Source organism: Pseudomonas sp. KH_046_2 (assembly GCF_057838985.1).
In genome coordinates, this window is the sequence record NZ_CM174480.1 from 2,038,468 (window position 1) to 2,094,599 (window position 56,132).

Here is a 56,132-nt window from a genome sequence, read left to right on the forward strand (position 1 = left end):
CATCGGTCCCCCCGCAACGATTACCCGTGAACCTGGTCAGATCCGGAAGGAAGCAGCCACAGCGGGAACATTGTGTGCCGGGGTGTGGCTGGTGGGGTGACCACCTTAACGTCACGCGAGTGTTCTCTCGCGTTATCTTTCTGAAAACACACTTTCGCTAGCTGCCAGGATCTTCTCCGGGGTGGTTTTTTGCCGTTTGCGGTTTATCCACAGCCGCTGGCTCGCCACCGATATACAGCCGAACAATCCCATCGATCTCCCCGGACATCTTCATCCTCGCCAGGGTGCGCAGGATGCTCTGCACTGGGATCTTCGGGTCGTTGCGAACGTAGCAACCGATACGGTGTTCCTGCAGCACTGCCACGCCTTGCAGTTGCTGCTCCGGTAGCAGGCGGTGATTGAACCAGTCCAGGCTCCATTGATTGCTGACGGCATAGTCGTTGCGGCCGGCCAGGAGTTTTTCCATCACTTGTTCCTGATTGCGTGCGTCGTCGCGTTGCAGTTGGCCGGTGTCGAACAGCGGCTGCAGGGTCGGGTAGCTGTAGCCCAGTACGGTGCCAATGGACTGTTGCGGCAAATCGGCGGGTTTGACTGCGCCGGGCGGCGCATGCCGGGTGATCAACACGTCAGGTTGAATGAAGAGCGGGATACTCCAGAGATAATCGCCAGGCTGGTCGGGCAGCCACGATTGCGCGACATAACAGCGGACATCGACCTCACCATGCTCCATGGCGCTTTGTATGCGCCTGCGGGGTAATACATGGAATTCGGCCGGTACGCCGACCTGGGTCGCGAGGCTGAGCATCACGTCATACAGGATGCCCTGGGTCGGTTTGCCTCGTTCAATCTGCACCATGGGCATGGTCCAGCTGTCGGTTATCACGAAGCGCAGCGGTGCTTGCGCAGCCACGCCGTCCAGGCTGATCAACAGCAATGCCCCCAAGGCCAGCCGCATAAACACTCCGTTAAAAGCCACCGATGTGCAGCTTAGCCACAATACACGAGCGCACCGGATGCAATTTGTCCCTTGCTCCGCTAGCATTAGCCGCTTCTGCTTCCTTCGCTGCGACGGTTTTCGATGAGTTATCAGGTTCTTGCACGTAAATGGCGTCCGCGCTCGTTCCGCGAAATGGTCGGCCAGACCCATGTGCTCAAGGCTCTGATCAATGCCTTGGACAGCCAGCGGCTGCACCACGCCTACCTCTTTACGGGTACCCGTGGGGTCGGCAAGACCACCATCGCGCGGATCATTGCCAAATGCCTTAACTGCGAGACAGGTATCACTTCGACCCCCTGTGGCGAGTGCTCGGTGTGTCGCGAAATCGACGAGGGGCGCTTTGTCGACCTGATCGAGATCGACGCCGCGAGCCGCACCAAGGTCGAAGATACCCGCGAATTGCTCGACAACGTGCAGTACGCCCCGAGCCGCGGGCGCTTCAAGGTCTACCTGATCGACGAAGTGCACATGCTCTCGAGCCATTCCTTCAACGCACTGCTCAAAACCCTTGAAGAGCCGCCACCCTACGTCAAGTTCATCCTGGCGACCACTGATCCGCAGAAACTTCCTGCAACGATTCTGTCGCGGTGCCTGCAGTTCTCGCTGAAGAACATGACGCCGGAACGCGTTGTCGAGCATTTGACCCACGTACTGGGTGTCGAGAACGTGCCGTTCGAGGACGATGCGCTGTGGCTGCTGGGCCGTGCCGCCGACGGGTCGATGCGTGATGCCATGAGCCTGACCGATCAGGCGATTGCCTTCGGCGAAGGCAAGGTCATGGCCGCCGACGTGCGGGCGATGCTCGGGACCCTCGATCACGGGCAGGTCTACGACGTCCTGCATGCGCTGATCGAAGGCGATGCCAAGGCGTTGCTCGAAGCCGTCCGCCACCTGGCCGAGCAAGGCCCGGACTGGAACGGCGTGCTCTCGGAAATTCTCAATGTGCTGCACCGCGTTGCCATCGCCCAGGCCTTGCCGGAAGGTGTCGACAACGGTCACGGCGACCGTGATCGCGTGTTGGCACTGGCCCAGGCGTTGCCGGCCGAAGACGTGCAGTTCTACTACCAGATGGGCCTGATCGGCCGCCGCGACCTGCCGCTGGCGCCGGATCCCCGGGGCGGTTTTGAAATGGTGTTGCTGCGGATGCTGGCGTTCCGGCCCGCAGACACCGCGGATGCCCCGAGGCAACCGCTAAAGCCAGTGGGGATCAGCCAGGCCACAGTTGATTCCGCAAACTCAGTGGCTGCCGCGCCGGTTGTTGCGCCGGTAGTCGCTGCGGCCGTTGCACCGATAGCGGCTGCGCCAGTGGCGGCTCCAGCGCCTGCACCGGAACCGGTTGCGCCGGTCGTAGTGCCGGAACCTGCGCCTGTGGTTGAAGCGGCCGTGGTCGAAGAGGTGGTCGACCTGCCGTGGAATGACCCTGTCGAGCCCGCGCCCGTCCAGCAACCGGCAGTGGAGCCAGTGCTGGAAACCGCCAGCGAACAACCCGAATTGCCGCCGATGCCGCTGCCGACGCCGGACAGCGTGGTGCCGGACGCCCCGGAGTGGGCCGCCGCGCCGATCCCGGAACCCTCGGTGGCCGCCGTCGACGCCGCGACGCCGGGCATGGACCTGGATGACGAGCCGCCGCTGGACGAGGATTACATCGAGCCGGACATGGATTCGGCCTACAGTTACCTCGACGAACTGGCCAGCGAGCACGCCGCCGACCCGGCCCCGGAACCCGAGCCTGAACCCGCGGCAATGCCGGCCACCGGTCTGGCCCTGCAATGGCTGGAGCTGTTCCCGAAATTGCCGATCTCCGGCATGACCGGCAGCATCGCCGCCAACTGCACGCTGATCGCGGTGGATGGCGACAATTGGCTGATGCACCTGGACCCGGCCCACAGTGCCTTGTTCAACGCCACTCAACAGCGCCGCCTCAACGATGCGCTGAATCAGTATCACCAGCGCACGCTGACCCTGAGCATCGAACTGATCAAGCCCGAGCAGGAAACCCCGGCACAAGCGGCTTCGCGCCGCCGTGCCAACCGTCAGCGCGAGGCGGAGGAATCGATCCACGGTGATCCGTTCATCCAGCAAATGATGCAGCAGTTCGGTGCGGTGGTCCGTAACGATACTATTGAACCTGTCGACGCCCTGGTCACTCAGGGCTAATAACTGAAGGCGCCCGGCCGCATGGGCCGGGCGCTGTTTTAATCCAAGTACTTTTGAGGTGATTACCATGATGAAAGGTGGCATGGCCGGCCTGATGAAGCAGGCGCAGCAGATGCAGGAAAAAATGGCCAAGATGCAGGAAGAACTGGCCAACGCCGAAGTCACCGGTAAGGCCGGTGGCGATATGGTCACCGTGGTGATGACCGGTCGTCATGACGTCAAGAGCGTGACCATCGACCCGAGCCTGGTCGAAGGCATGAGCGAAGACGACAAGGAAATGCTCGAAGCGGTCATCGCCTCCGCGGTCAACGATGCCGTGCGCAAGATCGAAGCCAACAGCCAGGACAAAATGGGCAGCATGACTGCCGGCATGCAACTGCCGCCGGGCATGAAACTGCCATTCTGATTCGCCTTCAGGCGGCAGATGAGTTACAAAAATGCCAGGCATAGCGCCTAATGCCAGTCAGTTAAGCTGACTGGCATTTTTATTTTTGATCGGATACTTCGGTGATTTCAGCCGAATCGCCCGAGGATAAACGCGCTCCTCACGTCGATGCGGCAGCACGTAGTGCGGCGCTGAAGCATGAAGCTCGGCCAAATACTTGGGGATGTTCCCGGAACGGTCGGCCGAGACGCTGTTGATAAACCCGAGAATCGCCCAGGTACACGCGGTAAAGCTCATTTCGCACGGGTAAATGCCAGGACAGTGGCGACTCATTTCCACCATCTGATAGCGCAACAAGTTGTAGCCCAACAACACGCCCCACAACTCTTGCTCGATCATCTCGGGTGTCTTGCTGCGCAGCGTATAACTGCTGTTGAGCAGCGTCTGCTTCATTTCCCGAAAGCCTAATTCGATTTCCCAGCGCTGGCTGTACAGATCAACGATCTCGTCGGAAGGAAAACGCAGCGGGTCAGCCATTGAGGTCAGAATCTGACACACCTTGCCCTTCACGGTTTTGCTCAGCAGTCGCGCGGTCAGCCGCTCCGGCAACCCAGGCCATTGCTTGCGGGCCTGCGGCGAAGTGCTCAGCGAAACAATCGCATCCTGGCGCCCCAAACGCTGGATCACCTCGTACTGCGAGCCTTTTTTCAGCGGCATCAGCCAGTGGCGTTCGACGCCTGCCTGCTGCCACTGATGCAGTAAACCTAACGAGTAAAAACCACGATCAAACAGCGTCAGCGAGTGATCGGGGGTGGTTTCGATCAGTTGCTCGGCCAGTTTCATTTCGTTGCTGCGGTAGCCGTCAAACGCACTTCCAATCAGCAAATGGCTGGTCAACTCCATTTGGCAGACCATGCGCACCTGAGGAAAACCGGTGTCGCCGTGCTGGTTGCTGGCGGAGTCATAGCGCGCCCGATTTTCCGGCGTGTCGGGCGTGCGCCAGACAACGCCATCGACGCCCAACAAACGCAGACCGGCCCAAGTCGGATGATTGGCCGCCTCATGCCAACTTTTCTGGGTCAAATCGAAGACTTGTCGTACAGCTTCGCTGCCCAATCTCTGACGGGCCTGGACTACGGCGCTGGGGGCCACCAACGGGCGCTGGCCCGGCAACATGATGTTCATGCGACTGACCACATCCCAGGCCGACATGCGCCGGAAGAACGCCATGGAGATCACGCACCAGAGCATCATTTCCAGCGGCAAACGACGCTTGCGCAGCGTCGCCACACCGGCTTGTTCAAGCGCCTGTTCGACCAAAGAAGGATCGAGCAAGGCATCCAATCCCTCGATGGCGTTGGGGGTAGAGGCGATGTTGTGGGTCAGTTCCAGTGCCCGAGCGAGACGCATAAAAAAATCCGATGCCAGTACAGGCATCGGATTTTGATTTCTTGCGGCCAAAGGTCAAGCGAGAAGGCTTAACTGATCGGCATTAGGCATAGCGCCTGGCATTTTTGTTTCTGGCTGATAGATATGTTTGGCTGACATGCCGCCTTCGCGAGCAAGCCCGCTCCCACAGGATATGTATTGCTCACAGAACCTGTGGGAGCGGGCTTGCCCGCGAAGAAGTCGCCCCGGTGTAACTGAATAAACATCGAACGCCATACCGCCACAAAGGTCTGCTCCCTATATCACTGAACCTCATCGATCACAGGAGACGCTGCCATGTCCGACCCCATGACCCTCAATCAACGCATTGTCCTGGCTTCTCGCCCAGTGGGCGCGCCAACGCCGGAAAACTTCCGCATGGAGCGGGTGGCGCTGCCGGACCTGGCCGATGGTCAGGTGCTGCTCAAGACCGTTTTCCTGTCGCTGGACCCCTACATGCGCGGACGCATGAGTGACGCACCTTCCTACGCCGCACCGGTGGAAATCGGCGAAGTCATGACCGGGGGCGCTGTCAGCCGGGTCGAGCGCTCGCTCAATCCGAAGTTTCAGGAAGGTGATCTGGTGGTCGGTGCCACCGGTTGGCAAAGCCACAGCATCAATGACGGTCGCAGCATCATTCCGATTCCCGCGCTGCCAAGCCCTTCGATGGCCCTCGGGGTGCTGGGGATGCCGGGCATGACCGCGTACATGGGCCTGATGGACATCGGCCAGCCGAAGGCCGGTGAAACCCTGGTGGTTGCAGCGGCGTCGGGGGCGGTGGGTTCGGTGGTCGGGCAGGTGGCGAAGATCAAGGGCCTGCGGGTGGTTGGTGTGGCAGGTGGTGCGAAAAAGTGCCGCTATGTCGTCGAAGAGTTGGGCTTCGATGCCTGCATCGATCACAGGAGCCCGGACTTTGCCGATGAGCTGGCGCAGGCCTGTCCCAAGGGTATCGACATCTACTATGAGAACGTTGGCGGCAAGGTATTCGACGCCGTAGTGCCGTTGCTCAATCCCAAGGCGCGGATTCCACTCTGCGGCCTGATTGCCTCCTATAACGCCCATGAGGCGCCGAGCGGCCCGGATCGCCTGCCACTGTTGCAGCGCACCCTGTTGACCAAGCGGGTGCGCATCCAGGGTTTCATCGTTTTCGATGACTATGGTGATCGTCAGCCGGAATTCCTCAGTGCCATGGCACCCTGGGTACGCGATGGCAAGGTGAAGTTCCGCGAAGACGTGGTCGATGGCCTGGAACAAGCGCCTGATGCGTTCATCGGCATGCTGGAAGGGCGCAACTTCGGCAAACTGGTGGTACGGGTTTCCCGGGACTGAGTAATTGACGCTGCAATTTGACGCTCAACCGAGGCGCGGGTATAAACCGCGTCTCGTTGTTTTGTCGGACTTTTCCACCATGAGCTTCAGCCCTTTGATTCGCCAACTGATCGACGCCCTGCGAATTTTGCCCGGCGTGGGTCAGAAAACCGCCCAGCGCATGGCGTTGCAGTTGCTCGAGCGTGACCGCAGCGGCGGCTCGCGACTGGCGCTGGCCCTGAGCCAGGCCATGGAAGGGGTCGGTCACTGCCGTTTGTGCCGTACGCTGACTGAAGATGATCTGTGCCCGCAATGCGCCGACACACGTCGCGACGACACCTTGCTCTGCGTGGTGGAAGGCCCGATGGACGTCTATGCGGTGGAGCAGACCGGTTTCCGCGGGCGCTATTTCGTGCTCAAGGGGCATCTGTCGCCGCTCGACGGCCTGGGGCCGGAAGCCATCGGCATTCCGCAGTTGATGGCGCGAATCGAAGAGGCCGGCACGTTCGCCGAAGTCATCCTGGCCACCAACCCGACCGTGGAAGGTGAAGCCACGGCGCACTACATCGCCCAATTGCTCAGCAGCAAGGGCCTGATTGCCTCGCGCATCGCCCATGGTGTACCGCTCGGTGGTGAGCTGGAGCTGGTGGATGGCGGGACGCTGGCGCATTCGTTTGCCGGGCGTAAGCCGATCACTCTTTAATTTGTGTTGTTCGGGCCGACGTCTTCGCGAGCAGGCTCGCTCCCACAGGGGGTCTGCGGCGCACACAAAACCAATGTGGGAGCGAGCTTGCTCGCGATGCAGGCGACGCGGTTTCACAATCCTGTTGAAAACCAAGCAAGCGCTCGGTTAACTTCACTGACCCCTTCAGTGGAGCTCGCCGATGTCTGCCTTTCAGGAATACTTCGACCCCAGCCACCAATTGGTCCGTGACAGCGTCAGACGTTTCGTCGAGCGCGAGATCCTTCCTGATATCGAGCAGTGGGAAGAAGCCGAAAGCTTTCCTCGCGAGCTCTACCTCAAGGCCGGCGCAGCGGGGATTCTCGGCATCGGCTACCCGGAGGCTTACGGAGGCAGCCACGAAGGGGATCTGTTCGCCAAGGTTGCCGCCAGTGAAGAGTTGATGCGTTGCGGCTCAGGCGGGTTGGTTGCCGGCCTGGGTTCGCTGGATATCGGCTTGCCGCCCGTTCTCAAGTGGGCCCGACCCGAAGTGCGTGATCGTGTACTGCCGCAGGTGCTGTCGGGAGAGAAGATCAGCGCCCTGGCCATCACCGAGCCCGGGGGTGGGTCCGATGTCGCTAACCTGCAAACCCGTGCCGTGCGCGACGGCGATTACTACCGGGTCAGTGGCAGCAAGACCTTTATCACCAGCGGCGTGCGCGCGGATTACTACACCGTGGCGTTGCGAACGGGTGAGCCAGGTTTCGCTGGCATCAGCCTGTTACTGATCGAGAAGGGCACGCCCGGTTTCACCGTAGGGCGGCAACTGAAGAAAATGGGTTGGTGGGCGTCAGACACCGCTGAACTGTTCTTCGATGATTGTCCAGTGCCCACAGGAAACCTGATCGGCGCCGAGAACATGGGCTTTGCCTGCATCATGGGCAATTTCCAGAGCGAACGCCTGGCCCTGGCACTGATGGCCAACATGACCGCACAACTGGCGCTGGAGGAGAGCCTGAAGTGGGCGCGCCAGCGCGAAGCCTTTGGCAAACCGATCGGCAAGTTTCAGGTGATCAAGCATCGCCTCGCCGAGATGGCGACCGCGCTGGAAGTGTCCCGGGAATTCACTTACCGCCAAGCGGCGAAGATGGCGGCGGGGCAGAGCGTGATCAAGGAGATTTCCATGGCCAAGAATTTTGCGACGGATACGGCGGACCAGATCGTCAACGATGCGGTGCAGATACTCGGTGGGTTGGGTTACATGCGCGAGAGCCTGGTGGAGCGGCTGTACCGCGACAACCGGATCCTGTCGATTGGTGGCGGGACGCGGGAAGTGATGAACGAGATCATCAGCAAGCAGATGGGGCTGTAGTTAGCGGTGTGGCGACTGACGCCATCGCGGGCAAGCCCGCTCCCACAGTGTTCTTTGTCATGCACAAGATTTGTGTACGCCGCAGATCCTTGTGGGAGCGGGCTTGCCCGCGATGGCGTCAGCTAAGACGCCACTTACTTATCGGAAAGGGCAAACTGCGTCAGGCAGAACGTAGGAATGCCCATGTCTTCCAGACGCTGCGAGCCACCCAGCTCCGGCAGGTCGATGATCGCCGCCGCTTCATACACTCGCGCGCCCATGCGGCGGATCAGGTTGGCAGCGGCAATCAGGGTTCCACCGGTGGCGATCAGGTCATCGAACATCACCACCGAATCCCCTTCGCACAGGCTGTCGGCGTGCACTTCCAGGAAGGCTTCGCCGTATTCGGTCGCATAAGCCTCGGCCAGCACGTCAGCCGGCAGTTTGCCTTGCTTGCGGAACAGCACCAGCGGCTTGTTCAACTGATAGGCCAGTACCGAACCGATCAGGAAGCCACGGGCGTCCATCGCGCCGATGTGGGTGAAGTCAGCCTCGACGTAACGGTGGGCGAAGCTGTCCATCACCAGGCGCAGGGCCGTTGGCGACTGGAACAGCGGGGTGATGTCGCGAAAGATCACACCCGGTTTCGGGAAGTCGATGACAGGGCGGATGAGGGATTTGATGTCGAAGGAGTCGAAGGCCATAGTCGAAGAATCCTGGCAGGGCTGCAAACGACCAAGTATAACGGCGGCTGAACCGTTTCGCTCAGCCGCAACGTTTTGTTTCAGCCTTCCAGCGAGCCGCCGGCCAAGGCGCAAAGCTGGATCGGGTCGATAATCCGGATTTCCTTGCCTTCTGCCGCGATCAGTTCGTTTTGCTGGAAGCGGGTAAAGACGCGGGACACGGTTTCCACCGCCAGGCCCAGGTAGTTACCGATTTCGTTGCGCGACATGCTCAGGCGGAACTGATTGGCGGAAAAACCCCGGGCGCGGAAACGTGCCGAGAGGTTGACCAGGAAGGTGGCGATGCGTTCGTCGGCGGTCTTTTTCGACAACAGCAGCATCATCTGCTGGTCGTCACGGATTTCGCGACTCATCACCCGCATCAGCTGACGGCGCAACTGCGGCAATTGCAGGGCCAGTTCGTCGAGGCGTTCGAAAGGAATTTCACATACCGAGGTGGTTTCGAGGGCTTGTGCCGACACCGGGTGCTTTTCGGTGTCCATGCCCGACAAGCCGACCAGTTCGCTGGGCAGGTGGAAGCCGGTCAGTTGTTCCTCACCGGTGTCGCTCAGGCTGAAGGTCTTGAGGGCGCCAGAACGGACTGCGTAGACAGAATCGAAGGTATCGCCCTGGCGAAACAGAAATTCGCCTTTTTTCAGTGGCCGGCCGCGTTTGACGATTTCGTCCAGCGCGTCCATGTCTTCCAGATTCAGCGAAAGTGGCAGGCAAAGAGGGGCCAGGCTGCAATCCTTGCAATGGGCTTGATTATGAGCGCGCTGTTTTACTGGCTCGGACATTTCTTCAATCCTTGTGGGAAATCACACATAAGACGTAAGGGTAACTCACCCGAGGACATTGAGGCCAGCCTGTGGCGCTTTTGTCGCAGCGCTCTAGATCACCCGTGAGAACCGTTGCTGACTGTGTTGTTCCAGGTATGCGTCGAACACCATGCACACCGAGCGCGCCAACAGTCGCCCGGCGGGCAGGATGGTGATCCTGTCGCGATCGAGTTCGATCAGCCCGTCATTGGCCATGTCTTGCAACTGGGGCCAGAGATCGCCGAAGTAGCCCTGGAAATCGATGTTGAAGGCCTGCTCGATGTCAGCGTATTCGAGACTGAAATTGCAGATCAATTGTTGGATGACCGCGCGCCGCAGCCGGTCATCGGCATTGCACAGCAGGCCGCGGCTGGTGGCCAGTTGCATGGATGCAAGGACGTTCTGATACTCGGTCAGGTCGCTGCTGTTCTGGCAGTACAGGTCGCCGATCTGGCTGATTGCCGAGACGCCGAGGCCGATCAGATCGCAATGACCGTGGGTGGTGTAGCCCTGGAAATTGCGTTGCAGGGTCGATTCTTCCTGGGCAATCGCCAGCTCATCGTCGGGCAGGGCAAAGTGGTCCATGCCGATGTAGCGGTAGCCGGCGCTGATCAGTTGCTCGATGGTGCGCTGCAGCATTTCCAGTTTCTGCGCGGGTGTCGGCAGTTCATTGCCGTTGATGCGCCGCTGGGGCATGAAGCGTTCCGGCAAGTGGGCATAGTTGAACACCGACAGCCGGTCCGGTTGCAGGTTGATGACCTCTTCGACGGTGCGGGCGAAATTCTCCGGCGTCTGTCTCGGCAGGCCGTAGATCAGGTCGATGTTGATCGAGCGAAACTGCAAGGTGCGGGCGGCATCGATCACCGCGCGGGTTTCTTCCAGGCTTTGCAGGCGATTGACTGCGCGCTGAACCGCCGGGTCGAGGTCTTGCAGGCCGATGCTGACCCGATTGAAGCCCAGTTCACGCAGCAGGCCCATGGTCGACCAGTCGGCCTCGCGCGGGTCTATCTCGATGCCGTAGTCGCCGGAATCGTCGTCCAGCAAATTGAAATGTTTGCGCAAATGCGCCATCAACTGGCGCAGTTCGTCGTGGCTGAGAAAGGTCGGTGTGCCGCCACCGAAGTGCAGTTGCTCGACTTTCTGCGTGGGGTCGAGGTGGCAGGCGATCAACTGGATTTCCTGCTCCAGGCGCTGCAAATACGGCTGCGCCCGGCCGCGATCCTTGGTGATGACTTTGTTGCAGGCGCAGTAATAGCAAATGTTCGCGCAGAACGGCACATGCACGTACAGCGATAGCGGGCGCTGGGCCTTGCGGCTGTCGCGCAGGGCATGAAACAGGTCGAAGGTGCCGACCTGGCTGTTGAATTGCACGGCGGTCGGGTACGAGGTGTAGCGTGGTCCCGCCAGGTCATAACGGCGGATCAGATCGGTGTCCCAACGAATGGCGTCGAGCATCATGCGGGCATTCCCCCGGATAGGCTGGCAGTGTCAGCCACTTTATGCGAGGGCGGTGTGGGGCATCTTGATTTGCATCAAGGGTGGTTGTTGGCTTTGATGGGTTTTTGTGGATCAGTGCCCCATGAGCCAATGCTGATGCGGCCCCGGCAAGGTCCAGATGCCGAACAGCATCACCAGCAATCCGCCCGCCATCCTCACGCTGCGTTTGCGCAACAATGCGGTAATGCGCTCGGCGGCAAGGCCTGTCGCCAGCAGCACCGGCCAGGTGCCCAGCCCGAACGCCAGCATCAACAAGGCGCTGTCCAGCGCGTTGCCCTGGCTGGCCGACCATAGCAAGGTGCTGTAGACCAGGCCGCACGGCAGCCAGCCCCAGAGCGCACCCAACAACAGCGCGCGCGGAACGCTCGATACCGGCAGCAAGCGGTTGGCGACGGGCTGGATATGCCGCCACAAGCCTCGACCGAGGCTTTCGATGCGGGTCAGGCCGCTCCACCAACCGGCCAGGTACAGGCCCATGGCAATCAGCAGCAACCCGGCGAGGATACGCAGGAACATCGCCGCCGGGCTGCTGGCCACGGCCCATCCGGCCAGGCCGATCAGCAATCCGGCGCAGGCATAGCTCAGAATCCGTCCCAGGTTGTAGGCCAGCAGCAGGCGAAAGCGGCGGCTGCGTTGTTCCTTGGGAATCGCCAAGGTCAGCGCGCCCATCAAGCCGCCGCACATGCCCAGGCAATGGCCGCCGCCGAGCAAGCCGAGGATCACCGCAGACACCAGCAGTGGCGCCAGGTCAAGCATGGGGCGGGGCCTTGTCGTCCGTTTTGGCCGGTTGACCGCTGGCCTCATCGACGGCGGCGGTGTGGTTCGGGTCCTGGTCGTCGAACAGGATGCTGTGGGCCGGGCCGTCGAGGTCGTCGTACTGACCGCTGTCCACCGCCCAGAAAAAGATATAGACGGCAATGGCCACGATCAGCAGCGCAGCGGGAATCATCACGTAAAGAGCTGGCATCTGGACTCCATGCCCGCGCGGCTCAGGCCGGCAGCGGGCGGGTTTCTGGTGTGGTGCAAGGGGCGGGCGCGCTCGGCATGCGAGTCAGGCGCAACGCGTTCAACACCACGGTCAACGAACTGATCGACATGCCCACCGCCGCCCAGACCGGAGTGATCCAGCCGAGGGCGGCGAAGGGCAACATGAGGCCATTGTACAACCCGGCCCACAGCAGGTTCTCGATAATGACCCGACGGGTGCGCCGCGCGAGGCTGAAGGCTTGCACCAGCGCATCGAGGCGGTTGGACAGCAGCACGGCGTCGGCACTGGTTTTCGCAAGGTCAGTGGCCGACCCCATGGCGACGCTGATATCCGCAGCCGCCAGCACCGGCACGTCATTGACGCCGTCGCCGAGCATCAACACCTTGCGACCTTCCTTGTGCAGTTGTTGCAGGACTTGCAGTTTGTCGTCCGGACGCAAGCCGCCACGGGCTTCATCGATACCCAGTTCCGCCGCCACGCTGGCGACCATCGGCGAGCTGTCGCCGGACAACAACAGCGTACGCCAGCCCCGTGCCTTGCACGCGGCCAACAGCGCGGGCGCGTCGGCCCGCAAGCGATCATCGAGGACTAGCCAGGCCAGCGGTCCCTGGCTGTCGCCCAGCAGCAGCCATTGGCCGGCTTCTTCGGGCATCGACGGCACCGCGGCGCCGCTGAGTTCGCAGACGAATCCTGGCTGTCCGATGCGCAGGCGTCGCCCTTCGATCAGCCCCTCCAGGCCAAGGCCCGGAGTGCTGTGGACTTCTTCGGCAGCCATCGGTGCACGACCGAAAGCGCGGGCGATCGGGTGTTCGGAGCGGTTTTCCAGGGCGGCGGCGAGGCCCAGGCATTGATCGCTGTCGAGCGCGCCGAGGGGACGGATCGAGCGCAGTGCCAGGCGACCTTCGGTGAGGGTGCCGGTCTTGTCGAAAATCACCGTGTCGATCTGGTTCAGGCCTTCGAGCACGTGGCCGCGAGTCAACAACAGTCCTAGTTTGTGCAGCGTGCCGGTGGCGGCGGTGAGGGCGGTCGGCGTCGCCAGCGACAAGGCGCACGGGCAGGTCGCCACGAGCATCGCCAGCACGATCCAGAACGCCCGCGATGAGTCCAGTTCCCACCACAACAGGCCAATGGCTGCGGCAGCGATCAACGACAACAGCAGGAACCATTGCGCGGCGCGGTCGGCGATTTCCGCCAGGCGCGGCTTTTCGGCCTGGGCACGATCGAGCAGGCGAACGATGGCCGAGAGGCGAGTGTCCTGGCCCAGGGCCTGGACCTCGACGGTCAGTGCGCCTTCGACGTTCATTGTGCCGGCGGTGACCGCGTCGCCGAGGGTGCGTGGTTGCGGCAGGTATTCGCCGGTCAGCAGCGACTCGTCGACGCTCGACTGACCGTCGAGGATCTTGCCGTCAGCCGGAAGAATGGCCCCCGGATGAACCAGCACCTGATCGCCGACACGCAGTTCACTGAGCAGAATGCGTTCGCTCTGGCCGTCGGCTGTCAATCGCAGACATGAGGCGGGCAATAGATTTACCAGCTGCGCGGTGGCGGCGGCCGTGCGTTCGCGGGCGCGCCGCTCCAGGTAACGCCCGGCCAGCAGGAACAGGGCAAACATGCCGACGGCATCGAAATACAGTTCGCCAACCCCGGTGATGGACGTCCAGATCCCGGCGATGTAGGCGCTGCCGATAGCCAGCGACACCGAAACGTCCATGGTTAGGTGGCGGGTGCGCAGATCGCGCATGGCGCCTTTGAAGAACGGCGCGCAGCTGTAGAACACAATCGGGGTGGTGAGGAACAGCGCGACCCAGCGCAGGATGGTGTGCAGTTCCGGGCTGAGGTCGATGTTGAATTCAGGCCAGGTGGCCATGGTTGCCATCATCGCCTGGAACCACAGCAACCCGGCCACGCCGAGCTGGCGCAGGGCCAGGCGGTTTTCGCTGGCCAATTGTTCGCTGGCCCGGTCGGCTTGATACGGGTGTGCGGCGTAACCGATGTGGCGCAGTTCGCTGAGGATCTGGCTCAGGGGCAGTTGCGCATCGGTCCAGCGCACGTGCAGGCGATGGTTGGACAGGTTCAGGCGCGCTTCGGCCACGGCCGGCAAGGTGCGCAGGTGTTTTTCGATCAACCAGCCGCAGGCCGCGCAGCTGATGCCTTCCATCAAAAGGGTGGTTTCGGCGAGTTCGCCTTCGTGGCGAACGAAGGGTTGCTGCACATCGGCACGGTCGTACAGCGCCAGTTCGTCCACCAGTTGCACCGGCAGCGCTTCAGGGTTGGCCGAGGCTTCGCTGCGGTGCTGGTAGTAGCTATCCAATCCACCGGCGACGATGGCTTCGGCTACGGCCTGGCAACCCGGGCAGCAGAATTCCCGGGACTCCCCGAGCACGACGGCGGTGAAGCGACTGCCGGCCGGGACGGGCAGGGCGCAGTGGTAGCAGGGGGTCGGGGTGGTCATGGGGTGAAATCTATGTCGTCCGGGAGGGCCTCTTCGCGGGCAAGCCCGCTCCCACAGTGACTGGCGGTGTCCAGCAATTTTGCGAACAATACAAAACCCTGTGGGAGCGGGCTTGCCCGCGAATGCGCGAAGCGCAGCTATTACTTTTTCAGGTCTTCGGCACCTTGCAGCGGTTCGTCACCCAGCAGCAGATCCTTGTCATGGCTGACCGGTTCCTCTTCGAACATGCGCCAGATGTGCTCGTCCTGGGTGCCGAGCAACTCGACAAAACGCCGGCCTTCGATTTTGTCGCTCAACTGGCCGATGTAGCGGCCCTGTTCGGTTTCGCTGCGGGTGAGGGTGATCTTGCGATCCTTTTCCGGCTGGGTTGGCGAAATCAGGTTCAGCTCCAGGGTCTTGGGCTGGCTGTCGCCGCTCAGACGCAGGTCAACCTCGCCGGTCATGCCGTCGAGATGAACGCTGGCGCGCATTTTCAGGGTCTGGGCCAGCAGCTCACGGTCGAGGGAGCGGTTGATGCCTTTGCCGGCCTCGTAGTAGTTGTCGTTGACCAGGTTGTCCGGGTTGTTCACCGCGATGGTCACCATGGACAAGGTCAGGGTCACCGAGCAGGCCAGGATCCCGATGATGATCCACGGCCAGAGGTGCTTGTACCAGGGACTTGCGGCAGTTGCTGCGGGCATGTTCAGTTCTCTCAACGAATTTGTGGGCCGATGAACCGGCTCTTGGCTTCAATGTGGACGCTGTCGTCATCGGCGTCCTTGAGGATGAATTTCACCTCGTTGGTGCTCGACGGCAGTTTTTCCGGCGCGACGGACAGCTCGGCCGGCTGGCTGACGATCTCGCCGGCCGCGACCCTGATCTCGCGTCGGCCCTGCAGTTTCAGATCCGGCAGGCCGGAGGCTTCAAGCAGGTAGGTATGGTCGCGCTGGTCCTTGTTCATGATTTTCAGGCTGTAGACGTTTTCGATCCGACCTTCGGCGTTCTCGCGGTACAGCACGCGGTCCTTGCTGACATCGAACCCCACCAGCGCACGCATGAAGAACGCCGTCACCAGCAGGCTGATCATCGCCAGCAGCACGATGGCATAGCCAATCAGGCGCGGACGCAGTTTATGGGTTTTCTGTCCGGACAGGTTGTGCTCGGTGGTGTAGCTGATCAGCCCGCGCGGGTACTCCATTTTGTCCATGATGGCATCGCAGGCATCGATGCAGGCGGCGCAACCGATGCATTCGATTTGCAGGCCGTCGCGGATGTCGATACCGGTCGGGCAGACCTGGACGCACATGGTGCAGTCGATGCAGTCGCCCAGGCCCTGAGCCTTGTAGTCGATGCCTTTTTTACGCGGGCCGCGGCCTTCGCCACGGCGCGGGTCGTAGGAAACGATCAGTGTGTCCTTGTCGAACATCACGCTCTGGAAGCGTGCGTACGGACACATGTAGATGCACACCTGTTCGCGCAACCAGCCGGCATTGCCGTAAGTGGCGAGGGTGAAGAAACCGACCCAGAAATACGACCAGCCATCCGCCTGGCCGGTGAAGAATTCGAACACCAGTTCGCGGATCGGCGAGAAGTAGCCGACGAAGGTCATGCCGGTGACGAAGCCGATCAGCAGCCACAGGCTGTGTTTGCTGAACTTGCGCAGGAGCTTGTTGGCGCTCATCGGCGCCTTGTCGAGCTTGATGCGTTGGTTGCGGTCACCTTCAGTGACTTTTTCGCACCACATGAAGATCCAGGTCCACACGCTTTGCGGGCAGGTATAACCGCACCAGACCCGTCCGGCGTACACGGTGATGAAGAACAGGCCGAAGGCGGCGATGATCAACATGCCGGACAGCAGAATGAAGTCCTGAGGCCAGAAGGTGGCGCCGAAAATGAAGAACTTGCGCTCCGGCACGTTCCACCATACGGCCTGATGACCGCCCCAGTTCAGCCACACCGTGCCGAAATACAGCAGGAACAACAGGGCTCCGCCGGAAATCCGCAGGTTGCGAAACAGGCCGGTGAAGGCGCGGGTGTAGATTTTTTCCCTGGAGGCGTAGAGGTCGACGCTGTTGTTCGCGTTCCTGGTGGGAGGAGTGACGTCGTGTACCGGAATCTGGTTGCTCATCATTGCATCCCACGGCAGTGGAAAAGTGCCTCGGTCAGTACGTGCCGACCGCGGTCAAAAAGGGGTGTCGCAGTGGCGCAATGATACGCCTGTCGCTCTAGCCTGCGGGTGCGACCTTTGGTCGCGTTGGGGAAAAATCATGAATGGTGTAGCAGATGTAACAAAACGTGATGCAGGTCAATTGACTATAGACGATTTATCTTTTTTCTTCGTCGATCCTCGACAGGTGCCTGCGTGGAAGGCGATATCCAAAGTCTGCTGGATAAAGAATATATTTTTAACTTGGGTCATACTTTGTGATTATTGGTAGATGGATATTTGGATTTTAATTTAATAGTTTGTTAGTGTGACAACAATGAAATTTGATTGCAGTGTTGCACGTCGTATGTATTTTAAATATCTACTTAAGGATAAGTAAAAATGTCTATTAATGATGAAGAATGCACCCGAGTAACTCAGTCCGTTGGGGCCGTCACTGTCGAAGCTCATAAACCTGGTACAGACTGCACGATTCCGGCCCCCGTCACGACTATCGATACGTTGGAGCCGACTGCGCAAAAAGTCCAGGCAAAACGCTCTTCAGGCAACAAGAAAGGGACTGGCGGTCTGGACAGTCTGGGTGGTGGTAACCTTCCTTGATTACAGCCAATACACATGAATGCGAAGTGTATTCATGAGCGTCTAAAAAACTGCTTCGCCAACTAAAAATGGCGAAGCCGTTTTTTATTAGTTGATCGAAGAGTGCGTGAAAAATAATAATCGGGAGGGCTCGCCAGCAACTCAACGGAACTGTGTGCAAATAAGCGTGCGTAGACTCCAAATGAAAACGGCCCCGCCAATTCTCATTGGCGGGGCCGTTTTTTGTTGCTTCAAGCGTTTGCCTTACTTGGCGTCCGCTGCCTTCTCACCGTGAGACAGGCTGTAGACGTAAGCGGCCAGCAGGTGAACCTTGTCGTTACCCTGCATTGCCTCTTGCGCAGGCATCTGGCCCTGACGGCCGTAACGGATGGTCTGCTGCAGTTGAGCGAAGCTCGAACCGTAGATGAACGCAGCCGGGTGAGTCAGGTCAGGTGCGCCCATCGCTGGGGTGCCTTTGCCTTCCGGACCGTGGCACGCCACGCAGTTGGTAGCGAACAGCTTCTGCCCGGCAACCGGGTCGGCCTTGGCGCCTTCCGGCAGCTTGCGGCCATCGAGGTTGGTCAGGATAAACGCGGCCACATCGGCCACGCCTTGCTCGCCAATCACTTCAGCCCACGCAGGCATCACCGCGTGACGACCGCCCATGATGGTGGTCTTGATGGCTTGCGCGTCGCCGCCCCAGCGCCAGTCGGCGTCGGTCAGGTTCGGGAAGCCGTAGGCGCCCTTGGCGTCGGAACCGTGGCAAACCGAGCAGTTGGAGGCGAACAGGCGGCCACCCATCTTCAGGGCTTGTGGGTCCTTGGCCACTTCCTCGATTGGCATGGCGGCGAACTTGGCGAAGATCGGACCGAACTTGGCGTCCGACCTGGCCATTTCCTTTTCCCACTCGTGAACGCCGGTCCAGCCGGTCTGGCCGTTGGCGAACGCGGTCTGCTTCTCGTTATCGAGGTAGTTGTAACCCGGCAGCAGGCCTTTCCAGTTGCCCAGGCCCGGGTACAGCACCAGGTAGCCGAGGGCGAAGATGATGGTGCCCACGAACAGCATGAACCACCATTTCGGCAGCGGGTTGTCGTACTCCTCGATCCCGTCGAAGGAGTGACCAACCGTCTCGTCGGTTTGCTCGGCGCGCTGGCCCTTGCGGGTGGACAGCAGCAGCCAGGTCAGGGCGAAGATGGTGCCGAGACTGAGGACTGTGACGTACAGACTCCAGAATGTAGTCATTCTTTGTTACTCCTAGAAGCTTGCTCGACGTGCTTGATGGCTTCGGGATCATCCGCGAAAGGCAGCAAGGTCGCGTCTTCAAACTCCGACTTGCGCTTGGGACTGAACACCCACAGTGCCAGTCCGATGAAGGCCACCATCACGACAACGGTGCCCAGGCCACGAATCATCCCGATATCCATCCAATTCACCGTTTGCTTTTGATGATGGTGCCCAGGCCTTGCAGATAGGCCACCAGCGCGTCCATTTCGGTTTTGCCCTTCACAGCATCCTTGGCGCCGGCGATGTCTTCGTCGGTGTAAGGGACGCCGAGCGTGCGCAAGACTTCCATTTTCTTGGCGGTGTCTTTGCCGTCGAGCTTGTTTTCCACGAGGAACGGGTAGGCCGGCATTTTCGACTCGGGCACTACGTTGCGCGGGTTGTACAAGTGCGCACGCTGCCAGTCATCGGAGTAACGACCGCCGACACGGGCCAGGTCCGGACCGGTACGCTTGGAACCCCACAGGAACGGGTGGTCCCAGACGCTTTCACCGGCGACTGAGTAGTGGCCGTAGCGTTCGGTTTCAGCACGGAACGGGCGGATCATCTGCGAGTGGCAGCCGACACAACCGTTGGCGATATAAACATCCCGGCCTTCCAGTTCAAGGGCGGTGCGGGGCTTCATGCCCTCGACCGGCTTGTTGGTGACGTCCTGGAAAAACAGCGGAACGATCTGGGTCAGGCCGCCGATGCTGACGGCGATGACCATGAAGAAGGCCAGCAGGCCAATATTCTTCTCGACTGCTTCATGCTTCATCAGTGAGCTCCAACTACGGCAATCTGTTCGGCGGCTTTGGCTTCAGCCGGGTTCGAGGCGCGTACGGTACGGAATACGTTGTAGGCCATGAACAGCATGCCGGTGGCGAAGAATGCACCGCCCAGGGCGCGGACGATGAAGCCCGGGTGGCTGGCTTGCAGCGCTTCGACGAACGAGTAGGTGAGGGTGCCGTCATCGTTGATTGCACGCCACATCAGGCCCTGGGTGATGCCGTTGACCCACATCGAAGCGATGTAGAGCACGGTACCGATGGTCGCGAGCCAGAAGTGGGTGTTGATCAGGCCGGTGCTGTGCATCTGCGCACGACCGAACAGTTTCGGGATCATGTGGTAGATGGCGCCGATCGAGATCATCGCAACCCAGCCCAAGGCACCGGCGTGTACGTGGCCGATGGTCCAGTCGGTGTAGTGCGACAGGGAGTTCACGGTCTTGATGGCCATCATCGGGCCTTCGAAGGTCGACATGCCGTAGAACGCCAGGGAAACCACCAAAAAGCGCAGGATCGGGTCGGTGCGCAGCTTATGCCAGGCGCCCGACAGGGTCATCATGCCGTTGATCATGCCGCCCCAGCTTGGCGCCAGCAGGATGATCGACATTGCCATGCCCAGGGACTGAGCCCAGTCCGGCAGCGCGGTGTAGTGCAGGTGGTGGGGACCTGCCCAGATGTACAGGGTGATCAGCGCCCAGAAGTGCACGATCGACAAGCGATAGGAGTAGATCGGACGCTCGGCCTGTTTCGGCACGAAGTAGTACATCATCCCCAGGAAGCCGGTGGTCAGGAAGAAGCCCACGGCGTTGTGGCCGTACCACCACTGGATCATCGCGTCCGTCGCACCCGAGTAGGCCGAGTAGGACTTGAACAGGCTGACCGGCAGCGACATGTGGTTGACGATGTGCAGCATCGCGGTCACGACGATGAACGCGCCGTAGAACCAGTTACCCACATAGATGTGCTTGGTCTTGCGCTTGACGATGGTGCCGAAGAACACCAGACCGTAGGTGACCCAGACAATGGCCAGCAGAATAGCCAGGGGCCATTCCAGTTCCGCGTATTCCTTGGTGGTGGTGAAACCCATCGGCAAGGTAATGATCGCGCCGACGATCACCGCTTGCCATCCCCAGAAGGTGAAGGCGGCGAGGCTGTCGGAAATCAGTCGCGTTTGGCAGGTTCGCTGCACGACGTAATAAGAAGTGGCAAACAGTGCACATCCACCGAAGGCGAAAATCACCAGGTTGGTGTGCAGCGGGCGCAGGCGTCCAAAGCTCGTCCATGCCAGACCGAAGTTCAACTCCGGCCAGACCAGTTGCGAGGCGATGAAGACACCGAGCCCCATGCCAAGGATCCCCCAGACCACCGTCATGATGGCGAACTGGCGGACTACCTTATAGTTATAAGCAGTCGGACTGATTGCTGTGCTCATTCTAAGGTTCCACGGTTTGGGTGTTTTATTAGGATTAAAAATCGGCCGCAAGTATGGAGAAAGCAGGGGGTCATTGCAACGCGCCATGACCTGGGTCAATGCTTTCAAATGCTGATTCTGCGGCCTTTCCATGCACCACGTAGGGACAAAATTGCCCGTGGGCAAAACGTCCCGGCGGACTGATCAGGCGAGGGGGTCAGGTCGGATGTAACGGGGTGTGTTCAAACGCAACGTTTGGCTGACCGAAGGCAACTGGCGCGACAGCCGGTATCTACCAGCCTTTGCGGCCTGTCATCGGGCAGATTCGTCGAACACATCGTTCAGGGTCGACCTGGAACCGGCACCGGCCAGTCCGCATCGGGGGAAGCTTAGACCCGAATCCGGGGATCCGAAAGAAAGTCGGTGCGAGGGTGCGACAATGAGTCGCAAAGGGGCAGGGAACTGCCGCATCCGGGAGAATGCGGCAGCAGAGCGGTCGGGATTTATTTGCGGTTGTCTTCAGCCTGCAGGCGCTCGGTATTCAAACCGTGGGACAGGCTGTACACATATGCGGCCAGCAATTGCACCTTGTCGTTGCCGAGCAGTTCGTTTTGCGCCGGCATATGGCCCTGGCGGCCATGCCGAATCGTCTGTTCAAGCTGCGTCAGGCTTGTACCGTAGATGAAGCCGGCCGGGTGCGTCAGGTTCGGCGCGCCCATGGCTTCAGTGCCCTGGCCGTTCGCTCCGTGACAGGCGACGCAGGTGGTGCTGAAGGCTTGCTGTCCGGCTTGCAGGTCGGCTTTGCTGTCGGCGGGTAGCGGCAGGCCGGCCAGATCATGGCGCACATAAGCGGCGACGTTTTTCACACCTTCCTCACCCAGGACTTCACCCCAGGCCGGCATCATCGCCATCCGGCCACCCATGATGGTGGTCTTGATGGTTTCTGCACTGCCGCCCCAGCGCCAGTCGCTGTCGGCCAGGTTGGGGAAGCCGAATGCACCCTTGGCGTCCGAGCCGTGGCACACCGAACAGTTGGAGGCAAACAGGCGGCCGCCCATTTTCAGTGCCTGCGGGTCCTTGGCCACTTCTTCCACGGGCATCGCCGCGAATTTGGCGAAGATCGGCCCGAACTTCGTGTCAGCCTTGGCCATTTCCTTTTCCCATTCGTGCACGCCGGTCCAGCCGTTTTCGTAGCCGGGGAGGATGCCTTTCCAGTTGCCCAGGCCCGGATAGAGGATCAGATAACCGACGGCAAACACCAGGGTGCCAACGAACAGCATGAACCACCATTGCGGCAGCGGGTTGTCGTACTCCTCGATGCCGTCGAAGCTGTGGCCCATGGTCTGGTCGACACTGCCCTTGGTTTCGCCCTTGCGGGTGCTGAGCAGCAGCCAGGTCAGGCCGATCAGGCTGCCGATGGTCAGTACGCAGATCCACGTACTCCAGAAGGTGGTCATGGCCGGGTACTCCTTGTTGCTGATTCTTCAGTGATGTCGGGTTGTGGCTCGTCGGCGAACGGCAGCAGGCGCGCTTCGGCGAATTCCGGGCTGCGCTTGCCGTTGAATACCCACAGGGTCAAGCCGATGAACGCGACGAATACGACGACTGTGCCCAGGCCGCGGATCATTCCAGTGCTCAATTCAAACATTGCTCACCTCTTGCTCTTGATGGCAGTGCCGAGCACTTGCAGGTAGGCGACCAGTGCATCCATCTCGCTCTTGCCCTTGAGCGAAGCGACGGCGCCGGTGATGTCCTCGTCGGTGTACGGCACGCCCAGGGTGCGCATGGCCTTGATCTTGGTTTCGGTATGACTGCTGTCGAGTTGGTTGGCCACCAGCCACGGATAGGCCGGCATCTTCGACTCCGGCACGACGTTGCGCGGGTTGTACAAGTGCGCGCGGTGCCAGTCATCCGAGTAGCGCGCGCCGACCCGCGCCAGGTCCGGCCCGGTGCGTTTCGAGCCCCACAGGAACGGGTGATCCCAGACACTTTCGCCGGCCACCGAGTAGTGACCGTAGCGTTCGGTCTCGGCGCGGAACGGGCGGATCATCTGCGAGTGGCAGCCGACGCAGCCTTCGCGGATATAGATGTCGCGACCTTCCAGTTGCAGCGCGGTATAGGGCTTCATGCCTTCCACCGGTTTGTTGGTCACGTCCTGGAAGAACAGCGGGACGATCTGGGTCAGGCCGCCAATGCTCACGGCCAGGATCATCAGCAGCAGCAACAGGCCGACGTTTTTCTCGATAGTTTCGTGTTTCATGGCGGACTCCTCAGGCCATCTGCTCGGCAGCGGCGACTTCGGCAGGCTGCGAGGCCCGCACGGTGCGCCAGGTGTTGTAGGCCATCAGGAACATGCCACTGAGGAAGATCGCGCCACCCACCAGCCGCACGACGAAGCCAGGGTGGCTGGCCACCAGGGTTTCGACGAAGGAGTAGGTCAGCGTGCCGTCCTCGTTCACCGCGCGCCACATCAGGCCCTGGGCAATGCCGTTGACCCACATCGAGGCGATGTACAGAACGGTGCCGATGGTGGCGAGCCAGAAGTGCGCGTTGATCAGACCGATGCTGTGCATCTGTAAACGTCCGAAGACTTTCGGGATCATGTGGTACAGCGCACCGATGGAAATCATCGCCACCCAGCCCAAGGCGCCGGCGTGTACGTGGCCGATGGTCCAGTCGGTGTAGTGGGAGAGGGCGTTGACCGTCTTGATCGCCATCATCGGCCCTTCGAAGGTCGACATGCCGTAGAACGCCAGCGACACCACGAGGAAGCGCAGGACCGGGTCGCTGCGCAACTTATGCCAGGCACCCGACAGGGTCATCATGCCGTTGATCATCCCGCCCCAGCTCGGCGCCAGCAGGATCAGCGACATCACCATGCCCAGCGACTGCGCCCAGTCCGGCAGCGCGGTGTAGTGCAAGTGGTGCGGACCGGCCCAGATGTACAGGGTGATCAGCGCCCAGAAGTGCACGATCGACAGGCGATAGGAGTAAACCGGGCGCTCGGCCTGTTTCGGCACGAAGTAATACATCATCCCGAGGAAACCGGCGGTGAGGAAAAAGCCTACGGCGTTGTGTCCGTACCACCATTGCACCATCGCGTCGGTGGCACCGGAGTACAGCGAGTAGGACTTGGTGAAACTGACCGGCAATTCCATGTTGTTGACGATGTGCAGGATCGCCACGGTGACGATAAACGCACCGAAGAACCAGTTGCCGACATAGATGTGCTTGGTCTTGCGCTGCATGATCGTGCCGAAGAACACGATGGCGTAGGCGACCCAGACGATGGTGATCAGGATGTCGATCGGCCATTCCAGCTCGGCGTATTCCTTGGAACTGGTGTAGCCCAGCGGCAGGCTGATGGCCGCCAGCAGGATCACAAGCTGCCAGCCCCAGAAACAGAACGCCGCAATTGCGGGAGCAAATAAGCGTGTCTGGCAAGTACGTTGTACTGAGTAAAACGAACTGGCGAACAGTGCGCAGCCGCCGAAGGCGAAGATCACCGCGTTGGTGTGCAGCGGGCGCAAGCGGCCGAAGCTGGTCCACGGCAAATTGAAGTTGAGTTCGGGCCAGACCAACTGGGCAGCGAGAAAAACCCCGAGCCCCATGCCGACGATGCCCCACACCACCGTCATAATGGCGAATTGGCGGACCACCTTGTAGTTGTAGGCGGTACTGATAGAAGTGTTCATGGTTCCCCATCCACGGTTCAGCCGAAGTGAGCGCGCAGCGCAAGGCAGTGCACCCTTCGGCCGGAGTTATAGGCAGACTAAAAGCGAGGCAAGCATGGACAAAGGGCACAAGGCCGGTATTGACGGGGATCAATGGGCGCAGTGCGTGCGGGATCATGGATGGTTGTGGAATGCCGCCGCTGGCAAGGCTGCGGCGACACTGATCCTCGCCCATGGCGCCGGCGCACCGATGGACAGCGACTGGATGAGCGACATGGCTGCACGCCTCGCTGCACAAGGCGTCAACGTGTTGCGCTTCGAGTTTCCCTACATGGCGCAGCGGCGCATCGATGGCGGCAAGCGCCCGCCGAACCCGGCGCCGAAACTGCTGGAATGCTGGCGTGAGGTGTATGCCCAGGTGCGACGCCATGTCACTGGGCCGCTGGCCATGGGCGGCAAGTCCATGGGCGGTCGCATGGCCAGTTTGCTGGCGGATGAATTGGGCGCGGATGCTCTGGTGTGCCTGGGGTATCCGTTTTATGCAGTGGGTAAACCGGAGAGACCGCGGGTGGAGCATTTGGCTTCTTTGAAAACCCGTACCTTGATCGTGCAGGGCGAGCGGGATGCGTTGGGCAACCGGGAAGCCGTCGAGGGGTATGCGCTGTCACCGAGTATCGAAGTGTTCTGGCTGGTGGCGGGGGATCATGATTTGAAGCCGTTGAAGGCTTCGGGGTTTAGCCATGAGCAGCATTTGGTGGCTGCGGCGGGGAAGGTGGCCTCATTTCTTCAGTGAAATGAATGGCGTCTGGGCCTGCCTCTTCGCGGGCAAGCCCGCTCCCACAGTGATCTTTGGTGTGGCTCGATTTTGTGATCAATGCAGAACCCTGTGGGAGCGGGCTTGCCCGCGAAGAGGCCTGTCCAGGCGATATACATTTCAGACTGGTAATAAAAAACCCGGAAGCTTCCACTGTCCGGGTTTTTTATTGATCAACAACAATCAGCGGTTAAACCGCTCCACCAACGAATACTGCGTATTGGCAGTCCTGGTCAGCTCTTCACTCAGCAACGCCGAGTTCTGTGCCTGTTCCGAGGTCTGGTCCGCCAGTTGCGAAATGTTGCTGATGTTGCGGCTGATTTCTTCGGCCACGGCACTTTGCTCTTCGGTCGCGGCGGCGATCTGGGTGGTCATGTCGGTGATGTTGGCCACCGCTTCGCTGATCCCCACCAGTGCCTGGTCCGCTTCCAGTACCCGCGCCACGCCTTCTTCTGCCTGACGATGCCCGGCTTCCATGGTTTGCACGGCGGTGCCGGCGGTTTGCTGGAGCTTGGCGATCAGCGCATGAATCTGCCCGGTGGACTCGCTGGTGCGTTGCGCCAGTTGACGGACTTCGTCGGCCACCACCGCAAAGCCACGCCCCATCTCGCCGGCACGGGCCGCTTCGATGGCAGCGTTCAACGCCAGCAGGTTGGTCTGGTCGGCGATGCCTTTGATCACGTCGACCACGCCACCGATTTCGTTGCTGTCCTTGGCCAGTTGGGTCACGGTCACGCCGGTTTCACCGACGACTACTGAAAGGCGCTGAATGGCTTCGCGGGTTTCCCCAGCGATGTCACGACCACGACCGGTCAGGCGATTGGCTTCCTGGGTGGCGTCGGCGGTGCGTTGCACATGGCTGGCGACTTCCTGGGTGGTCGCTGCCATCTGATTGACCGCGGTGGCTACCTGCTCGGTCTCGACCCGTTGACGTTCCAGGCCGCTGGAGCTGTTGTGCGCCAGGGCGTCGGACTGTCTGGCCTGATCGGTCAGGTGTTCGGCCGTGTCCTGCAGACGCGTCAGGCAAGTTTTCAGGCGGGCTTCCTGACTGAGGATGGACATTTCCAGGCGCGCCTGGGCGCCGCGACTGTCGGTGTACATCTGAGCGATCAACGGATCGGAGGTGGTCTGCTCGGCCAGGCGCAGCAAACGCTTGAGGCCACGCTGTTGCCACTGGAGGCCCATCAGGCCCAGCGGCACTGAAAGGCCGGCAGCCAGGGCAAACCCCCAATGGGAGTTCAGCGATGCACCGATCATGAAGCTCAATTGGCTGACCAGGATGAACGGCAGCCAGTCCTGCAGGATCGGCAGCCATTTATCCGAGGAGGGAACGGCCGACTTGCCCTGGTTGATGCGTTGGTAGAGCGCTTCGGCGCGGCGGATCTGTTCGGCGGTGGGCTTGACCCGCACCGACTCGTAACCGATCACCTGACTGCCTTCGAAGATCGGTGTCACATAGGCGTTCACCCAGTAATGATCACCCATCTTGCAGCGATTCTTGACAATGCCCATCCATGGCAAGCCTTGTTTGAGTGTGCCCCACATGTGTGCGAACACCGCGGCCGGGACGTCGGGGTGACGGACCAGGTTGTGCGGCGCACGGATCAGTTTCTCTCGGGAAAACCCGCTGATCTCGACGAAAGCGTCGTTACAGTAGGTGATCATGCCCTTGGCATCGGTGGTGGAAATCAACCGTTGCTGAGCCGGGAAGGTCCGCTCGCGTTGTGTAATTGGCTGGTTGTTACGCATGGCTTTTTAATCCGCAAGGCTTTCAAGTGCTGTATCGGCATGCGTGGTGAATTGTTGAGATTATTTTTTCGAGAATCAGCGGCACGTCGCAAAATCACCCTTGCGTCAGCTGGCGAGCATCGGATAGGTGAGCGAGCCGAAATGCAGGCGAGCATTGAAAATCCTGGTGTCGAAATTCTGTGGATCCCCGAGTCCCCTGTGGGAGCGAGCTTGCTCGCGATGACTGCGAAACATTCAAAGATGATGTTGAATGACACTCCGCTATCGCGAGCTCGCTCCCACAGGGTTTTTTGTCAGCGCAAGGCTACGACGCAATCAACTGCCGCAACACGTAATGCAAAATCCCTCCGGACTTGAAGTACTCGACCTCATTGAGCGTATCGATGCGGCACAACACCTCGATCTTCTCGCTGCTGCCGTCTTCGCGAGTGATGACCAGCGTCAGGTTCATCCGTGGCGTCAGCTCGACGCCGGTCAGGCCGAGGATGTCCAGGGTTTCACTGCCGCCCAGGTTCAGGCTCTTGCGGTTCTGGTCCAGTTTGAACTGCAACGGCAGCACGCCCATGCCCACCAGGTTGGAGCGGTGAATCCGTTCGAAGCTTTCGGCGACGACCGCTTTCACCCCCAGCAGGTTGGTGCCCTTGGCCGCCCAGTCGCGGCTCGAACCGGTGCCGTATTCCTGGCCGGCGATCACCACCAGCGGCGTGCCTGAAGCCTGATAGCGCATGGCGGCGTCGTAGATCGACATTTTCTCGCCGGTGGGAATGTAGCGGGTGTTGCCACCTTCTTCGCCGCCGAGCATTTCGTTGCGTATGCGGATGTTGGCGAAGGTGCCGCGCATCATCACTTCATGGTTGCCACGCCGCGAGCCGTAGGAGTTGAAGTCCCGCGGCTCCACGCCTTTGTCGCGCAGGTAGTGCCCGGCCGGGCTGTCGACCTTGATGTTGCCGGCCGGGGAGATGTGGTCGGTGGTCACCGAGTCGCCGAGCAGCGCGAGGATCCTGGCGCCGCTGACATCCTTGACCACGGGCGGTGGGCCGCCGATGTCGTCGAAGAACGGCGGATGCTGGATGTAGGTCGAGTCGTCCTGCCAGACATAGGTCGCCGCCTGCGGAACCTTGATCGCCTGCCATTGCGCGTCACCGGCAAACACTTCGGCGTATTCCTTGTGGAACATGGCGGTGTTGACCTGACTCACGGCGTCGGCAATTTCCTTGCTGCTTGGCCAGATGTCCCGAAGGTAAACCGGGTTGCCGTCCTTGTCCTCGCCCAACGGCTCGCGGCTGATGTCGGTGCGTACCGTGCCGGCCAGCGCGTAGGCCACCACCAGCGGCGGGGAGGCCAGCCAGTTGGTTTTCACCAGCGGATGCACCCGGCCTTCGAAGTTGCGATTGCCCGAGAGCACGGAGGCCACGGTGAGGTCGGCTTGCTGGATGGCTTTCTCGATGGGCTCCGACAGCGGGCCCGAGTTGCCGATGCAGGTGGTGCAGCCATAGCCGACCAGGGCAAAGCCCAATTCGTCGAGGTAATGGGTCAGGCCGGCCGCCTTGTAGTAGTCGGTGACCACTTTCGAGCCGGGTGCCAGCGAGCTCTTCACCCAGGGTTTGCGTTTCAGGCCTTTTTCCACGGCCTTCTTCGCCACCAGCCCGGCGGCCATCATCACGCTGGGGTTGGAGGTGTTGGTGCAGGAGGTGATTGCGGCAATGACCACGGCGCCGTTTTTCAGGCGATAGGTCTGGCCTTCGTAATCGTAATCCGCTTCGCCGGCCATATCGGCATTGCCGACGGCAACACCGCCACCGCCTTCGCTTTCCAGGCGGCCTTCTTCCTTGCTGGTGGGCTTGAATTGCAGGTCGGTGAAGTCGCTGAACGCTTGCGCGACGTTGGGCAGCGACACCCGGTCCTGTGGACGTTTTGGTCCGGCGAGGCAGGCTTCGACACTGTCCATGTCCAGCGCCAGGCTGTCGGTGAACACGGGTTCCTGGCCGGGCAGGCGCCACAGGCCCTGGGCCTTGCTGTAGGCCTCGACCAGTTGCACCGTTTCCAGGGTCCGGCCGGACAGGCGCAGGTATTCCAGCGTGATGTCGTCCACCGGGAAGAAACCGCAGGTGGCGCCGTATTCCGGAGCCATGTTGGCGATGGTCGCGCGGTCGGCCAGGGGCAGGTCGGCAAGGCCATCGCCATAGAACTCGACGAATTTGCCCACCACGCCTTTCTTGCGCAGCATCTGGGTCACCGTCAGCACCAGGTCGGTGGCGGTGATGCCTTCCTTGAGCTTGCCGGTGAGTTTGAAACCGATGACTTCGGGAATCAGCATCGACACCGGTTGCCCGAGCATTGCCGCTTCCGCTTCGATACCGCCGACGCCCCAGCCGAGCACGCCGAGGCCGTTGATCATGGTGGTGTGGGAGTCGGTGCCGACCAAAGTGTCGGGGAAGGCGTAGGTGCGGCCGTCCTCGTCCTTGGTCCAGACCGTGCGGCCGAGGTATTCAAGATTCACCTGGTGGCAGATCCCGGTGCCTGGCGGCACCACGCTGAAATTGTCGAAGGCACTCTGGCCCCAGCGCAGGAACGCATAACGTTCGCCATTGCGCTGCATTTCAATGTCGACGTTCTGCTCGAAGGCGCTGCTGCTGGCAAACTTGTCGACCATCACCGAGTGGTCGATCACCAGGTCCACCGGCGACAACGGGTTGATCCGCTGCGGATTGCCGCCAGCCTTGGCCATTGCCGCGCGCATGGCGGCCAGGTCGACCACCGCCGGTACGCCGGTGAAGTCCTGCATCAGCACCCGCGCCGGGCGGTACTGGATTTCGCGGTCGGAGCGACGCTCCTTGAGCCACGCGGCCAGTGCCTTGAGGTCGGCGCCGGTGACGGTTTTTTCGTCCTCCCAGCGCAGCAGGTTTTCCAGCAGGACTTTCAACGACATCGGCAGCTTGTCCAGATCGCCCAGGCTTTTGGCGGCATCGGGCAGGCTGAAGTAGTGGTAGGTCTTGTTGCCGACTTGCAGGGTCTTGAGCGTTTTCAGGCTATCGAGGGACGGCATTGCGATCACTCCTTTGAGTCCGCACGGCTACGGACTGAGGGGACGGGCAGAGCATTAAAACTAGCCCTGTTTTCAGTAGCTGGCTAATAACTGGACTCTATCGCTAAGTCCGAGGTTCCGAAGTCGGCTATCATGCGCGGGTTTTCGTGACAGGCTTTGCTTCAACGCAAGCCTGGGCATCGCGCAGTGGCCGAAATTCCTCGCCATTGCCCAGGAGTAAGAATGAACACCCTCTTTATGCATTGCCGGCCGGGCTTCGAAGGCGAAGTCTGTTCCGAGATTTCCGACCTCGCCTCGCGCTTGAACGTGGCCGGATATGCCAAGGCCAAGGCGGCAACTGCCTGCGCCGAGTTTGTCTGCACCGAAGAAGACGGCGCCGAGCGCCTGATGCGCGGGCAGCGTTTCGCCGAGCTGATCTTCCCGCGCCAGTGGGCCCGGGGGATCTTCATCGATCTGCCGGAAACCGACCGCATCAGCGTGATCCTCGATCATATGGCGGACTTTCCGCTGTGCGGCAGCCTGTGGCTGGAAATGGTCGATACCAACGACGGCAAGGAACTGTCGAACTTCTGCAAGAAATTCGAAGTGCACCTGCGCAAGGCGCTGATGGCGGCCGGCAAGCTGGTGGAGGACGCGCACAAGCCGCGTTTGCTGCTGACCTTCAAGAGCGGCCGCGAAGTGTTCATGGGCCTGGCGGAGTCGAACAACTCGGCGATGTGGCCGATGGGCATTCCGCGTTTGAAGTTTCCACGGGAGGCGCCGAGCCGATCGACCTTGAAGCTGGAAGAGGCCTGGCACCACTTCATCCCGCGCGACCAGTGGGACGAGCGCCTGCACGGCGACATGACCGGCGTTGACCTGGGGGCCGCCCCCGGTGGCTGGACCTGGCAACTGGTCAACCGCGGCATGCTGGTGACCGCCATCGACAACGGCCCGATGGCCGAAAGCCTGATGGACACGGGTCTGGTGCAGCACTTGATGGCTGACGGTTTCACCTTCAAGCCCAAGCAACCGGTGGACTGGATGGTCTGCGACATCGTCGAGAAACCGGCGCGTAACGCCGCGATGCTGGAAGAGTGGATCGGCGACGGCCATTGCCGCGAGGCGGTGGTCAATCTCAAGTTGCCGATGAAACAGCGCTATGCCGAAGTGAAGCGCTTGCTCGAGCGCATTGCCGATGGCTTCAAGGCACGGGGCATCAAGGTCGAGATTGGTTGCAAGCAGCTGTACCACGACCGCGAGGAAGTGACCTGCCACTTGCGCCGGCTGGATGTGAAGAAGCCGAAATCCCGCTGATCACGCAAGTCCCTGTGGTCATCCCACAAGGGCGGCGTAATGCCATAGGTGACTGAACACCCGGCAATGCGCGACAATGCCGGCCAGTTTCAGGAGTGAATCATGAGTGAAATGCTTGATACGCCGGTAGACGGCACCCTCGACGCCACCGGCCTCAACTGCCCCGAACCGGTGATGATGCTGCACCAGCACATCCGTGACCTGGTGCCCGGTGGCCTGCTCAAGGTGATCGCCACTGACCCGTCGACCCGTCGCGACATTCCCAAGTTCTGCGTGTTTCTCGACCATGAACTGGTGGCGCAGCACGAAGATGAGGGCACCTACCTCTACTGGATTCGCAAGAAGTCCGTTTAACGGTAGCCAAAAAAAGACCTGCAAAAGCAGGTCTTTTTATTTGTGCAGTCAACCCGCCGAGTGGCTGTTACGGATCCGCCGGCGCGCACTGAGTGTCAGGCGGATCGACAGCATCAGCGCCGCACAGCTCAATCCGGCAATCAACCCTTCCCACAGCCCGCTCGGGCCGCTGGCGGGACCGAACCAATCGGTCAGCCCCAGCACGTAGCCGACCGGCAGGCCGATGCCCCAATAGGCGAACAAGGTCAGTATCATCGTCACCCGGGTGTCCTGGTAACCACGCAGCGCGCCCGCGCAGATCACCTGGATGGCATCGGAAAACTGATACAGCGCGGCATACACAATCAACATCGACGCAATCTGGATCACGGCCTTGTCAGGCGTGTAGATCGAGGCGATAGGTTCGCGCAGGAGCAGGATCAGGGCTGCGGAGAACGCCGCGAACACCAGTGCCGCGCCGAGCCCGACCTTTGCCGCGAAGCGCGCCTGCCAGGGATTGCCGGCCCCCAGTGCCTGGCCGACGCGCACGGTCACCGCCATGCCCAGCGAATAAGGAATCATGAACAGCAACGAGCTGATGTTCAGGGCGATTTGATGCCCGGCCACCACGGTAGAGCCGAGACTGCCGATCAACAGGGCAATGACCGCGAAGATGCTGGATTCGGCGAACACGGCGATACCGATCGGCAGGCCAATGCTGACCAGACGCTTGATCACGGCCCATTTCGGCCGGTCGAAGCGCACCAGCACGCGGGTGCGGGCATAGAACGGCGCCCAGAAGGTCCAGCCGGCCATGCTCAACGCCATGAACCACATCACGATGCCGCTGGCCCAGCCGCACCCGACGCCGCCCAGGGCCGGTGCGCCGAAATGGCCATAGATCAACGTGTAGTTCAGGGGGATGTTCAGCAGTAGGCCGCACAAGCCGATGACCATGCTCGGACGGGTCCGCCCCATGCCATCGCTGTAGCAGCGCAGCACGTAATAAAACGCCATGCCCGGCAAGCCGAAGGCGATCCCGTGCAGGTAGCCCATGCTCGGCTCGATCAATTGCGGATCGACTTTCATCCAGTGCAGGATCGGCTCGGCGCCGAGCAGCAGGCCACTGCCGATCAGCCCGACACACAATGCGAGCCACAGCGCCTGGCGTACCAGCGGGCCGATTTCGTCAAGCTGTCCGGCGCCAAAGCGTTGCGCGACCTTGGGTGTGGTGGCCAGCAGGACGCCGGACATCAACAGGTAGACCGGAATCCAGATCGAATTACCCAAGGCCACCGAGGCCAGGTCTCGTGGGCTGACGCGGCCGGCCATCACCGCATCGACGAAGCCCATGGCCGTGGTGGCCAGTTGCGCGATCATGATCGGCAGGGCCAGGCTGAGCAGGCCTTTGAGTTCCAGGCGAACGGGCGTCGTCCGCGCCGGAGCTATGGCGGCGGTATTCTCAATTACAGGGTTCAATAGCGAAACGTCCAAAAGGTTTTGATGCACAGGCGCGCATTCTACGCGTTGACGCGCCAGTCAGGAAAAGACCCGTGTTGTGGATTTGTAATCATCTGCGAGCGGCGTGCTAGGCGCGGTGAGGCATCTACGCCTAAACTGCCGATCCGCCAAAGGAGCCTGCCATGCTGATTGTTGCCGACGAAAATATCCCCCTGCTCGATGCCTTCTTCGGAAGTTTCGGTGAAATCCGCCGGGTACCGGGTCGCGCCATTGACCGTGCCACGGTCGAGCAGGCCGATGTGCTGTTGGTGCGTTCGGTGACCAATGTCAATCGCGCGCTGCTCGAGGGCAGCAAGGTGCGCTTTGTCGGTACGTGCACCATCGGCACCGATCATCTGGACCTGAATTACTTCAAGCAGGCCGGCATCACCTGGTCCAGCGCGCCGGGCTGCAATGCCCGCGGCGTTGTCGACTATGTGCTCGGCAGCCTGCTGACCCTGGCCGAAATCGAAGGTGTCGACCTGAACCGGCGTACCTACGGCGTGGTCGGTGCCGGCGAAGTGGGTGGCCGGCTGGTCAAGGTCCTGCAAGGCCTGGGCTGGAAGGTGCTGGTGTGCGATCCGCCACGGCAGGCCGCTGAAGGGGGTGACTACGTCAGCCTCGAGCAGATCATCGACGAGTGCGACGTCATCAGTCTGCACACGCCATTGACTAAACAGGGTCAGCAATCGACCTGGCATTTGTTCGATGAAAAGCGTCTGAACCAGCTCCGGTCCGGCACCTGGCTGATCAATGCCAGTCGCGGGCCGGTGGTCAACAACGCGGCACTGCGCGACGTGCTGCTGGAGCGCGAAGACTTGCAAGCGGTACTCGATGTCTGGGAAGGCGAGCCTGAAGTCGACGTGGCGCTGGCCGAACTCTGCGTGCTGGCAACGCCGCACATTGCCGGCTACAGCCTCGACGGCAAGCAGCGGGGGACCGCGCAGATTTATCAGGCGTATTGCGATTTCCTCGGGCAACCGGCCCGCGTCAGCCTGAGCGATTTGCTGCCGGCACCGTGGCTGTCGCACGTGACCCTCAATGCGCAAAGCGACCCGGCCTGGGCGTTGGCGATGCTGTGCCGTGGCGTGTATGACCCGCGTCGTGACGATGCCGATTTCCGTCGCAGCCTTGTCGGCAGTGTCAGCGAGCAGCGTGTGGCATTCGATGTGCTGCGCAAGCAATACCCGTCGCGCCGTGAGATCGACGGGTTGCAGGTGCGGATCGAGGGGGATGCGCCTGAGTTGCAGAGGATTGTGGCGGCGTTGGGTGCGACACTGGTTTAAAGACCGCATTGGCCTTATCGCGGGCAAGCCCGCTCCCACAGTTTCCTTGCCGTACACAACATCTGTATCCACCGGAGATCCTGTGGGAGCGGGCTTGCCCGCGAAGGGCGCGCCACGGTCCCGGATTGGATAAGCAGGCATAAAAAACCCGGCCAACAAAGGGCCGGGTCAAGAAGACGGTGGCTATATCACTTTTGTTCGGCAGGTTTGACCAATCGCTTTTCCAGTTCGCTGCAAGCTTTCTGGATCATTTTTTCAGTGATCGGTACTTCGCGACCCTGCTCGTCAATAATCGAGCAACCCAGAGACTGGTCTGGTTGCGTGCGGATCACTTGAATCTTGTCATCGCTGCTGTATTGCAAGGACATGGCCTGTCTCCTCATCAGGTTGTTAGCTTACTGTAGAACCGCCAGGTGACCGGGCTATGACAACTCCCTGCGATCTTTCCGGGGGGACAGAACCAGTCCAGCAGAAATGCCTTCGCCTGGCTACCCGAACTTTAGACCAATAGTGTCTAGCCTCTAGTGTTGCTGGACATAATTAACCTGACTCATTGTGATTTGCAGCGAGCCACCCCATTGAGCGGTATAGGCTGACCCTAATGACTGCTTTGTCCTGGATGATTACGATGCTCTCTGCCCGTCACCGCCGTGCCATTCGCCTGGCCAGCCGTTTCATCGCGCCGTATCGCTGGCAGGCCTTTGGCGCCTTGCTGGCGTTGATCGCCACCGCCGGCATCACCTTGTCCATGGGGCAAGGCATCCGCCTGCTGGTGGACGAGGGGTTCATGACCCAGTCACCGCATCTGCTCAATCAGTCCATCGGTCTGTTCATGTTGCTGGTGGCGGGATTGGCGATCGGAACCTTTGCCCGGTTTTACCTGGTGTCGTGGATTGGCGAGCGCTGCGTCGCCGATATCCGGCGCAACGTGTTCAATCATCTGATTTACCTGCACCCGGGGTTTTACGAAGACAATCGCAGCTCGGAAATCCAGTCCCGCCTGACCGCCGATACCACGCTGCTGCAATCGGTCATCGGCTCTTCGCTGTCATTGTTCCTGCGCAATCTGCTTATGGTGATCGGCGGGATCGTTCTGTTGTTTGTCACCAACCCCAAGCTCACCAGCATCGTGGTGGTTGCCTTGCCCCTGGTGATCGCGCCGATCCTGATCTTCGGGCGCCGGGTGCGTAACCTCTCACGCCTGAGTCAGGACCGGATTGCCGACATCGGCAGCTATGTGTCCGAAACCCTGGGCCAGATCAAGACCGTGCAGGCCTACAACCATCAGGCCCAGGACGAGCGCCGGTTTGCCGTGACCGTGGAAGAGGCGTTCAACACCGCACGCAAGCGCATCTTCCAGCGGGCCTGGCTGATTACCCTGGTGATCGTGCTGGTCCTGGGCGCGGTCGGGGTGATGCTCTGGGTCGGCGGCATGGATGTCATCGCCGGGCGAATATCCGCTGGCGCACTGGCGGCGTTCGTGTTCTACAGCCTGATCGTCGGCAGCGCGTTCGGCACGTTGAGCGAGGTGATTGGCGAATTGCAGCGGGCAGCCGGCGCGGCCGAGCGGATTGCCGAGTTGCTGCGTTCGGAGAACATCATCCTGCCGCCGGTGGCGGGCGCGGTGACACTGCCGGAACGGGTCGATGGCCAACTGCAACTGCACAATGTGCGTTTTTCCTACCCGTCGCGGCCGGAAAGCTATGCCGTCGACGGGTTGAGCCTGACCGTCAATGCCGGTGAGACGCTGGCGCTGGTCGGGCCATCAGGGGCCGGCAAATCCACGGTGTATGACTTGCTGCTGCGTTTTTACGACCCGGCCGAGGGGCGCATCCTGCTCGATGGCGTGCCGTTGACTCAACTCGATCCGCTGGACCTGCGCCGCTGCTTTGCCCTGGTGTCGCAAACCCCGGCGCTGTTTTTCGGCAGCATTGAAGAAAACATTCGCTACGGCAATCCGCAGGCGACGTTGGCCGAGGTGCAGGAAGCGGCAAAAATCGCTTACGCCCATGACTTTATCGAAGCCATGCCCAATGGTTACCAGACTCATCTGGGGGACGGTGGCCTCGGCTTGTCCGGCGGCCAGCGCCAACGCTTGGCCATCGCCCGCGCGTTGCTGGTGGACGCCCCGATCCTGCTCCTCGACGAAGCTACCAGCGCCCTCGACGCCCAGAGCGAACACCTGATCCAGCAAGCGTTGCCGAGCCTGATGAAAAACCGCACCACCCTGGTGATCGCCCATCGCCTGGCCACGGTGAAAAATGCCGACCGAATCGCCGTGATGGATCAGGGGAAACTGGTGGCGGTGGGCACGCATCAGGAGCTTATCGCCAGCAATGCGTTGTATGCGCGGTTGGCGGCGTTGCAGTTCAGTGATGGGCAGAATGCTGTTTCCGACCAAATAACGGGCTAAGAAAAGCGCAATAAAAATGCCCGCATCTTTCAATGCGGGCATTTTTATTGCGGTTAACCAGAACAGCTTGCGGCTTGTAGCTTAAAGCTTGCCGCTGCTCCTCTTATTGATCGTCGAAATACCGCTCATGCCAATCCACGATCGGCTGCGGTGAGTTGAGCTTCTCGCCATAAATCACCGAATACGACAGCACGTTTTGCACGTACTGGCGGGTTTCGTCGAACGGAATGCTTTCCACCCACACGTCGAAACTCAGGTGGTCCGCACCGCGCAGCCATTGGCGCACTCGGCCGGGGCCGGCGTTGTAGGCGGCGGAGGCGAGGACGCGGTTGCCGTTGAACTGGCTGTGCACCTGGCTCAGGTACGCGGCGCCGAGCTGGATGTTCTTGTCCGGGTTGAACAGTTGCTGTGGCGAGCTATAGGGAATGCTGAACTTGCGTGCGGTTTCCTTGGCGGTGGCGGGCATCAGTTGCATCAGGCCCGAGGCGCCGACCCCGGAGCGGGCGTCGTCCATGAATGCACTTTCCTGGCGGGTGATGGCGAACGCCCAGCTCGGATGCAGGCCGCGATTCTTCGCTTCACGCACCAGCGTGTTGCGGTGGGCCATCGGGAAACGGATATCCAGATCGTCCCAATACTGCGCCTGGCTGATGGTGCGGATCGCCGGGAAATACCATTTCAGGTCATAGGCCAGTTTGGCCTGGGCGACCATTTCGTCGCGGCTGAAGTGGCGGCTGACGTGGTACCACTCGCGGCGACCGTCGACAATTTGCCCGCGAGCGTGGAACTCCAGGGCGCGGCGCACGCCGGGAGTGTTGCGCACCTTGTTGATGGTGGCCTGGCTGAGCACCAGCGGTTTGTTGAGCAGCGAGTAGGGCGACTGTGAGCGATCGGCGGCGAGGAAACCATAGAAGTCGCGTTCGCGGGCCAGGTTTTTATAGAGCGTCTGCGCTTCCGGATTCTGCGGTTGCGCCAGTTCCAGGCTGCGGGCTTGCCAGTAACGCCAGCGGTTGGTGGTGGCCAGGTCGTGGGGCAGGCGGCGGGTCAACTGATAGGCATCGTCCCAGCGCGCCAGGCGCAGGAGCAGGCGCAAGCGCCATTCGGAAACCGTGTTGTCGCGCAGCTCCGGATCGTATTTGGTCATGACGTCCAGAGCTCGGCCGTCGAAACGTTTGGCGAGGGTAAGCCCGATTTCCCGGGCGATCGCCACTTTTTCATTCCGGGAGAAGTGCATGCTGCTGGCGTAACCGTCGAGCAGGTTCATGGCCCTGTCCGGGTCCTGGCGAGCCAGGCGGCGCAAGCCGAGGCTGACCACGTCGGACATGGCTTCATCGGCCGGGGTGAAGCGTGACGGCTGGTTGAGCAGTTCCGGTTTCTGCGCCACGTCCACCAGCAAGCGACCGCGAGGGGCGAGGGTGCTCATGCCGTTGACCAGGCTGTTGGCCAGCGGGTAGTTGCGCGCCTGGGCGGCGAGTTTCGCGCGTTCCCAGCGTTTTTGCTCGGTCAGCTGGCCATCGGCGGCCCAGATGCCGAACAGGGCATCGCAGGCTTCGGGCTGGGATTTTCCGGTCAGCCAGAGCTTTTCAGTGTTGGCATAACCTTCGGCCTTGAGGTTGTGGCTGATCTGGTACTGCGCATTCAGGCAGTCCAGTTCGGTGAAGTTCATTTTCGGGTCGTAATACTTGACGAAGGTCGCCCAGTCACCCCGATCCGCCAGCCAGCGCAACCAGCGCAGCTTCATCCAGTTGGCCTGGGGCAGGTCGCCGTGTTCGGCGAGAAACTTCTCGATTTCGGCGTTGCTCGCGGTTTTCAGGCGCGCGGTCAGCTCGTCGTACGCCAGGTAGGGTTCCAGCGGATAATCGGCGAGGGCCTGGCTGTAACGGAAATACGGGCCGCTATCGCCCTTGGCCAGGGCGCGCTTGGCTTCATCGTAATACTGGCGTTGGGTGGACAGGTCCACCGCCTGGGCGGATTGAATGGCAGCGGCAGACAGTAAAAAAGCAGATAAAAGATTGAAAAGGCGACTGCGCATGAGACGTCCGGGCAGAGAGAAATCATGACAAGCGCGGGCCGGGCCCGCGCTGAATTGTCTGTAGCTTAGCCTTTTGCCAGCAGCCGGTGAAAGCTTTGCCGGTCTTCCCGCATCAGTTCGCAACATTTGTCATGCAGAGTGCTACGAGAGTGAAATTGCCGGCCTTCTGAAGCCTCAAGTCAGGTAGAATGCGCGCCCGGTTTTTGGAGAAGCTCATGACCCTGCTCAAATTCAGCGATGTGTCCCTTGCTTTCGGCGCTATGCCGTTGTTGGACAAGGTGTCCTGGCAGATCGCCCGTGGTGAGCGGGTGTGCATCATCGGCCGCAACGGCACTGGCAAGTCCAGCATGATGAAGCTCGTCAAGGGCGACCAGAAGCCCGATGACGGCTCCGTTTGGCGCGCACCCGGGCTCAAGATCGGCGAATTGCCGCAAGAATTGCCGGTGGCCGACGAGCGGACCGTGTTCGACGTGGTGGCCGAAGGCCTGGACGGCGTCGGCGCCTTGCTCGCCGAATATCACCACCTGAGCCAGAACATCGTCACTGACGCCGATCTGGACAAACTGATGCACGTCCAGCACGACCTCGAAGCCCGCGATGGCTGGCGCTTGCAGACCCTCGTCGACAGCACCTTGAGCCGCCTGCAACTGCCGGCCGACAAGACCCTCGCCGAGTTGTCCGGCGGCTGGCGTCGTCGCGTCCTGCTGGCCCAGGCCCTGGTGTCCGAGCCGGACCTGCTGCTGCTCGACGAACCGACCAACCACCTGGACATCGGTGCAATTGCCTGGCTTGAAGAAGCGCTGAAGGATTTCCAGGGCGCCGTGCTGTTCATCACGCACGACCGTTCTTTCCTGCAGAACCTGGCGACCCGCATCCTGGAACTGGATCGCGGCGGCCTGATCGACTGGAACGGCGACTACGCCAGTTTCCTCGTGCACAAAGAAGCCGAACTCGCTGCCGAAGCCACGGCCAACGCGCTGTTCGACAAGCGCCTGGCCCAGGAAGAAGTGTGGATTCGTCAGGGTATCAAGGCCCGTCGTACCCGTAACGAAGGTCGTGTCCGTGCACTGAAAGCCTTGCGCGTCGAGCGCAGCGAGCGTCGTGAGCGTACCGGCAAGGCCAACATCCAGCTGGATACCGCCGACAAGTCCGGGAAGCAGGTGATGGTGCTCGAGAACGTGAGCTTCGCTCATCCGGGCGGCCCGTTCCTGATCAAGGATTTCTCGATGGTATTGCAGCGCGGCGACCGCATCGGTCTGCTGGGCGCCAACGGTACCGGCAAAACGACGTTGCTGAAGCTGATGCTCAGCGGCCTGCAACCGACCAGTGGCAAGGTGGAAGAGGGCACCAGGATCGACGTCGCCTACTTCGACCAGTTGCGCCATCAGCTGGACCTGGAAAAGACCGTGATCGACAACGTGGCCGAAGGTCGCGACTTCATCGATATCGACGGCCAGAGCCGCCACGTGCTGAGCTACCTTGGCGACTTTCTGTTCAGCCCGCAGCGTGCCCGCACGCCGGTCAAGGCGCTGTCCGGTGGCGAACGTGCCCGTCTGTTGCTGGCCAAGCTGTTCAGCAAGCCGGCGAACCTGCTGGTACTCGACGAACCAACCAACGACCTCGACGTCGAAACCCTCGAACTGCTCGAAGAGGTCTTGCTGACCTTCAACGGCACCGTGCTGATGGTCAGCCACGACCGGGCATTCCTCGACAACGTGGTTACCAGCACCCTGGTTTTCGAAGGTGAAGGCAAGGTTCGCGAGTACGTCGGTGGCTACCAGGACTGGCTGCGTCAGGGCGGCTCGCCGCGTCTGCTGGGCGTGACCGAGAGCAAGTCCGGCAAGGCTGACCTGAACTCCGCGGTTGTCAAGGCTGAACCTGCGCCGGTTGCGGCGGCGGTCGAGACGCCAGTGGCGAAGAAAAAGCTCAGCTACAAGTTGCAGCGCGAGCTGGAAGCGTTGCCGGGGCAGATCGAAGCCATGGAGCAGCAGATTGCCGCCGTTGAAGCGCAAATGGCAGATGCCGCCTTCTACCAGCGTCCTGCGGCCGAAACGGCTGCGGTGATTGCTCAGCTGGAGCAGTTGCAGGCTGAACTTGAGATCATGGTCGAGCGTTGGGCCGAGCTGGATGCCTGATTGATCCGGTAACAAAAAAAGCCCGGCGTTCAGTGATGAACGCCGGGCTTTTCATATGCAATGCAATCCCTCTGTAGGAGCTGGCAAGTCAGCTCCTACAGAGGGGGGCGTCAGGATTTGTTCTGCAGGCGCACCGCCAGCACATCGCAAGGCGCGCCATGCAGCACGTCATTGGCGGTGGAGCCCAGCAGCAGTGCCAGGCCGTGTCGGCCATGGCTGCCCACCACGATCAGGTCGCAGGTTTGCTCCTTGGCCAGGTGGTGGATCTCCTGGCGCGGCTGGCCGTAGGTCAGGTGGCTGTATTCCCTGGAGAGCTCCGGATATTTCAGGATCAAGCGTTCAAGTCGCTCCTTGGCCTGGTCGAACTGCTGCTGTTGCAGTTGTGACAGGTCCATCGGCACGTCGCCGCCGAAGGCCATCGCCATCGGCTCGACAATGTGCACCAGCGACAATTTCGCACCGTTGCTCACCGACAGTTCGCGAGCGCGGTGAATCACAGGGTCGCACTCTTCGGTCAGATCTACAGCGACCAGAATATGGTTGTAGGGCATGAGGTGCTCCTCCTGAGGGATGCAATATTGGTAAGTATGGCTGGTTTCAAGCGCATTGGTTCCAAAGTGACACAATGGGCTCATTCAAATTCGGGAGTACAGATATGACGGTCTGGATAGTGGTGTCAATCCTGTTGGTGGTGCTGAGCCCGCTGGCATGGTTGCGACCGTCGCGAGTTCAGAGCGGGCGCATCGCCTTGCGGATGGAGGCCCGGCGCATCGGGCTGGCCATGCAATTGGCGCCCCAGGAGTGGCCGCACTGGCTCAGCCAGGAGCCGCCGAGCCCTTGCGCCCAGTACCATCGTCCACGACGAGGCAGTCAGCCGGCGTGCTGGAGTTACTGGCAAAAATCACCGGGTGTCTGGGTCAATCAATGGCAGGAAATCTGTGAAGATCGGTCGCTGCTCGATCATTTCGAAAAATTGCCAGGCAATGTCTTCAAGGTCGAGGCCGACAAGCAAATAATCGCCTTGTATTGGGGCGAGAAGGGCGAGGCCGAGGTGTTGCAGCAGATCGATGCCACCCTCAAGGCGCTGGCCTGACACCGCAAGCAGTAAAAATCATCAGGCAATAAAAAGCCCGACAAAATCATCGGGCGGGTTGGCCAGGCAGGCCGGTAAAACGGTGTGGGCTGATCTTGCGCTGGGCATTCGCCAAAGCGTTCTACTTTTTTCCCCAGGTTCCGCCAGCGTAGCTTGTTAAACACGGGCTGCAGCGAATTAGGGCGCATTTTCTAACAATTGATTCTATGAATGACCTTGCATGTTTCGGCGTGTTTAAGGTCTTCGCAGTACGGATATGACCGGAAAGTCGCGTTTCAACCCGTGTTTCGGGCGATTGACAATTGTCGGAAATTCCGTGAAGGTGACGTACCCAAATCAAACGGGCGTATGAATTGAGCGTTTGTATTTCAGACCGCTCCTACAGAATCCCGACTATCGCGTTGGCGGGTGTGCCGGGGGAATGGGCGTAGCATTGACGATTGACGTCCCTGCCAAGCCGTTCGCCTGCGTCCGACGTGTACTGTTCAGCTTCCATATCGTGGAGATCAGTTGATGATTTACGAAGGTAAAGCCATCACGGTTAAGGCTCTTGAAAGTGGCATCGTCGAACTGAAGTTCGACCTCAAGGGTGAGTCCGTCAACAAGTTCAACCGTCTAACCCTGAACGAACTGCGTCAGGCCGTAGACACCATCAAGGCAGATGCTTCGATCAAGGGCGTGATCGTCAGCAGTGGCAAGGACGTGTTCATCGTCGGCGCCGACATCACCGAATTTGTCGACAACTTCAAGCTGCCGGATGCAGAACTTGTTGCTGGCAACCTCGAAGCCAACAAGATTTTCAGCGATTTCGAAGACCTCAACGTCCCGACCGTAGCCGCGATCAACGGCATCGCGTTGGGTGGCGGTCTGGAAATGTGCCTGGCGGCGGACTACCGCGTCATGTCCACCAAGGCCAAGATCGGTCTGCCGGAAGTCAAGCTGGGCATCTACCCGGGCTTCGGCGGTACCGTGCGCCTGCCGCGCCTGATCGGTGCCGACAACGCCATCGAGTGGATTGCCGCCGGCAAGGAAAACCGTCCTGAAGACGCGTTGAAAGTCGGCGCCGTCGATGCAGTGGTTGCTCCTGAGCAGTTGCAGGACGCCGCGCTGGAACTGATCAAGCGCGCCATCTCCGGCGAGTTCGACTACAAGGCCAAGCGCCAGCCGAAGCTGGAAAAGCTCAAGCTGAACGCCATCGAACAAATGATGGCTTTCGAAACCGCCAAGGGTTTCGTGGCCGGTCAGGCTGGTCCGAACTACCCGGCGCCGGTTGAAGCGATCAAGACCATCCAGAAAGCCGCGAACTTCGGTCGCGACAAGGCGCTGGAAATCGAAGCTGCCGGTTTCGTCAAGCTGGCCAAGACCTCTGCCGCGCAGAGCTTGATCGGCTTGTTCCTGAACGATCAGGAACTGAAGAAAAAGGCCAAGGCCTACGACGAAATCGCCAAGGACGTGAAGCAGGCCGCCGTACTGGGCGCCGGCATCATGGGTGGCGGTATCGCCTATCAGTCGGCTTCCAAAGGCACGCCGATCCTGATGAAGGACATCAACGAGCACGGTATCGAACAGGGTCTGGCCGAAGCCGCCAAACTGCTGGTTGGCCGTGTTGATAAAGGTCGCATGACCGCCGCGAAAATGGCTGAAGTGCTCAACGGCATCCGTCCTACCCTGTCCTACGGCGACTTCGGTCACGTGGACCTGGTGGTGGAAGCGGTCGTCGAGAACCCGAAGGTCAAGCAAGCGGTACTGGCTGAAGTCGAAGACAAGGTCAAGGAGGACACCATCCTGGCGTCCAACACCTCGACCATTTCCATCACCTTGCTGGCCAAAGCCCTCAAGCGTCCGGAAAACTTCGTCGGCATGCACTTCTTCAACCCGGTGCACATGATGCCGCTGGTGGAAGTGATCCGTGGCGAGAAGTCCAGCGAGCTGGCCGTTGCCACCACCGTTGCCTACGCCAAGAAAATGGGCAAGAACCCGATCGTCGTCAATGACTGCCCGGGCTTCCTGGTCAACCGCGTCCTGTTCCCGTACTTCGGCGGTTTCGCCAAGCTGGTCAGCGCCGGTGTGGACTTCGTCCGTATCGACAAGATCATGGAAAAATTCGGCTGGCCGATGGGCCCGGCCTACCTGATGGACGTGGTCGGCATCGACACCGGCCACCACGGTCGTGACGTGATGGCTGAAGGTTTCCCGGACCGCATGAAGGACGACCGTCGCTCGGCCGTCGACGTGCTCTACGAAGCCAAGCGCCTGGGCCAGAAGAACGGCAAGGGCTTCTACGCCTACGAGACCGACAAGCGCGGCAAGCAGAAGAAAGTGGCCGATCCTTCGGTGCTGGAAGTGCTCAAGCCGATCGTTTACGAGCAGCGCGAAGTCACCGACGAAGACATCATCAACTGGATGATGATCCCGCTGTGCCTGGAAACCGTGCGTTGCCTGGAAGACGGCATCGTCGAAACCGCTGCCGAAGCCGACATGGGTCTGGTCTACGGTATTGGTTTCCCTCCATTCCGTGGCGGTGCGCTGCGTTACATCGACTCGCTCGGTGTGGCAGAGTTCGTTGCCCTGGCTGACCAGTACGCTGATTTGGGCGCGCTGTACCACCCGACCGCGAAGCTGCGCGAAATGGCCAAGAACGGCCAGAGCTTCTTCGGTTAAGCGCCCCCAACTAGAGTGAGAGTGAACTTATGAGCTTGAATCCTAGAGACGTCGTGATTGTCGACTTCGGTCGTACTCCGATGGGCCGCTCCAAGGGCGGCATGCACCGCAACACCCGCGCCGAAGACATGTCGGCACACCTGATCAGCAAACTGCTGGAACGCAACGTCAAGGTCGATCCGAACGAAGTCGAAGACGTGATCTGGGGCTGTGTGAACCAGACCCTGGAGCAGGGCTGGAACATCGCGCGCATGGCGTCGCTGATGACCCAGATCCCGCACACCTCGGCCGGCCAGACCGTCAGCCGCCTGTGTGGCTCGTCCATGAGCGCTCTGCACACTGCCGCGCAAGCGATCATGACCGGCAACGGTGACGTTTTCGTGGTGGGTGGCGTCGAGCATATGGGTCACGTGAGCATGATGCACGGTGTCGATCCGAACCCGCACATGTCGCTGTATGCGGCGAAAGCCTCGGGCATGATGGGCCTGACCGCGGAAATGCTGGGCAAGATGCACGGCATCACTCGCGAGCAACAGGACGCTTTCGGCGTGCGCTCCCACCAACTCGCCCACAAGGCGACCGTGGAAGGCAAGTTCAAGGACGAAATCATCCCGATGCAGGGCTACGACGAGAACGGTTTCCTGAAAACCTTCGACTACGACGAAACCATTCGTCCGGAAACCACCCTGGAAAGCCTGGCGGCTCTGAAGCCGGCGTTCAATCCGAAGGGCGGCACCGTGACAGCTGGTACCTCGTCGCAGATCACCGATGGTGCCTCGTGCATGATCGTGATGTCGGCGCAACGTGCACAGGACCTGGGCATTCAGCCTCTGGCGGTGATTCGCTCGATGGCAGTGGCAGGTGTGGATCCGGCAATCATGGGCTATGGTCCAGTACCGGCCACACAGAAAGCACTGAAGCGCGCGGGTCTGAGCATCTCCGACATCGACTTCTTCGAGCTCAACGAAGCTTTCGCCGCACAGGCCCTGCCAGTGCTGAAAGATCTGAAAGTGCTCGACAAGATGAACGAGAAGGTTAACCTGCACGGCGGCGCGATCGCCCTGGGCCACCCGTTCGGTTGCTCCGGTGCGCGTATCTCCGGCACTTTGCTCAACGTGATGAAGCAAAATGGCGGCAACCTCGGGGTAGCCACCATGTGCATTGGTCTCGGCCAAGGCATCTCCACCGTCTTCGAACGCGTTTAAGCGTCTCGTTGATGGAAGCCGGGGCCAAGTGCCCCGGTTTTTTGTTTTTCCGGATTTATTTTTGTTTTTATTTTGAAAAAATTTGAGTGAGGGCCAAAGCATGCCGATACAACCTGGGCTCTACCAACATTACAAAGGTCCGCAGTACCGCGTTTTCAGTGTTGCGCGGCATTCGGAAACCGAAGAAGAAGTGGTCTTCTACCAAGCCCTGTATGGCGATTACGGCTTTTGGGTGCGTCCCTTGAGCATGTTCCTGGAGTCCGTCGAGGTTGACGGCGAACAGGTGCCACGCTTTGCTTTGGTGCAGGCCGAAAAAAGCCTTTTTAACAAGCCATAAGCTGAGTGCGCGCAAAACCCTGCGCTTGACCTCACCTTGTTGCCACTATATATAGCGGTGCCGCGTCAGGCGCCAACCGCCTTTCACTTCTCGAATTCAGGAATTTTCTGATCCATGGGCAAATCGCTGGTCATTGTGGAATCCCCGGCTAAGGCCAAGACCATCAACAAGTATTTGGGCAACGAATACGTGGTGAAGTCGAGTATCGGCCATATCCGAGACCTGCCCACCAGCGGTTCGGCTAGCGCCAGCAATGAGCCAGCCGCCAAGCGCAGCAAGGCTGCTGCGGGTGAAGTGCCGGCACTGTCGCCGAAAGAAAAAGCGCGCAAGCAGCTGGTCGCGCGCATGGGGGTCGATCCGGATCATGGCTGGAAAGCCAAGTACGAGATCCTCCCGGGCAAGGAAAAAGTCATCGAAGAGCTGCGCCGGCTCGCCAAGGATGCTGACACCATCTATCTCGCAACCGACTTGGACCGCGAGGGGGAAGCCATTGCCTGGCACCTGCGCGAAGCCATCGGTGGTGACGACACCCGCTACAAGCGCGTGGTGTTCAACGAAATCACCAAGAAGGCGATCCAGGAAGCCTTCTCGAAACCAGGCGAGCTGGATATCGATCGTGTCAACGCCCAGCAGGCGCGTCGATTCCTCGACCGCGTGGTGGGCTACATGGTATCGCCATTGCTGTGGGCCAAGATCGCTCGTGGCTTGTCCGCCGGTCGTGTGCAATCGGTTGCCGTGAAGCTGGTGGTCGAGCGCGAACGTGAAATCCGCGCGTTCATCCCGGAAGAGTACTGGGAAGTTCACGCCGACCTCGGCACCGCAAAGGGCGCGACCGTGCGTTTCGACGTGGCCCGCGAGAAAGGCGAAGCCTTCAAGCCGCTCAACGAAACCCAGGCCATGGCTGCGCTGGAGAAGCTCAAGGCTTCCAGCTACAGCATCGTCAAGCGCGAAGACAAACCGACCAGCAGCAAGCCGTCGGCGCCGTTCATCACCTCCACCCTGCAACAGGCCGCGAGCAACCGCCTGGGCTTCGGTGTGAAGAAAACCATGATGATGGCTCAGCGTTTGTACGAGGCTGGCTACATCACCTATATGCGTACCGACTCGACCAACCTCTCGGTCGATGCCGTGGCGATGGCGCGTACTTATATTGAAGGCGAGTTCGGCAAGAAGTACCTGCCGGAAACCCCGAACGTCTACAGCAGCAAGGAAGGCGCACAAGAGGCTCACGAAGCGATTCGTCCGTCCGACGCCAATACCGAGCCAAGCAAGCTGTCGGGCATGGAGCGTGACGCTGAGCGCCTCTACGAGCTGATCTGGCGCCAGTTCCTCGCTTGCCAGATGCTGCCGGCGCAATACCTGTCGACCACGGTCACTGTGGGTGCCGGCGACTTCGAGCTGCGCGCCAAGGGCCGCATCCTGAAGTTCGACGGTTACACCCGCGTCATGCCGCAGATCGCCAAGCCGGGCGATGACGACGTACTGCCGGACATGGCCCAGGGCGACGCGATGAAGCTGATCAAGCTTGATCCGACCCAGCACTTCACCAAGCCGCCGGCGCGTTACTCGGAAGCCAGCCTGGTAAAAGAAATGGAAAAACGCGGTATCGGTCGTCCTTCGACCTACGCGGCGATCATTTCGACCATCCAGGACCGCGGCTACGTGGCGCTGCACAACCGTCGTTTCTACTCGGAAAAGATGGGCGACATTGTCACCGAGCGTCTGGCCGAGAGCTTCTCCAACCTGATGGACTACGGCTTCACCGCCGGCATGGAAGAGCATCTCGATGACGTGGCCCAGGGCGAGCGCGACTGGAAAAACGTGCTCGACGAGTTCTACGGCGACTTCAAGAAGAAACTCGAAGTAGCCGAAAGCCCGGAACACGGCATGCGGGCCAATCAGCCTGTCATGACTGACATTCCGTGCACCACCTGCGGCCGGCCGATGCAGATCCGTACCGCGTCGACCGGTGTGTTCCTCGGTTGCTCGGGCTACAGCCTGCCGCCGAAAGAGCGCTGCAAGGCCACCGTCAACCTGGTGTCGGGCGACGAAATCGCTGCGGACGACGAGGGTGAATCGGAATCGCTGGTATTGCGTGGCAAGCATCGCTGCCCGATCTGCAGCACGGCGATGGATGCCTACCTGCTCGATGAAAAGCGCAAGCTGCACATTTGCGGTAACAACCCGGATTGTGATGGCTACGAAATCGAAGAGGGCACCTATCGCATCAAGGGCTATGAAGGTCCGAGCCTGGAGTGCGACAAGTGCGGTAGCGAGATGCAGCTCAAGACCGGCCGTTTCGGCAAGTTCTTCGGGTGCACCAACGCGACGTGCAAGAACACCCGCAAACTGCTGAAGAGTGGTGATGCGGCGCCGCCGAAGATGGATCCGGTGAAGATGCCTGAGCTGAAATGCGAAAAGGTCAACGACACCTACATCCTGCGCGACGGTGCATCCGGCCTGTTCCTGGCGGCCAGTCAGTTCCCGAAAAACCGCGAGACTCGTGCTCCGCTGGTGATGGAAATCATCCCGCACAAGGATGAGATCGATCCGAAGTATCACTTCCTCTGCGAAGCGCCGAAGAAAGATCCGGATGGCCTCCCGACTGTGATTCGTTACAGCCGCAAGACCAAGGAACAGTACGTGCAGACCGAGGTTGATGGTAAACCGACTGGCTGGAAAGCGTTCTACGACGGCGGCAAGTGGAAAGTCGAAGACAAGCGTCCGGCAGCCAAGGCTTAAAGCCGCCAATCCCCCTGTAGGAGCGAGCTTGCTCGCGATGGTCGTCAACGATGACGCGGGCCTTCAGAATGCCCGCGTTGCTCTCAGGTCCATCGCGAGCAGGCTCGCTCCTACAGTGCGCAAGGCCGCATGAGAACCTTCGGGTTTTCATGCGGCCTTTGTTGTTTTGGACTTGCGGTTGGATCGGCTGATCCACGACACTGTCCAACCTGCATGAAGCAATTATTTCGTTGTGGAGGCTGCCGTCATGGCCCACGAACTGTATACCCGCACCAATCAGAAGATTTATTTCGCCGGCTTGTCGCTCGAAGCGCTGGCCCGCACTGAAGAGGGGCGGGCGATGAATTCGCTGGCGCTGATCCAGGCCGGACGCGAATCCGCGCTGTTTCACCTGTACGGCGCGCTGTTGGGCCTGTGCCACGAGATCGCCGGTTTCTATCGCTTGCCTCGGGCCAATGCGCCCCGTGCAGAGTTGTTGCTGACTCGCGAGGTGCTGGACACCATCGCCATTCCGGAAATGGCTGAGCTGGTCGAACTGGCCAATAACCCGGAGACCTGGCTGGCCAGATTGTTGGCTGCCCATGCTGCGTTGTTTCAGCCGCCGCGCGCGCCCCACAAGCCGAAAGGGGACGTGACCCAGCCTCTGATTCAGGCTGTCAATCTGGATGAGGAGGAGGCACAGGAAGAGCTGAGTCGGGAGGAGCTGGAGAGCTGGCGTCAGAATCTGAAAGCATTGGCGATCCGCTTTCGCGAAGGCCTGAACGAGTGCTGACAGAAACAGTTTTGGGATGGCATCTGGTCAAGATCCCGAGCGAAGCCTGGCCGATGCCTATATAATCCCCGCCTTTCGTGGAGAACAGTCCCTTATGCCAACGTCCTTTCTAGAAATTGTCGAGTTACCAGACGGCCGTATCGAGCTGCGCAGGGCCGAGGACGAGGGTTCTCTGGTTACTTTGGATTTCTCCGAGGACGCCAAGGCATTCCTGCAAGGGCAGCACGTGGAAGTTGCCAAGGCGATGTTGAGCGTCGGAGTTCAGATGGCCGGTCGCCTGGTTGAAGGCGAATTCGACAAGGAGGAGGGGTCGCGGGTTCTTCATTGACCACCGTCTGTCGTTTTTCCTGGTATCGCTACCCATCGGCTTCTCTCTCCATGGAGAAGCCTCGCGCGGTGAATCACGCGTCTTGTCAGTCAGTTAACCCAATCGAATATTCAGGCTCTGAGCGTCCCCGGTGCGAGCGGCGCTGATCAGTTGTTGTCGCGATTGCGGGCTCAACGGGTTGATCCAGCTGACTACCGTGTGACTGCGACCCAGGCGCAGAGCTTCGCAGGTCAGTTGCTGGGCGCTCTGGGTGCCTCGCGGTTGCAGCAGCAGAATGCGCTCGCGGTTGAGGCCGGCATCTCGCAGCCAGGCTTGAGTCAGGCTGGCGGGCGGCGCGATCAGTGTCAGCCAGCGTGCGTCCTGGTCCTGACTCAATTCCCTGAGGATCGGTGCCAGCAGGCTCAGGCAGTTCCCGGTTGCACCACGCAGTGACAGCTCGCTGAATACGTCAGGTTCGGCGCTCCAGGGGGACTCGACTACGTCTTTCAGAATCGGCGCCAATGGCTGTGCCATGAACGCTTCGAACAACGGCAGTTGGGTTTGCTGTGGTGATGTCTGTGGGAACTGCATGGTGCCTCCTTTAGCGGCGAATGACGCCGACACTCAAGCCTTCGATCACCAGTTCCTGGTCTTGAAGGTTCACTTCAATCGGGGCGAACTCGGGGTTCTCGGCGATCAGCCAGACTTTGCTGCCGTCACGCTTGAAGCGCTTGACGGTCACTTCGTCGCCGATTCGCGCAACCACGATCTGGCCGTTGCGGGCTTCGCGGGTGGTGTGGACCGCCAGCAGGTCACCGTCGAAAATGCCGATATCCTTCATGCTCATCCCATGGACGCGCAGCAGGTAGTCGGCGCGCGGATGGAAGAAGGCGGGATTGATGTTGCAGGACTCTTCGATGTGTTGCTGCGCAAGAATCGGGGCGCCGGCTGCAACCCGGCCAATGATCGGCAGGGTGGAGTCGTCGGCCTTGGCTTCGAAACCGGGGATGCGAATGCCACGGGAGGCGCCAGGCGTCATCTCGATCGCACCCTTGCGGGCCAGTGCCTTGAGGTGTTCTTCCGCCGCATTGGGCGACTTGAAACCCAGTTCCTGAGCGATTTCCGCACGGGTGGGTGGATACCCGTTGTCTTCCAGGCAGCGTTTGATGAAGGCCAGAATCTCTGCTTGTCGTGGCGTCAGCTTTAGCATATCGATCGCTCTGTTTTTTTATACAGTGACTGGGATTATATACAGTAAGGCGGTCTTGGCAATGCTCCATTTTTCAGTCGCCGCCGGACGGTCGAACAGTCAGTGGATTGAAGCTTCGCCGTTGTGTGGTTAAATGTCTGACCGACCATTCCCGAAACGAACTGCCAGACTTGACAATGCACAGGCTGAAACGTATGTTTCAAACAAGTGTTTGTCAGGCGGAGTAGCCATGGCCCAGTCGGAAACCGTTGAACGCATTCTTGATGCAGCCGAGCAGTTGTTCGCGGAAAAAGGTTTCGCCGAAACCTCGTTGCGTCTGATCACCAGCAAGGCGGGTGTCAACCTGGCGGCGGTGAACTATCACTTCGGTTCGAAGAAGGCGTTGATTCAAGCGGTTTTCTCGCGGTTCCTCGGGCCGTTCTGCATCAGCCTCGATAAAGAACTGGAGCGGCGTCAGGCCAGGCCTGAAATCAAGCCGACACTCGAAGAGTTGCTGGAAATCCTCGTCGAGCAGGCGCTGGTGGTGCAGCCGCGCAGCGGTAACGACCTGTCTATCTTCATGCGTTTGCTGGGGCTGGCGTTCAGTCAGAGCCAGGGGCACTTGCGGCGTTATCTGGAGGACATGTACGGCAAGGTGTTTCGCCGCTACATGATGCTGGTCAACGAGGCGGCTCCGCGTATTCCACCCATCGAATTGTTCTGGCGCGTGCACTTCATGCTGGGTGCGGCGGCGTTCAGCATGTCCGGTATCAAGGCCTTGCGCGCGATTGCCGAAACCGATTTCGGCGTGAATACCTCGATCGAGCAGGTCATGCGCCTGATGGTGCCGTTCCTGGCTGCCGGCATGCGCGCCGAATCGGGCGTCACCGACACAGCCATGGCCACGGCACAGTTGCGTCCACGCAGCAAATCGACACCGGTTGCCGCCAAGGTTTAACCGCACACGGGTGGGCGCGGCAGCTGACATCCGCTAAGCTAGCCGCCCATGCCGACTCTCGTTCTGAACCCGTTTCCCATCGATACCGCCGACCTGCCGGGCACAGCCCCTGGCGGCGAATCCGTGTGGGCCGGGTTTTCTGTTATCAAGGAATTTCTATGACTGCTGGCTTGCAAGGCTCGTTGATGGTGGACGTCGCCGGTACCTGGCTGACGGCTGAAGATCGCCAATTGTTGCGCCAGCCCGAAGTGGGTGGCCTGATCATCTTTGCCCGCAATATCGAGCATCCGCGTCAAGTGCGTGAGCTGAGTGCGGCCATACGCGCCGTTCGTCCCGATCTGCTGTTGGCGGTGGATCAAGAGGGCGGCCGTGTGCAGCGCCTGCGCCAGGGTTTCGTGCGATTGCCCGCCATGCGCGCCATTGCCGACAACCCGAACGCCGAATACCTGGCCGAGCAGTGCGGCTGGATCATGGCTACCGAAGTGTTGGCCGTTGGCCTGGACCTGAGCTTTGCCCCGGTGCTGGACCTGGATTACCAGCGCAGCGCCGTTGTCGGCACCCGTTCGTTCGAGGGTGTTCCCGAGCGCGCTGCCGTGCTCGCGGGGGCATTCATCCGCGGGATGAACAGCGCCGGGATGGCCGCCACCGGCAAGCACTTCCCCGGCCACGGTTGGGCTGAGGCGGATTCCCACGTCGCGATTCCCAACGACGAACGCAGTCTCGACGAGATCCGCGCCAATGACCTGGTGCCGTTTGCCAAACTGAGCAAGCAACTGGCCGCGGTCATGCCGGCCCACGTCATTTATCCACAAGTCGATTCCCAGCCCGCCGGTTTCTCCCGCCGCTGGTTGCAGGACATCCTGCGCGGCGAGTTGCAGTTCGATGGCGTGATCTTCAGTGATGACCTGTCCATGGCGGGTGCTCACGTGGTCGGCGATGCCGCCAGTCGTATCGAAGCGGCGCTGACTGCCGGTTGCGACATGGGCCTGGTGTGCAACGACCGTGCGGCCGCCGAACTGGCCCTGAGCGCTGCGCAACGCCTGAAGGTCAAGCCTTCCGAGCGCATTGCACGGATGCGCGGCCAGTCGTTCGCCAGCACCGAATACCGTCAAGACCCGCGCTGGCTGGCCGCTGTCGGTGCGCTCAAAGAAGCTCAATTGATTGATTAAGGACTGTTCGTTATGACGGTTTACGCGATTATCGGTGGCACTGGCCTGACTCAACTCGAAGGCCTGAGCATTCGCCAGTCACTGGCAGTGGACACGCCTTATGGCGCACCTTCGGCCGAGGTTCAGATCGGCGAGTATGCCGGCAAGGAAGTACTGTTCCTCGCGCGTCACGGCCACCCGCATCGTTTTCCACCGCATCAGGTCAACTACCGCGCCAACCTCTGGGCGCTGAAGCAGGCGGGTGCCGAAGCCATTCTGGCGGTCAACGCGGTGGGCGGTATTCATGCCGCCATGGGCACAGGGCATTTTTGCGTGCCGCATCAGTTGATCGACTACACCAGCGGTCGTGAGCACACCTATTTTGCCGATGATCTGGAGCACGTCACCCATATCGACTTCAGCTACCCCTACAGCGAGCCATTGCGTCAGCAACTGATTGCGGCATTGGCGGCGGAAGGTGTGGGCTACAGCAGTCATGGCGTGTATGCCTGCACTCAGGGACCGCGCCTGGAGACAGTGGCTGAAATCGCCCGGCTGGAGCGCGATGGCTGCGACATCGTCGGCATGACCGGTATGCCGGAAGCGGCCCTGGCCCGCGAGCTGGAACTGGATTACGCCTGTCTGGCGCTGGTGGTGAATCCGGCGGCGGGCAAGTCGACGGCGGTGATCACCATGGCCGAGATCGAGCAGGCGTTGCATGACGGCATGGGCAAGGTGAAATCGACATTGGCGCGGGTGCTCAAGGGTTGAGGCCCGCTTGATACCGAGTTGACTTCATCGCGAGCAAGCTCGCTCCCACAGTGTCCGCGTCGAACACAATTTTTGCGGACACCACTGAACCTGTGGGAGCGAGCTTGCTCGCGATGGCGGACTAAAAAGCGCCGCAGATCTCAACGTTTTTCAAGGTTTTCCGGCAGCGGCGCAAACAGCGCCTCAATATCATCGCTCTGCAGTTTCCAGTCCCCGGCCTTGCGCCCATCCAGCACGCCGGCCGCGAGGTCGGATTTTTCTTTTTGCAGGTGCTGAATCTTCTCTTCTACCGTGCCGCGCGCAATCAGTTTGTAAACGAACACCGGTTTCTCCTGGCCGATGCGATACGCCCGGTCGGTCGCCTGGTTTTCCGTCGCCGGGTTCCACCACGGGTCGTAATGAATCACCGTGTCCGCTTCGGTCAGGTTCAGGCCAACGCCACCGGCCTTCAGGCTGATCAGAAAAATCTGACGCTTGCCACTCTGGAATTCCTTCACCGGGGTGCGGCGGTCGCGGGTCTGGCCGGTCAGCAGGGCGTAGGCCACGCCGCGTTTGTTCAGTTCGTCTTCGATCAGTGACAGCATTGAAGTGAACTGCGAGAACAGCAGGATCCGCCGACCTTCCTCGAACAATTCCTCGAGCATTTCCATCAGGCTGTCGAGCTTGCCTGACGTGCTGCCACGGCTTGGCAGGGTCGCCTCGTTGACCAGGCGCAAGTCGCAGCACACCTGACGCAGTTTGAGCAGGGCTTCGAGAATGATGATCTGGCTGCGGGCCACGCCTTTGCGGGTGATCTCGTCGCGGACTTTCTTGTCCATGGCCAGGCGCATGGTTTCGTACACGTCGCGCTGGGCCTCGTTGAGTTCGACCCAGTGGATGATCTCGGTTTTCGGCGGCAACTCGGTGGCCACCTGTTCCTTGGTGCGGCGCAGCAGGAACGGTTTGATCCGGCCGTTGAGGTGCTGGAGCCTGACCTCGCTGGTGCGTTTTTCAATCGGCACACGGTAATCGCGGTTGAAGCTTTTGACGTCGCCCAGCCAGCCTGGCAAGAGGAAGTGAAACAGTGACCAGAGTTCCCCGAGATGGTTTTCCAGCGGTGTGCCGCTCAGGCACAGGCGCTGCCGGGCATTGAGCTCGCGGGCTGCCTGGGCGGCCTTGCTGGTCGGGTTCTTGATGTATTGCGCTTCGTCCAGCACCAGTATGTGCAAGGGCTGCGCCGCCAGGCGTTCGACATCCTTGGGCAGTAGCGCATAGGTGGTCAGAATCAGATCGTAATCAGCCAGCTTGTCGAAGTGTTTTTTGCGGCCGGCGCCGTACAGCGCCAGTACCTTGAGCTGCGGCGTAAAGTGCGCCGCTTCGTCGAGCCAGTTGGGGATCAGGCTGGTCGGCATCACCACCATGCACGGCCGATCGAGGCGGCCGGCGTTTTTCTCGCTCAGCACGTGTGCCAGTGTCTGTAGGGTTTTGCCCAGGCCCATGTCGTCCGCGAGAATTCCACCCACTTCCAGCTGCCGCAGCGATTGCATCCAGCTCAAGCCTTCAAGCTGATACGGACGCAGCGTCGCATTCAGGCCTTCCGGGGCGATGGCCGTGTGGTCCTTGATGTCGCGCAGGCGCTGGGCAAAGGTGCGGATCTGTTCGCCACCCTCCCAGAGCAGTGGCATGTCTTCCAGCGGGTTCAGGCGCGTGGCATCGGCCTTGCTCAGGCGCAGCGTGGTGTCGC

Annotated in this window: 49 protein-coding genes and 1 other RNA gene (1 of these 50 running past the window's edge); 23 read left to right on the forward strand and 27 right to left on the reverse strand. The window is 60.6% G+C overall.

Annotation, left to right across the window (positions count from 1 at the left end; all coding sequences use genetic code 11):
* Window positions 1-97: signal recognition particle sRNA small type (ffs, locus tag AC3IX1_RS09310), an RNA gene on the forward strand.
* Between the two features lie 60 nt (window positions 98-157).
* Here the strand turns inward: ffs and AC3IX1_RS09315 are convergent.
* Window positions 158-955 carry a substrate-binding periplasmic protein gene (locus AC3IX1_RS09315; RefSeq protein ID WP_489387938.1) on the reverse strand — a complete coding sequence of 266 codons (798 nt, stop codon included), beginning with the start codon at window positions 953-955 and terminating at the stop codon, window positions 158-160.
* Between the two features lie 123 nt (window positions 956-1,078).
* On the opposite strand from AC3IX1_RS09315, the gene dnaX reads away from it, so the two are divergent.
* Window positions 1,079-3,154: a DNA polymerase III subunit gamma/tau gene (gene dnaX / locus AC3IX1_RS09320; RefSeq protein ID WP_489387939.1), complete on the forward strand. Its 2,076-nt coding sequence runs from the start codon at window positions 1,079-1,081 to the stop codon at window positions 3,152-3,154.
* Between the two features lie 67 nt (window positions 3,155-3,221).
* The gene (locus AC3IX1_RS09325) at window positions 3,222-3,560 is read left to right on the forward strand and encodes a YbaB/EbfC family nucleoid-associated protein (protein WP_007971455.1); all 339 of its coding nucleotides are present in this window, start codon (window positions 3,222-3,224) and stop codon (window positions 3,558-3,560) included.
* A 57-nt stretch (window positions 3,561-3,617) separates the two neighbouring features.
* Here the strand turns inward: AC3IX1_RS09325 and AC3IX1_RS09330 are convergent, their stop codons facing one another.
* On the reverse strand, window positions 3,618-4,949 hold the full coding sequence (locus tag AC3IX1_RS09330; RefSeq protein ID WP_489385477.1) for an IS4 family transposase: 1,332 nt from the start codon (window positions 4,947-4,949) through the stop codon (window positions 3,618-3,620).
* Window positions 4,950-5,264: 315 nt separating this feature from the next.
* Here AC3IX1_RS09330 and AC3IX1_RS09335 point away from each other — a divergent pair, with 315 nt between their 5' ends.
* From AC3IX1_RS09335 to AC3IX1_RS09345, 3 genes are all read left to right on the forward strand, one after another.
* A complete protein-coding gene (locus tag AC3IX1_RS09335) occupies window positions 5,265-6,296 on the forward strand; it encodes an NADP-dependent oxidoreductase (protein WP_489387940.1) in 1,032 nt (343 codons plus the stop codon).
* A 79-nt stretch (window positions 6,297-6,375) separates the two neighbouring features.
* On the forward strand, window positions 6,376-6,978 hold the full coding sequence (gene recR, locus AC3IX1_RS09340) for a recombination mediator RecR (RefSeq protein WP_046041325.1): 603 nt from the start codon (window positions 6,376-6,378) through the stop codon (window positions 6,976-6,978).
* Between the two features lie 181 nt (window positions 6,979-7,159).
* Window positions 7,160-8,308: an acyl-CoA dehydrogenase family protein gene (locus tag AC3IX1_RS09345; protein WP_489387941.1), complete on the forward strand. Its 1,149-nt coding sequence runs from the start codon at window positions 7,160-7,162 to the stop codon at window positions 8,306-8,308.
* 134 nt (window positions 8,309-8,442) lie between these two features.
* Here AC3IX1_RS09345 and AC3IX1_RS09350 read toward each other — a convergent pair whose 3' ends face one another.
* The 8 genes from AC3IX1_RS09350 to ccoG form a co-directional block, all read right to left on the reverse strand.
* Entirely contained in the window at window positions 8,443-8,991 is a 549-nt protein-coding gene (locus AC3IX1_RS09350) for an adenine phosphoribosyltransferase (RefSeq protein WP_489387942.1), read from the reverse strand.
* Between the two features lie 80 nt (window positions 8,992-9,071).
* Window positions 9,072-9,806 (reverse strand): fumarate/nitrate reduction transcriptional regulator Fnr, encoded by a 735-nt coding sequence (fnr, locus tag AC3IX1_RS09355; protein WP_489387943.1) that lies wholly within the window; start codon window positions 9,804-9,806, stop codon window positions 9,072-9,074.
* Between the two features lie 93 nt (window positions 9,807-9,899).
* Window positions 9,900-11,282: an oxygen-independent coproporphyrinogen III oxidase gene (gene hemN, locus AC3IX1_RS09360; RefSeq protein ID WP_489388707.1), complete on the reverse strand. Its 1,383-nt coding sequence runs from the start codon at window positions 11,280-11,282 to the stop codon at window positions 9,900-9,902.
* A gap of 114 nt (window positions 11,283-11,396) precedes the next feature.
* Window positions 11,397-12,080 carry a sulfite exporter TauE/SafE family protein gene (locus AC3IX1_RS09365; protein WP_046041333.1) on the reverse strand — a complete coding sequence of 228 codons (684 nt, stop codon included), beginning with the start codon at window positions 12,078-12,080 and terminating at the stop codon, window positions 11,397-11,399.
* Window positions 12,073-12,291, reverse strand: coding sequence for a cbb3-type cytochrome oxidase assembly protein CcoS (ccoS, locus tag AC3IX1_RS09370; RefSeq protein ID WP_056721958.1), 219 nt, complete (start codon window positions 12,289-12,291; stop codon window positions 12,073-12,075). Before ccoS ends, AC3IX1_RS09365 begins: the two co-directional genes overlap by 8 nt.
* Window positions 12,292-12,313: 22 nt before the next feature.
* The gene (locus AC3IX1_RS09375; RefSeq protein ID WP_489387944.1) at window positions 12,314-14,764 is read right to left on the reverse strand and encodes a heavy metal translocating P-type ATPase; all 2,451 of its coding nucleotides are present in this window, start codon (window positions 14,762-14,764) and stop codon (window positions 12,314-12,316) included.
* Window positions 14,765-14,904: 140 nt separating this feature from the next.
* Window positions 14,905-15,444, reverse strand: a complete 540-nt coding sequence (locus tag AC3IX1_RS09380; protein WP_489387945.1) for a FixH family protein — start codon at window positions 15,442-15,444, stop codon at window positions 14,905-14,907.
* Between the two features lie 11 nt (window positions 15,445-15,455).
* The gene (gene ccoG / locus AC3IX1_RS09385; RefSeq protein ID WP_489387946.1) at window positions 15,456-16,871 is read right to left on the reverse strand and encodes a cytochrome c oxidase accessory protein CcoG; all 1,416 of its coding nucleotides are present in this window, start codon (window positions 16,869-16,871) and stop codon (window positions 15,456-15,458) included.
* A gap of 420 nt (window positions 16,872-17,291) precedes the next feature.
* Between ccoG and AC3IX1_RS09390 the strand changes: the two genes are divergently transcribed.
* Entirely contained in the window at window positions 17,292-17,510 is a 219-nt protein-coding gene (locus AC3IX1_RS09390; RefSeq protein WP_489387947.1) for a hypothetical protein, read from the forward strand.
* 243 nt (window positions 17,511-17,753) lie between these two features.
* Here AC3IX1_RS09390 and ccoP (AC3IX1_RS09395) read toward each other — a convergent pair whose 3' ends face one another.
* The 8 genes from ccoP (AC3IX1_RS09395) to ccoN (AC3IX1_RS09430) form a co-directional block, all read right to left on the reverse strand.
* On the reverse strand, window positions 17,754-18,731 hold the full coding sequence (gene ccoP, locus AC3IX1_RS09395; protein WP_489352263.1) for a cytochrome-c oxidase, cbb3-type subunit III: 978 nt from the start codon (window positions 18,729-18,731) through the stop codon (window positions 17,754-17,756).
* Window positions 18,728-18,913, reverse strand: coding sequence for a CcoQ/FixQ family Cbb3-type cytochrome c oxidase assembly chaperone (locus AC3IX1_RS09400; RefSeq protein WP_003175465.1), 186 nt, complete (start codon window positions 18,911-18,913; stop codon window positions 18,728-18,730). Before AC3IX1_RS09400 ends, ccoP (AC3IX1_RS09395) begins: the two co-directional genes overlap by 4 nt.
* Before the next feature lie 5 nt (window positions 18,914-18,918).
* Entirely contained in the window at window positions 18,919-19,527 is a 609-nt protein-coding gene (gene ccoO, locus AC3IX1_RS09405; protein ID WP_009042961.1) for a cytochrome-c oxidase, cbb3-type subunit II, read from the reverse strand.
* Window positions 19,527-20,969, reverse strand: a complete 1,443-nt coding sequence (gene ccoN / locus AC3IX1_RS09410) for a cytochrome-c oxidase, cbb3-type subunit I (protein ID WP_008050393.1) — start codon at window positions 20,967-20,969, stop codon at window positions 19,527-19,529. The genes ccoO (AC3IX1_RS09405) and ccoN (AC3IX1_RS09410) overlap by 1 nt, the downstream gene beginning before the upstream one ends.
* 482 nt (window positions 20,970-21,451) lie before the next feature.
* Window positions 21,452-22,405 carry a cytochrome-c oxidase, cbb3-type subunit III gene (ccoP, locus tag AC3IX1_RS09415; RefSeq protein ID WP_489387948.1) on the reverse strand — a complete coding sequence of 318 codons (954 nt, stop codon included), beginning with the start codon at window positions 22,403-22,405 and terminating at the stop codon, window positions 21,452-21,454.
* Window positions 22,402-22,596, reverse strand: coding sequence for a cbb3-type cytochrome oxidase subunit 3 (locus tag AC3IX1_RS09420; protein ID WP_046041353.1), 195 nt, complete (start codon window positions 22,594-22,596; stop codon window positions 22,402-22,404). The genes ccoP (AC3IX1_RS09415) and AC3IX1_RS09420 overlap by 4 nt, the downstream gene beginning before the upstream one ends.
* A 3-nt stretch (window positions 22,597-22,599) precedes the next feature.
* Window positions 22,600-23,208, reverse strand: a complete 609-nt coding sequence (gene ccoO / locus AC3IX1_RS09425) for a cytochrome-c oxidase, cbb3-type subunit II (RefSeq protein WP_008020035.1) — start codon at window positions 23,206-23,208, stop codon at window positions 22,600-22,602.
* Between the two features lie 10 nt (window positions 23,209-23,218).
* Complete coding sequence (gene ccoN / locus AC3IX1_RS09430) at window positions 23,219-24,643, reverse strand: cytochrome-c oxidase, cbb3-type subunit I (protein ID WP_489387949.1); 1,425 nt, start codon at window positions 24,641-24,643, stop codon at window positions 23,219-23,221.
* Between the two features lie 94 nt (window positions 24,644-24,737).
* Between ccoN (AC3IX1_RS09430) and AC3IX1_RS09435 the strand changes: the two genes are divergently transcribed.
* The gene (locus tag AC3IX1_RS09435) at window positions 24,738-25,415 is read left to right on the forward strand and encodes an alpha/beta family hydrolase (RefSeq protein WP_489387950.1); all 678 of its coding nucleotides are present in this window, start codon (window positions 24,738-24,740) and stop codon (window positions 25,413-25,415) included.
* A gap of 204 nt (window positions 25,416-25,619) precedes the next feature.
* Here the strand turns inward: AC3IX1_RS09435 and AC3IX1_RS09440 are convergent, their stop codons facing one another.
* Both AC3IX1_RS09440 and acnA read right to left on the reverse strand, forming a co-directional pair.
* Complete coding sequence (locus AC3IX1_RS09440; protein WP_489387951.1) at window positions 25,620-27,185, reverse strand: methyl-accepting chemotaxis protein; 1,566 nt, start codon at window positions 27,183-27,185, stop codon at window positions 25,620-25,622.
* Window positions 27,186-27,489: 304 nt separating this feature from the next.
* Window positions 27,490-30,231 carry an aconitate hydratase AcnA gene (acnA, locus tag AC3IX1_RS09445; protein WP_489387952.1) on the reverse strand — a complete coding sequence of 914 codons (2,742 nt, stop codon included), beginning with the start codon at window positions 30,229-30,231 and terminating at the stop codon, window positions 27,490-27,492.
* Window positions 30,232-30,453: 222 nt separating this feature from the next.
* On the opposite strand from acnA, the gene rlmM reads away from it, so the two are divergent.
* Together rlmM and tusA are read left to right on the forward strand one after the other, a co-directional pair.
* Window positions 30,454-31,527: a 23S rRNA (cytidine(2498)-2'-O)-methyltransferase RlmM gene (gene rlmM, locus AC3IX1_RS09450; RefSeq protein ID WP_489387953.1), complete on the forward strand. Its 1,074-nt coding sequence runs from the start codon at window positions 30,454-30,456 to the stop codon at window positions 31,525-31,527.
* Between the two features lie 102 nt (window positions 31,528-31,629).
* Entirely contained in the window at window positions 31,630-31,881 is a 252-nt protein-coding gene (gene tusA / locus AC3IX1_RS09455) for a sulfurtransferase TusA (protein ID WP_056721984.1), read from the forward strand.
* A 48-nt stretch (window positions 31,882-31,929) separates the two neighbouring features.
* Here the strand turns inward: tusA and AC3IX1_RS09460 are convergent, their stop codons facing one another.
* The gene (locus tag AC3IX1_RS09460; protein WP_489387954.1) at window positions 31,930-33,339 is read right to left on the reverse strand and encodes an MATE family efflux transporter; all 1,410 of its coding nucleotides are present in this window, start codon (window positions 33,337-33,339) and stop codon (window positions 31,930-31,932) included.
* Window positions 33,340-33,503: 164 nt separating this feature from the next.
* On the opposite strand from AC3IX1_RS09460, the gene pdxB reads away from it, so the two are divergent.
* Window positions 33,504-34,646 (forward strand): 4-phosphoerythronate dehydrogenase PdxB, encoded by a 1,143-nt coding sequence (gene pdxB, locus AC3IX1_RS09465; protein ID WP_489387955.1) that lies wholly within the window; start codon window positions 33,504-33,506, stop codon window positions 34,644-34,646.
* Window positions 34,647-34,834: 188 nt separating this feature from the next.
* On the opposite strand, the gene AC3IX1_RS09470 is transcribed toward pdxB, so the two are convergent.
* The gene (locus AC3IX1_RS09470) at window positions 34,835-35,014 is read right to left on the reverse strand and encodes a PA1571 family protein (RefSeq protein WP_150755204.1); all 180 of its coding nucleotides are present in this window, start codon (window positions 35,012-35,014) and stop codon (window positions 34,835-34,837) included.
* 251 nt (window positions 35,015-35,265) lie between these two features.
* Here AC3IX1_RS09470 and AC3IX1_RS09475 point away from each other — a divergent pair, with 251 nt between their 5' ends.
* The gene (locus AC3IX1_RS09475; RefSeq protein WP_489388708.1) at window positions 35,266-37,059 is read left to right on the forward strand and encodes an ABC transporter transmembrane domain-containing protein; all 1,794 of its coding nucleotides are present in this window, start codon (window positions 35,266-35,268) and stop codon (window positions 37,057-37,059) included.
* Between the two features lie 103 nt (window positions 37,060-37,162).
* Here the strand turns inward: AC3IX1_RS09475 and AC3IX1_RS09480 are convergent, their stop codons facing one another.
* On the reverse strand, window positions 37,163-39,091 hold the full coding sequence (locus AC3IX1_RS09480) for a transglycosylase SLT domain-containing protein (protein WP_489387956.1): 1,929 nt from the start codon (window positions 39,089-39,091) through the stop codon (window positions 37,163-37,165).
* Window positions 39,092-39,306: 215 nt separating this feature from the next.
* Between AC3IX1_RS09480 and AC3IX1_RS09485 the strand changes: the two genes are divergently transcribed.
* Window positions 39,307-41,226 (forward strand): ATP-binding cassette domain-containing protein, encoded by a 1,920-nt coding sequence (locus AC3IX1_RS09485; RefSeq protein WP_489387957.1) that lies wholly within the window; start codon window positions 39,307-39,309, stop codon window positions 41,224-41,226.
* Window positions 41,227-41,336: 110 nt separating this feature from the next.
* Here the strand turns inward: AC3IX1_RS09485 and AC3IX1_RS09490 are convergent, their stop codons facing one another.
* Window positions 41,337-41,777 (reverse strand): universal stress protein, encoded by a 441-nt coding sequence (locus tag AC3IX1_RS09490; RefSeq protein ID WP_116261700.1) that lies wholly within the window; start codon window positions 41,775-41,777, stop codon window positions 41,337-41,339.
* Window positions 41,778-41,881: 104 nt separating this feature from the next.
* On the opposite strand from AC3IX1_RS09490, the gene AC3IX1_RS09495 reads away from it, so the two are divergent.
* The 7 genes from AC3IX1_RS09495 (at window position 41,882) to AC3IX1_RS09525 (ending at window position 50,364) form a co-directional block, all read left to right on the forward strand.
* Complete coding sequence (locus tag AC3IX1_RS09495) at window positions 41,882-42,319, forward strand: hypothetical protein (RefSeq protein ID WP_347907686.1); 438 nt, start codon at window positions 41,882-41,884, stop codon at window positions 42,317-42,319.
* A gap of 513 nt (window positions 42,320-42,832) precedes the next feature.
* Window positions 42,833-44,980, forward strand: a complete 2,148-nt coding sequence (fadB, locus tag AC3IX1_RS09500; protein ID WP_489387958.1) for a fatty acid oxidation complex subunit alpha FadB — start codon at window positions 42,833-42,835, stop codon at window positions 44,978-44,980.
* Between the two features lie 29 nt (window positions 44,981-45,009).
* The gene (gene fadA, locus AC3IX1_RS09505) at window positions 45,010-46,185 is read left to right on the forward strand and encodes an acetyl-CoA C-acyltransferase FadA (RefSeq protein ID WP_489387959.1); all 1,176 of its coding nucleotides are present in this window, start codon (window positions 45,010-45,012) and stop codon (window positions 46,183-46,185) included.
* Window positions 46,186-46,285: 100 nt separating this feature from the next.
* Entirely contained in the window at window positions 46,286-46,522 is a 237-nt protein-coding gene (locus tag AC3IX1_RS09510; protein ID WP_489387960.1) for a DUF1653 domain-containing protein, read from the forward strand.
* Window positions 46,523-46,636: 114 nt separating this feature from the next.
* Window positions 46,637-49,264, forward strand: coding sequence for a type I DNA topoisomerase (gene topA / locus AC3IX1_RS09515; protein WP_489387961.1), 2,628 nt, complete (start codon window positions 46,637-46,639; stop codon window positions 49,262-49,264).
* Window positions 49,265-49,511: 247 nt separating this feature from the next.
* Complete coding sequence (locus AC3IX1_RS09520) at window positions 49,512-50,036, forward strand: DUF6586 family protein (protein WP_489387962.1); 525 nt, start codon at window positions 49,512-49,514, stop codon at window positions 50,034-50,036.
* Between the two features lie 94 nt (window positions 50,037-50,130).
* Complete coding sequence (locus AC3IX1_RS09525) at window positions 50,131-50,364, forward strand: hypothetical protein (RefSeq protein ID WP_046041430.1); 234 nt, start codon at window positions 50,131-50,133, stop codon at window positions 50,362-50,364.
* Between the two features lie 93 nt (window positions 50,365-50,457).
* Here AC3IX1_RS09525 and sulA read toward each other — a convergent pair whose 3' ends face one another.
* Together sulA and lexA are read right to left on the reverse strand one after the other, a co-directional pair.
* Window positions 50,458-50,934, reverse strand: a complete 477-nt coding sequence (sulA, locus tag AC3IX1_RS09530; protein ID WP_046041397.1) for an SOS-induced cell division inhibitor SulA — start codon at window positions 50,932-50,934, stop codon at window positions 50,458-50,460.
* Window positions 50,935-50,944: 10 nt separating this feature from the next.
* On the reverse strand, window positions 50,945-51,553 hold the full coding sequence (gene lexA / locus AC3IX1_RS09535; RefSeq protein WP_007995278.1) for a transcriptional repressor LexA: 609 nt from the start codon (window positions 51,551-51,553) through the stop codon (window positions 50,945-50,947).
* A gap of 229 nt (window positions 51,554-51,782) precedes the next feature.
* On the opposite strand from lexA, the gene AC3IX1_RS09540 reads away from it, so the two are divergent.
* From AC3IX1_RS09540 to AC3IX1_RS09550, 3 genes are all read left to right on the forward strand, one after another.
* On the forward strand, window positions 51,783-52,490 hold the full coding sequence (locus tag AC3IX1_RS09540; RefSeq protein WP_489387963.1) for a TetR/AcrR family transcriptional regulator: 708 nt from the start codon (window positions 51,783-51,785) through the stop codon (window positions 52,488-52,490).
* 158 nt (window positions 52,491-52,648) lie between these two features.
* A complete protein-coding gene (gene nagZ / locus AC3IX1_RS09545; RefSeq protein WP_489387964.1) occupies window positions 52,649-53,659 on the forward strand; it encodes a beta-N-acetylhexosaminidase in 1,011 nt (336 codons plus the stop codon).
* A 12-nt stretch (window positions 53,660-53,671) separates the two neighbouring features.
* Window positions 53,672-54,409 (forward strand): S-methyl-5'-thioinosine phosphorylase, encoded by a 738-nt coding sequence (locus AC3IX1_RS09550; RefSeq protein WP_007991412.1) that lies wholly within the window; start codon window positions 53,672-53,674, stop codon window positions 54,407-54,409.
* A gap of 140 nt (window positions 54,410-54,549) precedes the next feature.
* On the opposite strand, the gene AC3IX1_RS09555 is transcribed toward AC3IX1_RS09550, so the two are convergent.
* On the reverse strand, window positions 54,550-56,132 hold the 3' portion of the coding sequence (locus tag AC3IX1_RS09555; RefSeq protein ID WP_489387965.1) for an SNF2-related protein. It continues 1,111 nt past the right edge of the window; 1,583 of the gene's 2,694 nt are visible here — the last part of the coding sequence; the start codon falls outside the window, past its right edge; its stop codon occupies window positions 54,550-54,552.

What these genes read in the sequence shown, in the direction of transcription:
- ccoN (WP_008050393.1), bottom strand. Translation starts at nt 20,969, where the DNA reads ATGAGCACAGCAATCAGTCCGACTGCTTATAACTATAAGGTAGTCCGC.
- AC3IX1_RS09400 (WP_003175465.1), bottom strand. Translation starts at nt 18,913, where the DNA reads ATGGATATCGGGATGATTCGTGGCCTGGGCACCGTTGTCGTGATGGTG.
- AC3IX1_RS09540 (WP_489387963.1), top strand. Translation starts at nt 51,783, where the DNA reads ATGGCCCAGTCGGAAACCGTTGAACGCATTCTTGATGCAGCCGAGCAG.
- fnr (WP_489387943.1), bottom strand. Translation starts at nt 9,806, where the DNA reads ATGTCCGAGCCAGTAAAACAGCGCGCTCATAATCAAGCCCATTGCAAG.
- AC3IX1_RS09330 (WP_489385477.1), bottom strand. Translation starts at nt 4,949, where the DNA reads ATGCGTCTCGCTCGGGCACTGGAACTGACCCACAACATCGCCTCTACC.
- AC3IX1_RS09435 (WP_489387950.1), top strand. Translation starts at nt 24,738, where the DNA reads ATGGACAAAGGGCACAAGGCCGGTATTGACGGGGATCAATGGGCGCAG.
- AC3IX1_RS09335 (WP_489387940.1), top strand. Translation starts at nt 5,265, where the DNA reads ATGTCCGACCCCATGACCCTCAATCAACGCATTGTCCTGGCTTCTCGC.
- AC3IX1_RS09525 (WP_046041430.1), top strand. Translation starts at nt 50,131, where the DNA reads ATGCCAACGTCCTTTCTAGAAATTGTCGAGTTACCAGACGGCCGTATC.
- AC3IX1_RS09480 (WP_489387956.1), bottom strand. Translation starts at nt 39,091, where the DNA reads ATGCGCAGTCGCCTTTTCAATCTTTTATCTGCTTTTTTACTGTCTGCC.
- pdxB (WP_489387955.1), top strand. Translation starts at nt 33,504, where the DNA reads ATGCTGATTGTTGCCGACGAAAATATCCCCCTGCTCGATGCCTTCTTC.
- AC3IX1_RS09510 (WP_489387960.1), top strand. Translation starts at nt 46,286, where the DNA reads ATGCCGATACAACCTGGGCTCTACCAACATTACAAAGGTCCGCAGTAC.
- AC3IX1_RS09470 (WP_150755204.1), bottom strand. Translation starts at nt 35,014, where the DNA reads ATGTCCTTGCAATACAGCAGCGATGACAAGATTCAAGTGATCCGCACG.
- fadB (WP_489387958.1), top strand. Translation starts at nt 42,833, where the DNA reads ATGATTTACGAAGGTAAAGCCATCACGGTTAAGGCTCTTGAAAGTGGC.
- dnaX (WP_489387939.1), top strand. Translation starts at nt 1,079, where the DNA reads ATGAGTTATCAGGTTCTTGCACGTAAATGGCGTCCGCGCTCGTTCCGC.
- AC3IX1_RS09345 (WP_489387941.1), top strand. Translation starts at nt 7,160, where the DNA reads ATGTCTGCCTTTCAGGAATACTTCGACCCCAGCCACCAATTGGTCCGT.
- AC3IX1_RS09315 (WP_489387938.1), bottom strand. Translation starts at nt 955, where the DNA reads ATGCGGCTGGCCTTGGGGGCATTGCTGTTGATCAGCCTGGACGGCGTG.
- acnA (WP_489387952.1), bottom strand. Translation starts at nt 30,231, where the DNA reads ATGCCGTCCCTCGATAGCCTGAAAACGCTCAAGACCCTGCAAGTCGGC.
- ccoN (WP_489387949.1), bottom strand. Translation starts at nt 24,643, where the DNA reads ATGAACACTTCTATCAGTACCGCCTACAACTACAAGGTGGTCCGCCAA.
- ccoP (WP_489387948.1), bottom strand. Translation starts at nt 22,405, where the DNA reads ATGACCACCTTCTGGAGTACGTGGATCTGCGTACTGACCATCGGCAGC.
- tusA (WP_056721984.1), top strand. Translation starts at nt 31,630, where the DNA reads ATGAGTGAAATGCTTGATACGCCGGTAGACGGCACCCTCGACGCCACC.
- lexA (WP_007995278.1), bottom strand. Translation starts at nt 51,553, where the DNA reads ATGCTAAAGCTGACGCCACGACAAGCAGAGATTCTGGCCTTCATCAAA.
- AC3IX1_RS09520 (WP_489387962.1), top strand. Translation starts at nt 49,512, where the DNA reads ATGGCCCACGAACTGTATACCCGCACCAATCAGAAGATTTATTTCGCC.
- AC3IX1_RS09375 (WP_489387944.1), bottom strand. Translation starts at nt 14,764, where the DNA reads ATGACCACCCCGACCCCCTGCTACCACTGCGCCCTGCCCGTCCCGGCC.
- AC3IX1_RS09325 (WP_007971455.1), top strand. Translation starts at nt 3,222, where the DNA reads ATGATGAAAGGTGGCATGGCCGGCCTGATGAAGCAGGCGCAGCAGATG.
- rlmM (WP_489387953.1), top strand. Translation starts at nt 30,454, where the DNA reads ATGAACACCCTCTTTATGCATTGCCGGCCGGGCTTCGAAGGCGAAGTC.
- AC3IX1_RS09380 (WP_489387945.1), bottom strand. Translation starts at nt 15,444, where the DNA reads ATGCCCGCAGCAACTGCCGCAAGTCCCTGGTACAAGCACCTCTGGCCG.
- ccoO (WP_009042961.1), bottom strand. Translation starts at nt 19,527, where the DNA reads ATGAAGCATGAAGCAGTCGAGAAGAATATTGGCCTGCTGGCCTTCTTC.
- topA (WP_489387961.1), top strand. Translation starts at nt 46,637, where the DNA reads ATGGGCAAATCGCTGGTCATTGTGGAATCCCCGGCTAAGGCCAAGACC.
- AC3IX1_RS09495 (WP_347907686.1), top strand. Translation starts at nt 41,882, where the DNA reads ATGACGGTCTGGATAGTGGTGTCAATCCTGTTGGTGGTGCTGAGCCCG.
- ccoO (WP_008020035.1), bottom strand. Translation starts at nt 23,208, where the DNA reads ATGAAACACGAAACTATCGAGAAAAACGTCGGCCTGTTGCTGCTGCTG.
- AC3IX1_RS09390 (WP_489387947.1), top strand. Translation starts at nt 17,292, where the DNA reads ATGTCTATTAATGATGAAGAATGCACCCGAGTAACTCAGTCCGTTGGG.
- AC3IX1_RS09475 (WP_489388708.1), top strand. Translation starts at nt 35,266, where the DNA reads ATGATTACGATGCTCTCTGCCCGTCACCGCCGTGCCATTCGCCTGGCC.
- hemN (WP_489388707.1), bottom strand. Translation starts at nt 11,282, where the DNA reads ATGCTCGACGCCATTCGTTGGGACACCGATCTGATCCGCCGTTATGAC.
- AC3IX1_RS09420 (WP_046041353.1), bottom strand. Translation starts at nt 22,596, where the DNA reads ATGTTTGAATTGAGCACTGGAATGATCCGCGGCCTGGGCACAGTCGTC.
- AC3IX1_RS09365 (WP_046041333.1), bottom strand. Translation starts at nt 12,080, where the DNA reads ATGCTTGACCTGGCGCCACTGCTGGTGTCTGCGGTGATCCTCGGCTTG.
- AC3IX1_RS09485 (WP_489387957.1), top strand. Translation starts at nt 39,307, where the DNA reads ATGACCCTGCTCAAATTCAGCGATGTGTCCCTTGCTTTCGGCGCTATG.
- ccoG (WP_489387946.1), bottom strand. Translation starts at nt 16,871, where the DNA reads ATGAGCAACCAGATTCCGGTACACGACGTCACTCCTCCCACCAGGAAC.
- nagZ (WP_489387964.1), top strand. Translation starts at nt 52,649, where the DNA reads ATGACTGCTGGCTTGCAAGGCTCGTTGATGGTGGACGTCGCCGGTACC.
- ccoS (WP_056721958.1), bottom strand. Translation starts at nt 12,291, where the DNA reads ATGCCAGCTCTTTACGTGATGATTCCCGCTGCGCTGCTGATCGTGGCC.
- recR (WP_046041325.1), top strand. Translation starts at nt 6,376, where the DNA reads ATGAGCTTCAGCCCTTTGATTCGCCAACTGATCGACGCCCTGCGAATT.
- sulA (WP_046041397.1), bottom strand. Translation starts at nt 50,934, where the DNA reads ATGCAGTTCCCACAGACATCACCACAGCAAACCCAACTGCCGTTGTTC.
- fadA (WP_489387959.1), top strand. Translation starts at nt 45,010, where the DNA reads ATGAGCTTGAATCCTAGAGACGTCGTGATTGTCGACTTCGGTCGTACT.
- ccoP (WP_489352263.1), bottom strand. Translation starts at nt 18,731, where the DNA reads ATGACTACATTCTGGAGTCTGTACGTCACAGTCCTCAGTCTCGGCACC.
- AC3IX1_RS09490 (WP_116261700.1), bottom strand. Translation starts at nt 41,777, where the DNA reads ATGCCCTACAACCATATTCTGGTCGCTGTAGATCTGACCGAAGAGTGC.
- AC3IX1_RS09350 (WP_489387942.1), bottom strand. Translation starts at nt 8,991, where the DNA reads ATGGCCTTCGACTCCTTCGACATCAAATCCCTCATCCGCCCTGTCATC.
- AC3IX1_RS09550 (WP_007991412.1), top strand. Translation starts at nt 53,672, where the DNA reads ATGACGGTTTACGCGATTATCGGTGGCACTGGCCTGACTCAACTCGAA.
- AC3IX1_RS09440 (WP_489387951.1), bottom strand. Translation starts at nt 27,185, where the DNA reads ATGCGTAACAACCAGCCAATTACACAACGCGAGCGGACCTTCCCGGCT.